Raw genomic sequence first — 56,762 nt, forward strand, 5'->3', positions numbered from 1 at the left:
TGAATCCCTGCTGCAACCGGTCGGACTCACTGTTGTCGACCGGCAGTTGTGGCTCATCAATCCTCACTATGAGGTGAAATTCAGGCTGACTCCTCGCAGGCTTCATGCCCTGTTGTCCGCAATTCCTCGCGTGCGGAACTTCCTTAGCAGCAGTTGCTTCTATCTATTGAAATAATTCCTTTCCCGGGCTTGCGTCCCCGTCAGCGAATAAAGAAAGCCCGTTGCAGTCGGTGTGTGTCGGCAGGACACAACGCCGTGCAACGGGCTTTCCTATGGGTACGCTATGACTGAAGGACAAGCTTATTTCTTGTTCTGTTCTTTCAGCAAATCTCTGATTTCGGTCAGCAAGGTCTCTTCCTTGGAAGGAGCAGGAGGAGCGGCAGGTGCAGCGGGAGCTTCTTCCTTCTTTTTCGACAATTTGCTGATGGTGCGAATCACGACAAAGATGGACAGGGCAATGATGAGGAAGTCAACCACATTCTGGATGAAGGTTCCGTAGTTGAGCATGACGGCTGCTGCCACCTCATTCCCGTTTTCCACTACGGCAGGTTTCAGCTCGATGGCGAGTTCTTTGAAATCCGCACCTCCCAGCAGAAGGCCAAGGGGAGGCATGATAATGTCAGCCACCAATGAAGAAACAATCTTACCAAAGGCACCGCCGATGATGACACCGACTGCCATGTCTACGACATTACCTTTCAAGGCAAAGTCTTTGAAGTCTTTTAAAAAACCACTTTTCATACAACTTGATATCTTTAATTGAGTTAAGTTCCACAGGTACCTGTTGTCCGTTGGAATATACGGTTGCGAAAGTAATGAAAAAACGTTTCCGATGTTCACATCTGTCTGTCAAATGCACATTTGCGTGTCATTTTTGTCAGCGACGGTCCGCTCCCCACATCATTTTCTCACGCAGGGTGGTGAAGAAGGAGTGCCCCTTCTGCTGCACCAGCTTGATGGTGTAGGGGGCGCGGCGCAGGGTGAGCCGGGTACCCTCGTGCATGCTTTCGCTCCGTCCGTCTACCGACACGAGGAAGTTATGGCTGCGGCTTTCGATGTCGAGGGTGATTTCGCAGTCGTCGCGGATGACGACGGGACGCATGTTGAGGCTGTGCGGTGCGACAGGGGTCAGTGAGAGGATGCCCGATTGCGGCACCATGATGGGACCTCCCACACTAAGCGAGTACGCGGTCGATCCGGTGGGCGTAGCCACAATCAGTCCGTCGGCCTGATAGGTGGTGAGGAACTGTCCGTTGACACTGGTGTGGATGCTTATCATCGACGAGCTGTCGCGTTTCAGCACCGAAACTTCGTTCAGGGCAAAGGGGTAGCCCTTCAGCTTGTCCGGCTGACTACTGATCTGGAGCAGCTTGCGCTCCTCCACATGGAAGTCTCCCTGCACGATGCGCTCGAAGGCAGATTCAATCTCTTCGGGCATGATGTCCGCGAGGAAACCGAGGCGTCCGGTGTTGATGCCCACGATGGGTATATCCTTGTTGCCAATGCGGCTTGCCGCTTTCAGAAACGTGCCGTCTCCACCCATGCTGATGGCAAGGTCCGCCTGGAAATCTCCGTTCTCGAAGATACCATCCGGCTCGAAGGGGAGGCCCAGTTCCTGTTTGACGAAGTGATAGAAGGAAGCGTCGATGAACAGGTTGCAGTCCAGACGTCGCAACGTGTTCAGCAGTCTCTCGATGTGCGAGGCTTTTTTAGTCTGGTATGTATTTCCGAAGAGGACGAATCTCATAAGTCGATTTTCTGTTTTGTTGGGTTTATTTGTGTGGGGACTTCAAATTTATTTTGACACGAACCCCCTTATGGGTTAAAAACTCCAAACCTGCGGCTTATCTTTCCGATGCAAAAGAAGTCTTTTCAGCAGAAACTATTACTTTTGCAATAATTTGGTTGCAAAGATACACTTTTTTTAGAATAGACTATTGATACAATGACAAAGTTGAGTGTAAACATCAACAAAGTTGCCACCCTGCGCAATGCCCGGGGAGGCAATAATCCTGATGTAGTAAAAGTGGCGTTGGATTGCGAGTCGTTTGGTGCCGACGGCATCACGGTACATCCGCGTCCCGATGAGCGGCATATCCGCCGCACCGATGTGTTTGACTTGCGTGGAGTGCTCCGTACTGAATTCAACATAGAAGGATATCCGAGCAAGGAGTTCATCGATCTGGTCCTGCGTGCCAAACCGACCCAGGTAACCCTGGTCCCCGACAAGCCCGATCAGCTGACGTCGAATGCCGGGTGGGATACGAAGACTAACCTCTCGTTCCTGACCGATGTCCTCGATACCTTCAGCAAAGCCGGCATCCGTACGTCTGTCTTTGTCGGGACGGAACTCGAGATGCTCGACTATGCGGCAAAGGCAGGAACCGACCGGGTGGAACTTTACACCGAGCCTTATGCGTCGCTCTATCCGAAAGACCGTGAACAGGCAGTAGCTCCCTTTGTGGAAGCTGCACGCCGGGCACGTTCGCTGGGACTGGGACTGAACGCGGGGCACGACCTGAGTCTGGAGAACCTGGCTTACTTCCATGCACAGATTCCTTGGCTCGACGAGGTGTCCATCGGTCATGCACTGATTTGCGACGCCCTTTATCTGGGACTGAAAACAACCATAGAAGAATATAAAAAATGCTTGCGCTCATGAATTTAGCACTTGTTTTGGCACAGGCTGCCCAAGGGGTGGCTTCGGCTGTGAGTTCTGATAACCCCGTGTTGACCCCTGTGACGGTTGCCGAACCGGAGATGAATCTCTGGGACATGGCGCTGAAGGGTGGCTGGATCATGATTGTCCTGGCTGCCCTGTCGGTGTTGTGCGTCTACGTCTTCTTCGAACGTTGGGCGGTTATCCGCAAGGCGGAAAAGGAAGACCCTCTCTTTATAGAACGCATGCGCGACTATATCCAAAGCGGAGAGTTGAAGTCTGCCATCAACTATTGCCGCATGACCAATACGCCGGCTGCCCGGATGATTGAGAAGGGCATCATGCGTATCGGACGTCCGGTAGCCGATGTGCAGGCTGCCATCGAGAATGCCGGAAACATCGAAGTAGGCTTGCTGGAACGTCGCCTGCCGGTCATCGCTACGGTGGCAGGAGGTGCACCGATGTTGGGCTTCCTGGGAACCGTGACCGGTATGGTGACTGCCTTCTGGGACATGGCGAATGCCGGGAACAACATCGACATCACCCTGTTGTCAAGCGGTATCTATGAAGCCATGATTACGACGGTCGGTGGCCTGATTGTGGGTATTCCCGCCCTGTTCGCCTACAACTACCTGGTGGCGAAGGTCGATACCGTGGTAAACAAGCTGGAGGCAAAGACACTCGCCTTCATGGACCTGCTCAATGAACCCGTTAAAGAATGACGGCCTATGGCACTGAAACGTAAAACACGCATTGCGGCGACCTTCAGCATGGCGTCAATGACCGACATCATCTTCCTGTTGCTGATCTTCTTCATGATCACGTCGACGATGGTGTCGCCCAATGCCATCAAGGTGCTCTTGCCGCAAGGCAAACAACAGACGTCGGCGAAACCCCTCACGAGGGTCATCATCGACAAGGAACTGAACTATTATGCAGGCTTCGGCAATGAGGCGGAGATGCCTGTCACCCTCGACGAGCTGCCCGGTTTCCTGAAAGAGTGTGCCGAGCGTGAGCCGGAAATGTATGTGGCACTCTACGCCGATGAGTCCGTGCCTTACGGGGAAATCGTGCGGGTGCTCAATATAGCAAACGAGAACCAATATAAAATGGTGCTGGCCACGCGCCCGCCCGAGAAATAGCCAATGAAGAACAATCGTCTACAAGGAATCATAGGTACGGTGGTGGTCCACCTCATCATCCTGCTCATCCTGTTTGTCGTGACCTTGCATGCTGCGACACCGGACGAGGAGAGCGGTGTGCCCGTGATGCTGGGGAGTGCCGAGCTTTCGCAAGGAGATGCCGACCCTTACACCCTGACCGAAGTGGATGTGCTCGACGAGCTGCAACCGGAGACGGCACCGGCAGACCCTTCCGTGGAAACGCCTTCCGAACAGGAGATGCTGACCCAGGACCTGGAAGAAACGGTAGCCATGAAACCGCAGAAAAAGCCCGTCAAACCCAAGACCGAGGTGAAGACTCCGCCCAAGAAGCAACCGGAGCAACCCAAACAACCCACGAAGACACCTGAACAGATTGCTGCCGAGAAACGTGCTGCCGCTGAAAAGGCTGCAGCCGAAGAAGCTGCCAAGAAGATTGCCGGAGCTTTCGGCAAAGGTTCCAGCATGGGCAACCGTGGTACGGGTACGACAGGAAGTGGTGTCCAGGGAAGTCCGACGGGGAACAGCAATACCGGCAAGTCGACCGGTGTAGGCGGTGTGGGCAGCTGGGACCTGAACGGACGTTCGCTGACCGGTTCACTTCCCATCCCCGTGTACAACGTGCAGGATGAGGGACGTGTCGTGGTGACCATCGTGGTCAATCCCTCCGGAAGAGTCATCAGCACCAGCATCAACAAACGCACCAATACGGTGAGCACCGCTTTGCGGCGTGCAGCTGAAGAGGCGGCACGCAAAGCCCGCTTCAATGTCACCGATGGTGTGAACAACCAGACCGGTACAATCACTTACTATTTTAAATTGAGATAGCTATGGGAACTATTTATTTGTTTTTGGCTGAAGGCTTCGAAGAAGTGGAAGCCTTGTCAGTGGTCGACATCGTTCGCCGCGCCGGACTGTCCATCAAGACTGTTTCGGTGACGGGACAAGAAACCGTGACCAGTTCGCACGGAGTGAATATCAAGGCCGACATGCTGTTTGATGCGGAGGCCATCTGCCAGGATGCCGAAATGCTGGTACTTCCCGGTGGGCTGCCCGGTGCAACCAATCTGGCTGCCCATGAGGGACTGCGCAAGGTCCTCCTCGGATTCTGTGCGGCTGGACGTCCGCTGGCTGCCATCTGTGCCGCTCCGATGGTCTACGGACAGTTGGGCTTGCTGAAAGGCAAGAACGCCACGTGCTATCCCGGCTTCGAGAAATACATGGAAGGGGCACATGCCACCGGTGCCATGGTCGAGCAGGACGGCAACTTCATTACCGGTAAAGGACCGGGAGCTGCCTTCGACTTCGGCTTTGCCATCGTGACCAAGCTCGCAGGCAAGGCTAAAGCGGACGAAGTAAAAGCCGGAATGTTGCTCGCATGAAGAAGTATGCAATCATAGTGGCTGGAGGCAAGGGGCTGCGCATGGGGACCGAGGTCCCCAAACAGTTTCTCCCCATCGGGGGGAAGCCTGTGCTGATGCGTACCCTGGAGGCTTTTCATGCCTATGATGCTGCAATGGACCTGATTGTGGTACTGCCCGTCGACCAGCAGGCATACTGGGACGGGCTGTGCCACGACCAGGGCTTTGCTGTGCCTCATCGGGTAGCAGATGGCGGAGCGACCCGCTTTCATTCGGTACGGAACGGACTGGCGTTGGTCGGTGATGACGGACTGGTTGCTGTGCACGACGGGGTACGTCCCTTTGTGGCACGTGAAGTCATTGAGGCTTGTTTCCGTGAGGCGGACTTGCGTGGTGCCGTTGTCCCCGTGACCGATGTCGTGGAGACGGTGCGTCGGGTGACACCCGAAGGCAGCGTGACGGTCAACCGTGCCGACTACAAGCTGGTGCAGACTCCCCAGGTGTTCCGCACCGCACTGTTGAAGCGTGCCTACCGCCAACCTTACTCCGAGAGATTTACAGACGATGCTTCCGTCGTGGAAGCAATGGGTGTGTCCGTCGCATTGGTGCCGGGCAACCGTGAGAATATTAAGATAACCACTCCATTTGACATTCGAGTAGCAGAAGCCTTGACGGGATGTTCGATTTAACTTCGCGTGATATCATGTATTTGCCGGGCGTAGGCCCTCAGCGGGCAGCTGTCCTCAACAAGGAGCTGTCCCTCCATTCCCTGCACGACCTGCTCTACTATTTCCCTTATAAATACGTCGACCGCAGCCGTCTCTATTACATCCATGAGATTGACGGCAACATGCCTTATATCCAGTTGAAAGGAGAAATCCTCAGCTTCGAGACCTTCGGCGAAGGGCGCCAGCGCCGGTTGGTGGCTCACTTCTCCGACGGGACAGGTGTGGTGGACCTCGTGTGGTTCCAGGGCATCAAGTACCTCCTGGGGCGTTACAAGGTACACACGGAATACATCGTCTTCGGGAAGCCGACCGTCTTCAACGGGCGCATCAATGTGGCCCATCCCGACATCGACCCTGCCGAGGGACTGGTGTTGTCGAACATGGGGATGCAGCCCTACTACAACACCACGGAACGCATGAAGCGGGGCGGACTGAACTCCCACGCTCTCGAAAAGCTCACCACCAATCTCTTTGCCCTCCTGAAGGAACCTCTGCCCGAGACGTTGCCTGCCTGGATGGTGGAGAAGCATCACCTCATGTCACTCGACGAGTCTCTCCGCAACATCCATTTCCCTCGTACTCCCGAGTTGCTCCGGCGTGCCCAATACCGCCTGAAGTTTGAAGAGCTGTTCTACGTGCAGCTGGGCATCCTGCGTTACGCGAAGGACCGGATACAGAAGTACCACGGCTTTGTCTTCAGTCGGGTAGGAGAGGCATTCAACACCTTCTACAGCCGGCACCTGCCTTTCGAACTGACCGGAGCACAGAAGCGCGTCATCAAGGAGATACGCCGCGACATGGGCAGCGGACGTCAGATGAACCGCCTCCTGCAAGGTGATGTCGGCAGTGGAAAGACCCTTGTGGCACTGATGAGCATGCTCATTGCCCTGGACAATGGTTACCAGACCTGCCTGATGGCACCTACGGAAATCCTGGCTTCGCAGCACTGCGAGACCATCCGTCAGTTTTTGGGAGACATGCCCATCCGTGTAGAGCTGCTGACGGGCTCGGTGAAGGGAAAGAAACGTGAAGCCATCCTGAAAGGGGTGACGCTGGGCGAGGTACATATATTAATAGGTACGCATGCCGTGCTGGAGGACACGGTCAACTTCGCCTCGCTGGGGATGGTGGTCATCGACGAACAGCATCGCTTCGGCGTGGCGCAACGTGCCAAGCTATGGGGGAAGAACACCCGTCCGCCTCACGTGCTCGTGATGACGGCGACCCCCATTCCGCGTACGCTTGCCATGACGCTCTATGGTGACCTGGATGTGTCCGTCATCGACGAACTGCCTCCCGGACGCAAACCTATCCGCACCATCCATCAGTTTGACAACCGACGGGCAAGCCTCTATGCCTCCATCCGCAGTCAGATAGAAGAGGGACGTCAGGTGTACATCGTCTATCCGCTCATACAGGAAAGCGAGAAGATGGACATCAAGAACCTCGAAGAGGGCTATGAACACATCTGCGCCGAGTTCCCGGAATACAAGGTCAGCAAGGTGCACGGCAAGATGAAACCCGCCGACAAGGATGCCGAGATGCAACGCTTCGTCACCGGTGAGACGCAAATCATGGTGGCTACAACGGTCATCGAGGTCGGTGTGAATGTGCCCAATGCCTCGGTGATGGTCATCGAGAATGCCGAACGCTTCGGACTCTCGCAGTTGCATCAGTTGCGCGGACGTGTCGGTCGGGGAGCCGACCAGTCCTATTGCATCCTCGTGACGGGTTACAAGCTGACGGAGGAGACGCGCAAACGCATTGAAATCATGGTCAACTCCAACGACGGCTTCGAGATAGCCGAAGCAGACCTGAAGCTTCGTGGTCCCGGTGACCTGGAGGGGACGCAGCAGAGCGGTATCACCTTCGACCTGAAGATTGCCGACATTGCCCGCGACGGCCAGCTGTTGCAGTTCGTCCGTGAAATCGCACAGGGAGTGATTGACGCTGACCCTGCCGAGAACCGCCCCGAGAATGCCGTGCTGTGGTCCCAACTCCGTGCCCTCCGCAAGACCAATGTCAACTGGGCAGCCATCTCTTGAAGAACGCTTCAATCCGGTCGAACGGAATGATGTCCATCCGGTCGTACAAGTCGGTATGACTCGCACCGGGAATAATCAGCAGTTCCTTGTTCTCTCCTTTCAATTTGCCGAAAGCCTCCTGTGAGGCCGGAAGCGAATAGGCCTTTTCCCCATGCACGATAAGTACGGCGGAACGGATTTCGTCAGCATGGTCAAGCAGGGAGAACGTGAGGAAAGGCAGATCGGCTATCTTCTCCCAACCTCCGTTGGAGTTCACCGAACGGGGGTGGAAGCCGCGCGAAGTCTTGTAGTAATCCCGGTAATCTTTCATGAAGTCGGGCGCATCATCAGGCAGGCTGGCAGGTACGCCGCCGCTGCGTTCGTTGGTTCGTCCGGCAAGGAGGTCGGCAGTACGCTGTTCGTTGAGTTGCCGGCGCATTTCATACCTCTGCTCTTTGTCGTACGGGTCGAATGCTCCCATTGTGGATGAAACGGTGGCTTTGATGCGGGTATCCTGTACGGCTGCATTGATGCTGATGCCTCCGAAGCCACAGATTCCCAGAATACCTATACGCGCTCTGTCTACTTCCGGCTGGAGCAGGAAGAAATCCACTGCTGCACTGTAATCCTCGGTGTAGATTTCACCCGATGAGATGTAACGGGGTTGTCCGCCGCTTTCCCCGCTGAACGACGGGTCGAAGGCTAGTGTGATGAAACCCCGTTCGGCAAGGGTCTGCGCATACAGCCCCGACGCCTGTTCCTTGACTGCTCCGTAAGGGCCGCAGACAGCAATTGCCGGTAATTGCCCTATATGGTTCCTGGGGATATACAAGTCACCGACCAGGCGGATGCCGTAACGGTTGGTGAAGCTGACTTTCTTGTGGTTCACTTTGTCACTGAGGGCAAAGGTCTTGTCCCATTCGGGAGTGTCGATGTATTTCGTTTCCATGTTGCTTGCAATGTTTTGTCCTGCGCCTGCCAGCGATACCAGCGACAGGCAGCAGGAGATGAAAATAGAAAAATAGTTCATTTGCTGTCAATCGTGAATTTTATGTAGCCCGATGCCCTTTACTGTTGCCAGGTCCATGTCGTCATAAATCGGGCTTTTCCCCGTGTCAAGCCCTGCGATGGCATCCATCTCTTGTTTCGTAAGCGTAAAATCCAGGATGTTGAAGTTCTCGCTCATTCGTTCCTTGCGTACCGTCTTGGGGATGACCACCACATTGCGCTGGTTCAACCAGCGGAGAACGACTTGTCCTACTGTTCGCCCGTGTTTCTCTGCGATGGCTTTCAGCACGGGATTGTTCCAGATGTCATTTTGTCCTTCTGCAAAGGGTGCCCATGCCTCATGCTGGATGGCCTCTTTCTGCAAGAATGCGTTGGCGGCCTGCTGCTGGAAGAACGGGTTCGTCTCAATCTGGTTCACGGCTGGCTTCACCTCATTGTGCAGGAAGAGGTCTTGCAGACGTTCGTTGGAGAAGCTCGTCACGCCGATGGCGCGGATCAGTCCTTCCTTGTAAAGCCGTTCGCAGGCTCTCCATGCCGCATAATAATTGCCGTAAGGCTTGTGCAGCAGGTACAGGTCGATGTAATCAAGCCCGAGCAACCGCAATGACTTGTCAAAGGCACGGAGTGCATCCTCGTATTCATAGTCTTGCACCCACAATTTGGTGGTGATGAATAAATCCTCGCGCTTGATGCCGCTCTGCCGGATGGCATTACCCACTTGTGCCTCGTTGAAATAAGAAGCAGCCGTGTCGAACATCCGATAACCCACCTCGATGGCATCGCTCACGGCACGTTCTGTTTCCCGTTCAGGAATCTGGTAAACGCCGAACCCGATGGCAGGCATCATCACGCCATTGTTCAATCTTACATCTTTCATAGACTTGGAGTTTTAAGTTCTGATGCAAAATTACGGAGTCCTGAGGGTTCCAGGCTTACATAAATTGGGGCAACATTTTCACTATTCGTGGTCTTTTGCCTATTTTTGCGGATAAACGGACAGGGAGGTTCAGTGATGGACAATACGAAATTTGACGGAATCATTTTTGCCGATACGTGGCAGGAACTTAACACCTTGCAGTATGCGGGAAGGGTTATTCACATCCTTTGCCGGAAAGGCAATATGGGGCTGACCTTCCAGGATACCCATTATAACATTTCTTCCGGCGATTACGTCATCCTGCCCAATGCGGCACTGGCATCCGGCTTCTCTGCGTCCGATGATTTTCAAGGCATCCTGATGAGCCTCTCGGAAGCCTTCGTTACCTCCATTGCCATTCGCAGTAACTATGGCATCATCGGGCATCTGTCACTCCTGCGGAATCCGGTCATGAAACTTTCCGAACGGGACTTCCGGACCTGTGAGACTGCCTTGCAATATCTCCGTGTACGCATGGAAGATGAACAGCATTTTTTCCGTGAAGAACTGTTGGGCAGTCTGCTGACCGCACATATCCTCGACCTTTATGACATTCATGCACGCAGCCACAAGGAGCTGCAGGTGTCGGAGCGCATTTCCTCTCTGTTGCGGAAGTTCATCGAGCTGCTGTATAACGGTGCGTATATCCGGAACAGAGACCTCGAATATTACGCGTCACGCCTCTGCGTCACGCCACACTATCTGTCGGAACTCTGCAAAAAGGTAAGTGGTGAGCCGGCATCTTACTGGATTGACCGTTTCACGATGCAGGAAATCACCCGTCTGCTTCGGCAGAAAGAGCTTCCGCTGACGGAGATTGCAGAGCGGATGAACTTCTCTTCCGTGTCTTATTTCAGTCGGTATGTGCAGAAGCGGCTCAGTCTGCCGCCATCGGAATACAGGAAGAACTGCTGACGGTATGTCCGGACTTCCATGAAAAAAAAGATGGATGATTGTTTGGTTTATATTATAAACTAGTCTATATTTGTCTCCAAAAGAAGCAAGCAAAGGCGCCGGCTTGCTTTTTTTAAGGAGAATTTGGTTTATAAAATAAAGTAATTTAAAAATGAAGAAGACGTATGAAAGACAAGAAAATCAATGAGCGCGAAAGTCTGGAACTCATCTCTGAAATGATAAGTCGGACGAAGCAGGGAATTGCCATGAAACAGGATTACAATCGGTTTCTGCTTTATGGTTATGCCGTGGTAATAGTGGCGTTGGTCCTTTGGTTACTGATCCGTGTGACGGGAGACGGGCGGTTTATGTTCGGATGGTTTGCTCTGTTTTTGCCTTATCTGTGGCACATGGTGGCTGATAGTCGGAAGGAGAAACACGTGGTTACTTATGTGCAGAGTATGGTTGAAAATGTATGGAAGGTTATCGGCAGTTTGTTTGGATTGACCATATTGGCTTTGCTCTGCGTTGGTTGGGGAATGGGACGGATTGACTTTGCACTCATGATGCCTCTTTCGCTCATTTACGCAGGCATTGGTATGGCAATGACCGGATTGGTCATCCGAGAGTCCGGATTTGTATGGACGCCCCTGGTAGGATTGGGGGTAGCTGCCTATATGCTGGTAGCATCTCCTGTCAATGACTGGAATTTGTTGTTCGGAGCTTCATTCCTGGTATTCATGGTGATACCGGTGCATGTAGCCAGAAATAAAGTGAAGTGATTATAAAAGAGCTGGACCCTTTGTTGCACTCCCAACTCCGTCTTGCCATTGTTTCGTTGCTGCTGTCGGTGGAAGAAGCCGATTTCAGTTATCTGAAGGAGCATACGGAGGCCACGTCGGGCAATCTCAGCATTCAGATAGACAAGCTTTCCGCGGCGGGTTATATCGAGGTGCGTAAGGAGATTGTGGGCAAGAAGCCTCGCACGTCTTGTAGGCTGACCGAGCGAGGGAGGGAGGCATTGGCGGAATACGTTGCTGCCTTGAAGGAATATCTTGGCGGAGTGTTGTAGCTCCACCAAGCGTAGTAGAGATGTGCCGGACTGCATAAAGAGGAGTGTACGGCACATCTCTGTGTTTTTGTCTGTTTGCATACTGAAAGCAATTCCTCCTTTTTCCTTGACGGATTTCCCGAAAATCCTCTTTTCAGCTAACGCGTACTTTTGAAAAATCGGGCAAAGTAGGCTTTTTTAGGAATATTCATGCGAAACAGACTGCATGGATATGTAGAAGAGCGGGCAAAAATGAATAATTATACTGCGAAACAATATTGTTTGGGAGGTCAAACACTTGTGTTTGGTGCGTCAAACAATATTGTTTGACGAGTGAAACAATATTGTTTCATCCGTCGAAGTCAAATGTTCGGAGGGTAGAAGACTTGATTTATGAATTTGAAACTCTGTTTTAGGAATATTCACCTCTGGTTTGTTCCCGGAAGCGTTCAATATGGATGTGTGAAATGGAACGGTTTATTTCCCATCCGTCTTTCTTTCGGATGCCTACAAGGTGATTTGGTGATATTCTTGACGGCAGACGGACGGATACGGCAGCAAACTGTATTTTGCGAATCGCCTGAAATTTCATTTTTTGCGCACAGCCTCGCATTTGGACCTAAAGAAGGATATTGTAGAGCGGTTCGTTTGACACTTTGACAATTTGATATTTTGCAACTGAAGGACATGTTGTCTGTGAAAAAACAAGGATGAGGTCTAGTGACCGGGATGAATTTATGTTCTAAAACATGTGTATGGTGCTTGGAATAACCTCTTATGATACTTATACTTGCAGTCGGAACTTCGATTCGTGCTGTTGATATTCTCAGGAGCAGGTTGTGTTGCTCCAACTTTCTCAAGCCACATTCGCGTTGACAAAAATAGCGAGTTAACAATACAAGTCTCACCTTAAAAATTTATCGTATGAAAAAACTACTATCCATGTTGTGTACGTCGGGCGTACTTCTGTTTGTGGCATGCCACAGCGACCAGACCAAAGAAACACTCACAGCTGCTGATGAACAGCAACAGACCACCGAGGCGAACTTCCTCAAGTTATCGTTGGACGAGTATCAGCATCTTTCTCCTGCTGAGAAAGAAGCACGTCGCAGTATCTTTAAACTGGGGCAGTATGTGCTGCTGGACAGTGTCAATCATTGTTATAAACTGACAATCAGCAAGGAGGAAGCTGTCAAGCAAGATATTCCGGCAGCAGATTATGATTCCTTTGTTGCAGAAATGGAGAAGGCGAATCAGACTATTCAGGAATACATGAAAGCCGGGAAGTCTATCCAACTCACAGACCCACAGAAGAAGGAGTAAGTGAGAGAGGATGGGTTGTTGGTTTGAGGGGTTTGTATTCAAGAGCAAGGCTGTGTGCCATCGGTTCACCAGAACCGGCACACAGCCTTGCTCTTGTTTCATAATGCTTTCCGGCAAATTCCCCGGAAGCATTTTATCTCTTCTTCTGGCACAGACGGAGCAGTTCGCCAATCCACAGCACCGGAGAAGTGGCGGCTAGCAGGATGCCCCAGGTCTTCAGGTCAAGCGGAACGGTGCGGAACACTTCGCCACCGAACTGCACGATGATGAACTGCCCGATGAGGATGATGGCAGCCACACCTACCAGCACGTAGGACTTGCCCAAGTGACCGAGTGCGGAGTGTGTCGTGCCGAATACACGGGCGTTGAACAGATTCCAGAATTGCAGCAGGACGAACACTGTGAAGAAGATTGTCAAGTCGTGAATACTCATGTCGCCATCCATGCCCAGCCAGTAGTACAGACCCAGGAGGATGAGGATGAAGGCGATGCCCGTACCTATAATATTATGGTACATGCCCCGGTTGATGATGAAGTCGCTCTGCTTGCGCGGCTGCTCTTTCATCACGTCCGCACTGGGCGGGATGGATGCCAGTGCCAGAGCTGCGAAGGTGTCCATGATGAGGTTTACCCACAACATCTGCGTCACCGTGAGCGGAATGACGTCGCCCATGAAGCTTCCGGCAAGCACGATGAACATGGCAATGAGGTTGATGGTGAGCTGGAAGGCGATGAAGCGTTGGATGTTCTTGTACAGCGAACGTCCCCACATCACGGCAGTCCCGATGCTGCGGAAGGAGTCGTCGAGCAGGGTGATGTCGCTCGCCTCCTTTGCTACCGAGGTTCCCGTACCCATGCTCAATCCCACCTGGGCGTGGTTCAATGCCGGGGCATCGTTGGTGCCGTCTCCGGTTACTGCCACGACAGCCCCTTTCTGTTGGAGCAGCTGGACGAGACGTTGCTTGTCTGTCGGTCTTGCACGCGACATGATTTTCAGGTCCATCACACGGTCCAGTGCCTCTTCGTCGCTCAGGGCTGCGAAGTCGGTACCCGTGATACGGTTGCGTTCCGTGTCTTCCGGTTTCCACAGACCGATCTGACGAGCTATCTCGGTTGCTGTTCCCGGTGTGTCTCCCGTCACGATTTTCACACGGATGCCTGCATCCTGGCATTGACCTACGGCAGCCGGTACATCCGGACGGATGGGGTCGGAGATGGCGACGATGCCGAGGAAGATGAATGCTCCTCCGGTAGCGAGGGTGGCACAGTCGGTCGGTTCACCGGCATCCACCACACGGTAGGCAAATCCCAGCGTACGCATCGCCATGTTCTGGTAGGCGAGGAGCTGCTTGTCGATGCCTGCCTGTGCCTGTGCCATCGGTGCCGTTCCGTCGGGAGTGGCGATGAGGGCACACTTTTTTGCCACGATTTCAGGAGCACCCTTTATGTAGAGAATCCGTTTGCTGGACGCCGAATCAACCAGCGTAGCCATGAACTTGCGTTCAGTGGAGAACGGCAGCTGGTCGACAGTCTTGGCGGCATGGCGCAGCGAGAGGTAGTCCTGTCCCTGAGCCTGCATCCACAGCAGGAGGGCGATTTCAGTCGGATTGCCTACCCCTTTCACGTTGTCGCCCTCTTCTTCGAGGTAAGCCGTGGAGTTGGCGGCAATGCCTTCAGCCACCAGTCGGCTGGCATCCTGAGTCATGTCGAGTTTCTGTCCGTCGAGCACTTCGAACCTGGTTTCGTAGACCTGCATGCGGTTCTGCGTCAGCGTACCGGTCTTGTCGGTGCAGATGACCGTCACGGCACCCATGGTCTCGCAGGCATGCATCTTACGCACCAGGTTGTTGGTGGCAAGCATGCGGCGCATGTTCAGCGCCAGGCTGAGGGTGACGCTCATGGGCAGACCTTCGGGGACGGTCACCACGATGAGGGTCACTGCCATCATGAAGTTGTGGAGGACGATTTTGGCAATCTCCAGGTATTCCGTTGTTCCGTTGACGGTGTGTGCAGTCAGGTAACTGTGCAGCTCGTGCCAGGTAAAGCCGATGAAGGCGAGTGCCGCAACGACGAACCCGACTTTCCCGATGAGGTTGGCAAGCCGTTCAAGCTGGATGTTGAGCGGTGTCTTCTCGTTTGATTCTTCCGTTGCCTGACGCGCCACCTTTCCGATTTCCGTTGCATCGCCGACGTGGAGCACCTGCATCACGCCATGTCCGTCGACAACGGTCGTGCCGCGCATCACATGGTTGGAGGGGTAGGTTGCTTCCTTGTCGAAGTGGGCGGGGTCGGTGGTCTTTTCCACCATCGGTTCACCCGTGAGGCTTGACTCGTTGACCTGCAGCGAGGTCGCCTCCAGCAGTTCACCGTCGGCAGGAATCTCTTCGCCGTTTTCCAGCATGACGATGTCGCCCACGACGATGTCCTTGCGGGGCACTTCATGGACACTTCCGTTTCGGATGACACGGACGAGCGTCTCCTCGTTGGTGGCATTGAGCAGGTCGAACTTCTTGCCGGCATCATACTCGAAGTAGAAGCCGATACCCGTAGCCAGGAAGATGGCGACGATGATGCCGATAGACTCGGCAAACTCTCCTTCGATGAATGAGATGATGAGTGAGAAGACGGCGGCTACAAGCAGCACGCGAATGATAGGGTCGTTGAATTTTTCCAGGTAAAGTTTCCACATCGGGGTGCGGGGCGGAGGTGTGAGGAGGTTGTTGCCATGTTGGGCACGGCTCTCTTCCACCTGACGGTCATCGAGTCCCCGGTGTTTGAATTGGGATGTTGCCATTGTGTAGTGTTTATTAGAATAGTTATAACAAGATTGGCAAAATTAAGCCATTTCACGGAATATGAGGTAAGAAAGGTCCGGAAAAAGCAATAATCCCGACAAAAGGATGCCGGGTGGGGAGGAATGTTACAAAACTGTTTCAAAGGTGGAAGCGTCTCCCGTCAGTCCCGTGACGGAAGGCGTGAAGGAATTTACGATTTCCCCGGTACGTACTTGACGGGCTTCAGTTCCTGCGTATCCGTCACCTGATGATGGATTTTGAAGGTGGGGAAAGACATCTTCCGGCTATTCCCCGGTGTATAGATGCACAGGATGCCGCTATAGGCTGCCGAGGTGACAGTGGTGTCGCGGAGGAAACAGAGGGTATGTCTGTCACTGGACTCTGTAGTGGTGTAGGTGATGTCAAAATAGCCCAGGCTGTCGCGTTGGACGTGGAGGCGGACCTTCGGCGAGGTGTTTCCGCGCATGAAGGCTTCGCTTTGGGCGAGCAGGCGGATTTTCTTTCCGGTCTGACAGTAGAAATAGATGCAGTCCTTTGCACCGCCAATCTGGAGGAAATAGCCGTTGAGCGGACCGTTCAGGTCAGCGGAAGTCGACATCAGGTAGAGGCGTGCATGATTACGAGCGGAAGGGTTGAAGGAGCAATTCACCTGCATGACCCATCCGGTACGGTCGGGAGTACGGAGCGGCGTGTAGAGACAGGCACTTCCGGTGCGGAGGCTGTCGTTGAGGCGGATAGTCCCGTTGTCCGTCAGACGGAATTTTCCAGTCTCTCCCTGCCATGAGAGCGTGTCATAGGCTGTTGCTTCCTCAATGACTGCATGCCAGCCGGTATCTTCCGTCGGTGATGCTTCCTCCGGTTCTTCCATGAATACCGGAGGCGTGCATTGGATGAAAATGAGCGCAACCACGCCCAGCATAAGGAGAAAACAGGTCTGTTTCATGGCTCTCAAAGTGTCAGGTAAAGATGTCAGTGACAAAGGTAACACTTCTTTTAAGAACCTGGACTTTCTATCTTGAATCTTTTCTCCTTTCTTTCTTGGCAGTTTATTTGGAAACCTCGGATTATTTAAGCTTTTTTGCACGTCCAAATTTTAGTTTCACTCTTTAATAACTACCTAATGACTGCTGTAATTGTTCTTCTCTTCGTTGCGGGCTATGCCTGCATTGCGCTGGAACATGGCTTGAAAGTGAACAAAGCCGCCGTAGCGCTTGTGATGAGTGTTGTGTGCTGGGTCCTCTACATGTCTTTCTGTGACGTCTATGTCCCTCGTTTCTACGCGGATGAGTTTGCCGCTTTCTCGGCATCGGCCGCAGAGGGAAGTCTGCTCGACAGAGCCCGCGCTTTTGCCAACGAGCACCTGTTGCTGCGCCATCTGGGCGACACCTGTGAGATTATCTTCTTCCTCATGGGCGCCATGACCATTGTGGAGACCGTGGATGCCAACGGAGGCTTCAACTTCGTCCGTGACCGTCTCGGCGCACGGAGCAAGCGTGCCCTGTTGTGGCGCATTGTCATCATGACCTTTTTCCTGTCCGCCCTCTTGGATAATCTCACGACCAGCATCGTGATGATCATGGTGCTCCGCAAGCTTGTCACCGATCACAAGGACCGCATGGTCTATGCCGCGATGATTATCCTTGCCGCCAACAGTGGAGGCGCCTTTTCTCCCATTGGCGATGTGACCACCATCATGCTTTGGATCAAGGGCAATGTGAGTACGCTCGGTGTCATAGCCGAGGTGTTCCTGCCTTCGGTCATTTCGGTCATTGTCCCCCTGCTGCTCATTCAGGGTCAGCTGAAGGGCGAACTTCGTCCGGTGGCAGACGACCCGTCAGCCTGTCCCTCTTATGATTTCTCAGCCAAGGAACGTCAGTGGGTGTTCTGGTTGGGTGTCGGCGGACTGGTGATGGTCCCTGTCTTCCGTACGCTGACGGGACTTCCTCCGTTCATGGGCATTCTGCTGGTGCTCGGCATCCTGTGGTTGACGACAGAATTCTTCTATGCACGCAAGCCCAATGTGGAAGGTTCGTGCATGCAGCGTATGGGCAACCTGCTGTGCCGCATAGACCTTGCTACCCTTCTTTTCTTCCTGGGCATCCTGATGACGGTGGCAGTGTTGAGCGAAATCGGTGTGTTGAGCGAGTTCGGACGTTGGCTGGAAGAGGCGTCGGACAATAACGCCTACCTGGTGACCGGCATCATCGGCATTGTGTCGTCGATTGTGGACAATGTCCCCTTGGTGGCAGGTTGCATGGGCATGTATGAGATTGCTCCCGCCACGGTGACTGACCCTGCTCTGCTGAACTTTGTGCAGGATGGTACGTTTTGGCAACTCCTTGCCTACTGTGCCGGTGTGGGTGGCAGCATCCTCATCATCGGAAGTGCAGCAGGTGTCGTGGTGATGGGACTGGAAAAGATCACCTTCGGCTGGTACCTGCGTCGCATCTCCTGGCTGGCACTTGCCGGTTATCTGGCAGGCATCGCCGTCTATTGGCTGGAAAAGCAATTGTTCTTCTGAAGCCAGACTTCCTGAAATAACTTACATAAAACGCGGATGGCATCATCGTGTCATCCGCGTTTTTACAATTTTTCGGTTAGGAAGTCATGCGAGTTTACCGGGTACGGACATACCCCTCTTTCTTCAGAAGCTCCACCACCTTGTCCCGCAGTTCGCCCTGGATGATGATTTCCCCGTCTTTGGCAGCACCACCTACGCCACAACGTGTCTTCAGCAGTTTGGCCAGTTCCTTCAGGTCTTCCTCCGTTCCGGCGAATCCTTTTACGACGGTTGCCGTCTTTCCACCCCGGTTCTTCTTTTCGATAAATACCCGCAGGTTCTGTTTTTCCTTCTCCAATGTTTCCGGCTCCTCTTCACCTTCCGTTCCGTAGGCGAAATCAGGGTTGGTGGAGTAGACTATGTTCAGCCGGTCTTTCCAATCGTTTTTCTTCATAGGGGATTGTTGTTGGTTTGGGGTACAAAGATAAACAGGCTATTTGTAAATTGTGAACGATGATAGAAAACAAATGCGGCTCTTTCAACGCTAAGCACGTATCTGTAAACTTCTATAGAAGGATATTCAGCTTCCAGCATCCGGCAAAACGAGCCGGAAAGAGTGCCTTTGCCAATTAAATTCGATATGTTTTCCCTTTATTGCTCGGTGTATTATGGAAATATTTCTGTAATTTTGCGTGCCATATACAATTTGAGAACAAAAAACGAACGGGTTATGAGTACCTCTTTGCTACGCGATTTCGATAAAGTGCCGGAGCCTACGCTCCGCCGTCTGCCGTGGTATCTGTCCACGGTGAAGCTGTTGAAGGATAGGGGGGAGCAATATGTCTCTTCTACTCAGATATCTAAAGACATCAATGTCGATGCCTCGCAGATAGCCAAGGACTTGTCGTATGTCAAGGTCACCGGGCGTACCCGCGTGGGGTATGAAATCGATGGATTGATTCGGGCGTTGGAAGCATTCCTGGGATTCACCAACATGCACAAGGCGTTCCTTTTCGGAGCCGGAAGTCTGGGACGTGCCCTCTTGGGAGATTCCGGTCTGCACCAGTTCGGACTGGAGATCGTGGCAGCCTTTGATGTCAATCCTTCCGTCGTGGGAACGGAAGTGGGCGGAGTGCCTATTTTCCATACGGACGACTTTGCCCGGAAGATGCAGGAGTACCGGGTGGATATCGGTATCCTGACCGTACCCATCAATATTGCCCAGCAAGTGACTGACGACATGGTGGCAGGAGGCATCAAGGCGGTGTGGAACTTTACGCCCTTCCGCATCCGGGTGCCCGAGAACATCGTCGTGCAGAACACCTCCCTTTACGCCCACCTGGCAGTGATGTTCAACCGGTTGAATGTAAATCAGATGTTAAATAAGTAATTCAGCTTTCGCAAGCTCACGTTGCAGTGGGGCGCGAAACTTAAATAAGGAACAATCATGAAGATTATAGCTGTCGGGATGAACTATGCGGCACACAATCAGGAGTTGCATGCCGGCATGGCACTCCCCAAAGAACCGGTTATCTTTCTGAAGCCGGACTCGGCTTTGCTCAAGGATGGCAAGCCGTTTTTTATCCCCGATTTCTCCAATGAGATTCATTACGAGACGGAGCTGGTCGTGCGCATCAGCCGCCTGGGCAAGAACATCTCCGAACGCTTTGCACACCGTTATTATGATGCCGTCACTGTGGGCATCGACTTCACGGCACGTGACTTGCAGCGCCGTTTCCGCGAGGCGGGCAATCCGTGGGAGTTGAGCAAGGGGTTCGACAATTCCGCCGTCATCGGTACGTTCGTTCCGATGGAGTATTTCAAGGACATTCAGAACATCCGTTTCCACCTCGACATTGACGGGAACACGGTGCAGCGTGGTTGCACCTGCGACATGCTGTTTACCGTAGACCGGATTATAGCCTATGTGAGTCGGTTCATGACGCTGAAGATGGGCGATTTGCTCTATACCGGTACTCCCGTGGGGGTAGGTCCCGTCAGCATCGGACAGCATTTGCAAGGCTATCTGGAAGGGGAACGGGTGCTTGACTTCTACGTCCGTTAGACAAAGATTCAGAAATTCACAAAACTTATAGACAGATGAACATACGTGTAGGATTCGGTTTCGACGTACATGCTTTGGTTCCCGGACGCGAACTGTGGTTGGGAGGCATACGTTTTGAACACGAGTTGGGATTGTTGGGGCATTCGGATGCCGACGTACTGATACATGCCATTTGTGATGCCTTGCTGGGAGCAGCCAACATGCGTGACATCGGTTATCATTTTCCGGACACGGCAGGCGAGTTCAAGGACATAGACAGCAAGGTCCTGTTGGCAAAGACTGTCGGTCTCATCGCCTCAAAAGGCTACCGCGTGGGCAACATCGATGCCACGGTCTGTGCCGAACGTCCCAAGCTGAAAGCACGCATCCCTGAGATGCAGGAGGTGCTGGCACGGGTCATGGGAGTGGAGACCGACTGTGTGTCCATCAAGGCCACGACGACCGAGAAACTGGGTTTCACCGGACGGGAAGAGGGCATCTCGGCTTATGCCACTGTCTTGATAGAGAAAGCATAAGGTTGGGAGCGGCTGTTGCCTTCCGTCCTGTCATTTGTGCTTCTCTTCTCCGATGATGTTCTGGATGTCCTGCAGACTCATGCGTCCGGTGATGACTATGAGGGTGAACTCCTTGGGCTCGTCCGCCAGGACGACAAACTCGTTGATGCCGTTGGAGTGCTTTTTCAGGAGGATGTCCACCTTCTCCCCATCGTCGCGTACACGTACCAGTGACTCATAGCCGTGTTTGGGGGTAAAGCCGGTCACAGCCTCACGTAGCTTTTGGATGACAGGAGCCTTTTCGCTGTTGAGCACCTGGAGGCTTTCCAACTTTTGTCCGATGCCTTCCAGCTGCAATCCATCGACCTTGATGTCACTCATCATGCTGAACATGGCTTTGGAAACATAGACCGATGTGACGCCCTCCATCTCCGAGAAGCGGTCAAACAGATTTTCCTGGGCGTAGGTGACGAAAGAGCAGAGCCAGAGCAAGGCTCCGAGTATATACATGCGTTTCATTGTGGTAGTTGTTTGATGTGGTTCAATTGTTCGATTACTTGTTCATGGGCTTTCTCTGTGGTTTGGCTGGCGGTCTGTACGCCTTCCATTCCCCGCCGGAGTCCGTAGGCGAGGATGGAGAGTGCCTTTTCGGTTTCTCGCTGTGCCTCTTCCGGAGTGGCGCACGTGTCTTTCGGGGTGGGCGGTTGTGCCGGACGCAGGAAATACACTCCCGTACTCACGAGCAGGCATATCATGGCTGCCATGCCGAGCAGGCGTCGCCAGTGGATAACGGGGCGGTGGAAATGCCGTTCCGTCTCGTTTTCCTCCAGCCGGTCGATGAAAGCCGACAGCCGTTCCTCCATGCCTTCGGGGACTTCAGGAAGGTTCTCCTCCGTCAGCTGACGGAACATGTCACGGTCAGCATGCAGGGCAGGAGGCACATCGGTCCGTGCAAAGTATTTCTTCAAGGTCTGTTCTTCTTCGGCAGTGGTCTCTCCTGCATAGAAGCGTGCCAGGAGCTTTTCGATATCATTGGGTAGCATCATGGTCCATCCGTTTAAATTGTTCACGTATCTTTTTGCGGGCACGGGAGAGGAGCACGCGGATGTTGGTCGCATTCAGTCCCGTCGCCTGTTCAATCTCTTCAAAGGAGCAATCATTGACGTCGCGCAGCCACATGACCCGTCGTTGCTTGTCGGGCAGTTGGTTTATGAGGCTTTTGGCATGCTCCGCTTCGTCGTGCAGCTCGGTGGTGTGTCCCGGTGAGTCGTCGGTTGCCAGTGTCACCTCTTCGGGCGTACAGGTGTCGGTGTCGTGTATGTTCCTGCGCATCCAGTCAAAGCAGAGGTTCTTCACCAGCATCACACCATAAGCTTCCGCGTTTTCGACTCCCTCCAGTTCGTTCCGCCTGTTCCATAGTTTTGCGTAAGCCTCCTGCACGAGGTCTTCCGCATCCTGTGTGTTGCCCGTCAGACGGAAGGCCGTGTGGTAAAACCGTTTATGGCAGGGGAGGAACCGACGTTTGAACTCAGTGGTGTCCATGCTTGTGTCCCGTTTGTTCGTTGACCACCCGGGCAAAGTCGTCTCTGTTGAAGCGTCCCTTAATCTGCACCAGGGTACAATCTTTCTCCTCGCTGTAGGCAATCAGCAGTTCGCGGATTACCTTGTTCTTGATGCGTGCGTAGATGTGCACCTTTTCGCCGTCATCGTTCACACGTACCATGGTTTCATATCCTTTGTGCGCCAGTGCCGCCACTCTCCGGTCAAAACGGCGCTTCACACCAGCGGAACATTTCTCCATGTCGAGTACGCGGACGGTCCTTACCTTCTTGGCGAATTGTTCCTCCGGTTCATTGCCCATGAAGAGTTTGCCCATTGCCGTCACGATTGCCGGGATTTTGACATATTCGGCATTCCGTTCCCTCTTGAATTCATCGAATAAAGCGTCGGCTTGTGCCAGGGCAGGCATGCCGAGGCAGAGGAGCAACAAGGTCAGGATGTATGTTTTGATGTGCATGGTGTCTTTTTTAGGTTTTAAATCTGAATGAACGGTTTGAAAGCACTTTCATTCTTATAGACGCAAGTCGTGCGCAAGTTGTTACATTGATGAGCCGATTTTTTATTGGAGCGTCCGGACGAGGCGTCAATGGTCGGGTGTCTTGGTCTCCGGATGCCGGGTTGCACTCAGCTCAATCCGTTCCCACAGCCAGCGGGGAATCAGTCGCCACAATGCCACCAGCATCCGGTAACGTCCGTCAATGATGACGACACGCTGACGATGGGTGATGGCGCGGAAGATGCGGCGTGCGACGTCGGCCGGTCGCATCAGCATCGGGTAATGTCCGCCTTTGAGCAAGTCCGTGTCAACGAAACCCGGACGTATGTCCGTGAAGGAGATGTTCAGGTGCTGGGTGCGGGAGAGTTGGGCAAGGGCTTCCAGGTAGGTGTTCTGATAGCGCTTGGTGGCAGAATAGGCAGGGGCAGGTCCGAGACCCTTTGTCCCGGCGATGGAGCTGACGACGGCAATCTGTCCGCCTTCGCCACGTTCCTTGAAATAGTTGAATGCTGCCGTCATCATCCGGGTGAAGCCTTCCACATTGGTACGTACGGTGGCAAGTTCGGTGTCGGCGTCCAGCCGGGGATTCTGAAACCCGATGCCGGCAACATGCAGGTAGACCTCCATGCCACCCATTTCGTCGATGAGGCTGTGCAAGGTATCGGCGGCATTTTCGTGACAAATGTCCATCGTCCGTGTGAACACACGTCCCGGAGCCAGTAGACGGAAGCCTTCAAGCAACTCGCTGCGACGTCCGGTAAGCCCGACTGTCCATCCGTCGCTGATGAACTGAAGCGCCGTCTCTCTGCCGATGCCCGAGGTAGCGCCCGTGATGATGATGCGTTTCATAACCAGTGATAAGTATAGCAATTACGTCGGCAAAGTTAACCGATTTGTGCCAAAGGCAGATACCGGTGCAGGGACTGAATGTGGCTGCTGACGGCTGTGGTGATAAAATGTAAATAGGATGGTTGATATTTTGCGGATAATATTCTTTAATGAGGCTGCAAATCTTTTATTGAAATAACTTTTGCTATCAAAATGTAAGTAGTATATTTGCCGCATCATCAGCAGATGATGACAAGATATGGATTGTTCAACTTCCGCAGGCATGTCCTGACCCTGTCACCTGACAGCGGGACGTGTGCGAAACTTAAGTAGATTATATAAACCTTACTAGTATGACAACAGACAGTAAAACCCGTGTGGAACACGATTTGCTGGGCAAGCGTGAACTGCCCGCCGATGCACTCTATGGCATCCAGACTTTGCGTGGAGTGGAGAACTTCTCCATCAGCCGTTTTAAACTCGAATACTATCCGGCTTTTATCAACGGACTGGCTTACACCAAGCTGGCGGCTGCCGAGGCGAACCACCAGCTGGGGCTGCTCACCGACGAGCAGTATGCCGGCATCAAGGCTGCGTGTGAAGACATTGTAGCAGGCAAGTATCACGAGGAATTTCCGGTTGACATGATTCAGGGTGGCGCAGGTACGAGCACCAATATGAATGCCAATGAGGTGATTGCCAACATTGCGCTGTTGCACATGGGACACAAGCCCGGAGAGTATGAATACTGTTCGCCGCACGACCATGTGAACCGTTCCCAGTCGACGAACGACGCTTATCCTACTGCCATCCACATGGGACTGTATGCCAGCCATCTTGCTCTGTTGCCCCACTTGGAGGCATTGATTGCCGAGTTCCGTAAACGGGGCGATGACTTTGCCAACATTGTCAAGATGGGTCGTACGCAGTTGGAGGATGCCGTCCCCATGACACTCGGGCAGACCTTCTACGGCTTTGCCAGCATCCTTTCCGACGAACTGCTCCACCTGAATGAAGCTGCTGCCGACTTCCTGACGGTGAATCTGGGAGCTACCGCCATCGGTACAGGTATCTGTTCCGAGCCGGGATATGCCGAGAAGGCTGTGGAGGCATTGGCACGCATCACCGGCTGGAAGGTTCAGCTGGCGAAGGATTGGGTCGGCGCAACGTCGGACACTTCCTGCATGGTGGGTTACATGTCGGCATTGAAACGTGTGGCAGTGAAGATGAGCAAAATCAGCAATGACCTCCGTCTGTTGGCCAGCGGACCGCGTTGTGGTTTGGGCGAAATCAACTTGCCTGCCCGTCAGCCCGGGTCGTCCATCATGCCGGGTAAGGTCAATCCGGTCATTCCGGAGGTAGTCAGCCAGGTAGCCTTTAAGGTCATTGGCAACGAGCTGTGTGTGACGATGGCGGGTGAGGCCTCGCAGATGGAGCTGAATGCCATGGAACCTGTCATGGCACAGTGCTGCTTCGAGTCGGTAGACCTGATGTGCAACGCCTTTGATACGCTCCGTACCCTGTGCGTGGAAGGCATCACGGCAAATCCCGAACATTGTCAGGCGGAGGTGCGCAACAGCATCGGTATCGTTACGGCTCTGAATCCCTACATCGGTTACGACCATTCCACGAACATTGCCAAGAAAGCCTTGGAGACTGGACGCAGTGTCTATGACCTCGTGCTGGAGGAGGGCATCCTGACTCAGGAAGACCTGGATACCATCCTTGACCCGAAAAATATGATTCGGCCCGTGAAGCTCGATATCCGGGCTAGAAAATAAGCGAAGACTGTCTTTCCCAAATGCTGGAGAAGGGTACATCGAAATGAGCATCGTGCTTGTTGGGATGTACCCTTTTCTTTTTGGGACGTATCGGCTTTAGAAGGAAAAACACTACTTTTGCTTCGGCTAACCCTGTCTTTGGCCAAATCATTAGGTTTTGAGACAATCATGAATAATCTCGTTATTGGAATGGGAGAGGCGTTGTGGGACGTCCTTCCCGATGGAAAGAAACTGGGCGGTGCACCCGCCAACTTCGTCTATCATGCCGCTCAGTTCGGACTCGACAGCTGTGTGGTGAGTGCCGTCGGCGATGACAAGCTCGGGCATGAGCTGCTCGACGGCTTGCAGAGTCGGGGCGTACGTTGCCTGATCGAGCAGGTGCCCTATCCCACAGGGACGGTGCTGGTGGAACTCGATGAGGCGGGTATCCCGTGCTACACCATCAAGGAGAATGTGGCGTGGGACAACATCCCCTTCACGCCGCAGCTGGAGAGCCTGGCACGGCAGACACGGGCTGTCAGCTTCGGTTCGCTTGCCCAGCGCAGTGTCGTTTCGCGGGAGACCATCAACCGGTTCCTGGACCTGATGCCGGAGGGAGACGACCGCCTGAAGATTTTCGATGTGAATCTGCGCCAGAGCTTCTACACCAAGGAGGTGCTGTGCAACTCGATGCGCCGGTGCAATGTGCTGAAGATAAACGATGAGGAACTCGTTGCTGTGAGCCGCATGTTCGGCTATCCGGGCATAGACCTGCAGGACAAGTGTTGGCTGCTGATGGGGAAATACAACCTGAAGATGCTCATCCTCACCTGTGGGGTGAACGGGAGCTATGTCTTCACGCCCGGCCACTGTTCGTTTGTCGATACGCCGAAGGTCGATGTGGTGGATACGGTGGGAGCCGGAGACTCCTTTACGGCAGCCTTCGTTTCGTCCGTGCTCCTGGGACGTTCGGTGGATGAGGCACACCGGCGTGCCGTGGAAGTGTCGGCGTATGTATGTACACAGCATGGCGCCATGCCGCTCCTGCCGGAGTCACTGACCCGGTAGCTGAAAGTCCCAAGAACCGGTTTGGCTTGAAACGGAAAGCCCGCCACGGATGCCTGATGACTCCGTGGCGGGCTTTGCTTATCGTACGGGTTGCCTTATTTATTTCAGTTTGGCAAGTGCCTCCTTGATGCGGCGCATCGCCTCGACAATGTTCTCATCGGAAGTGGCATAGCTCATACGGATGCACTCGGGAGCACCGAAGGCGCCACCGCCCACACATGCTACGTGTGCCACCTCGAGCAGGTACATGGCGAGGTCGGCTGCATTCTCAATCTTGCGTCCGTCAGCCTCCTTACCGAAGTAGAAGTCGCACTTGGGGAAGAGGTAGAAAGCTCCTTGCGGTACGTTCACCTCGAAGCCCGGAACCTCCTTGGCAAGCTTGACGATGAGGTCGCGGCGGCGTTCGAATGCCTGACGCATCTTCTCCACCTCATCCTGCGGTCCGGTGTAGGCAGCCTCGGCAGCCTTCTGCGACACGGAGCAAGGTCCGGAGGTATATTGTCCCTGCAGCTTGTTGCATGCCTTGATGACCCATTCCGGTCCGGCAGCGAAACCGATGCGCCAGCCTGTCATGGCATAAGCCTTCGACACACCGTTGATGATGATGGTGCGGTCGTGTACCTCGGGGAACTGTGCGATGCTCTCATGCTTGCCCACGTAGTTGATGTGTTCGTAAATCTCGTCGGCAATGACATAGACCTGCGGATGCTTGGCGAGGACTTCGGCAAGTCCCTTCAGCTCCTCCTTCGTGTAGACCGAGCCGGTCGGGTTGGACGGAGAGCAGAGGATCAGCGCCTTGGTCTTCGGCGTGATGGCAGCCTCAAGCTGTGCAGGGGTCATCTTGAAGTCCTGCTCGATGCCGGCACGGACGATGACGGGCGTGCCGTCGGCCAGTTTCACCATCTCGGTGTAGCTCACCCAGTAGGGAGCGGGGACGATGACCTCGTCTCCTTCGCCCACCAGGGCCATGATGACGTTGCACACACACTGCTTGGCACCGTTGGAGCAACTGATTTGGTTGGCAGTGTATTCCAGATTGTTCTCATGCTTCAGCTTGGCAACAATGGCATTGCGCAGGGCAGGATAGCCGGGGACGGGAGAGTAGCGGGAATAGTTCTCGTCGATGGCTTTCTTGGCGGCTTCCTTGATGTGGTCGGGGGTGTTGAAGTCGGGTTCACCCACGCTGAGGTTGATGACATCGATGCCTTGCGCTTTCAGTTCATTGCTCTTTTGCGACATGGCCAGTGTTTCCGAAGGGGAAAGGCGGTTCAAACGATCTGATAGTTGGTTCATTTTTCTTCTATATGTTTAGTTGTTAGTATAAAAGCGATTCGCAGGTCCCTTATCCTCTGCGGTCTCCGAGGAAACGGAGCAGGTAGAGGAAGAGGTTGATGAAGTCGAGATAGAGCGTGAGTGACCCCAGGAGGGCTATCTTCCGGGTGGAGTCATTCACTTCCAGTCCTTCCTGTAACAGCATGCGCTTGATTTTCTGGCTGTCGTATGCCGTCAGTCCGACGAAGACGAGCACGCCGATGCCGGAGACGATGAGGCTCATCAGGCTGCTTTGCAGGAACAGGTTGACCAGTCCGGCAATGATGAGTCCGATGACCGCCATCAGACAGAGGTTGCCCAGGGAGGTCAGGTCACGCTTGGTGAGGTAGCCGTAGACGCACATCACGCCGAAGGTGCCGGCAGTGATGAAGAAGGTCGAGGCGATGGACGATGCCGTGTAGAGCAGGAAGACGCTCGACAGCATGGCACCGTTGAGCAGGGAGTAGATGATGAACATCAGGGTTGCCGTGGTGAACGAGATGCGGTCGATACGTGCCGACAGATACCACACCAGTGCCAGCTCGGCAATGATGAGTCCGAAGAAGGTCAGCTTGCTGCTGAAGATGAGGCTGAGGAGCGTCGGAGACTCGGCAACCAGCATTGCCATGAAGCCGGTGATGACCAACGCCATCGCCATCCAAAGATACACTTGGCGGAAGAGCGACAGCTGCGCGCTCCGCTCATAGGAACGGGTAATCGTGTCCATAGTCATTGTTTATGTTTGATTTAGTGAATGGTCGCTCATTTGGTAAAGTGCAACGTGTGTCCCATGCGGTCCTTTTTGGTGTGCAGGTAACGCTCGTTGTACGGGTTGGGAGTGATTTCCACGGGGACAATCTCCGTGATTTCCAGTCCATAGGCTTCCAGTCCGACACGCTTCACGGGGTTGTTCGTGATGAGACGCATCTTGTGGATGCCTATCTCGCGCAGGATTTGTGCACCCACGCCGTAGTCGCGTTCGTCCGCCTTGTGTCCCAGGCAGATGTTGGCGTCCACGGTGTCCATGCCTCCCTCTTGCAACTTGTAGGCTTTCATCTTCTCCATCAGCCCGATGCCGCGTCCTTCCTGGTTGAGGTAGACCACGGCTCCCTTGCCGGCTTCATCAATCATGCGGAGTGCCTTGTGGAGCTGTTCGCCGCAGTCGCAACGGCGTGAGCCGAAGATGTCGCCCGTGGCGCACGAAGAGTGGACACGCACGAGGACGGGGTCGTCAGCCTTCCATTCGCCCTTGATGATGGCGATGTGTTCCAGTCCGTTGCTCTTCTGACGGAAGGGGATGAGGCGGAAGTGTCCGTACTCCGTCGGCATGTCCACCTCCACACCTTTCTCCACGATGGATTCCTCCCGCAGGCGGTAGGCGATGAGGTCGGCGATGGAGATGAGCTTCAGTCCATGCTCGTCGGCGAAATGCCGCAGCTCGGGCAAGCGTGCCATGGTGCCGTCCTCGTTCATGATTTCCATGAGGGCGGCAGCCGGATAAAGTCCTGCCAGGCGTGCCATGTCGATGCTGGCTTCCGTGTGTCCTGCCCGGCGGAGCACTCCTTTGTCCTGTGCATACAGCGGGTTGACATGTCCCGGACGTCCGAAGGTCTCAGGCTTCGAGGAAGGGTCGGCAAGGGCACGGATGGTGGCTGCACGGTCATGGGCGGACACGCCGGTGGTGCATCCGTCGAGCTTGTCGATGGTGACCGTGAACGGGGTGCCCAGCATCGAGGTGTTCTCGTCCACCTGATGGGGCAGCTCCAGCTCCTTGCAGCGGGAGATGGTGATGGGGGCACAGAGCACACCGCGGGCATATTTCAGCATGAAGTTTACCTGCTCCGGGGTGATGGTCTGGGCGGCGACAATCAGGTCGCCCTCATTCTCGCGGTCTTCATCGTCGACCACGACGACAAATTTGCCTTCGCGGAAGTCGGCAATTGCCTCTTCTATCGAGTCGAGTTTAATCTTGTCCATAAGCTTATCAAGAGTTATGTGGTTTAGTTCAATTCTTCCGAGCGGATGCGCTCCTGGAGATTACGGCTCGTCGTGATGATTTGCCGTAGGTCCTTGTTCAGCCGCAGACCGAACCGCCAGACGCGGATGTAGAAGAACAGGCCGACCGGTACGACGAGACCGACGAGCATGTTCAGCCAACGGTTGCTGAAGGGACTCGTGTGGGCATCGGTGATGAGCACGGGATAGGTGCTGGCGATGCGGAGCACCATGTGGTCCTTCGAGTTGGCAAGTTCTTCGACGAGCGTTTCCAGCCGGTTGCTCAGTTCGCGGATACGCGTATCTTTTTCGTTGTTGGTGAACAGGCGTGCATAGTTGGGCAGACGGTCGAGCCGGTGTGTGCGCATGTAGTCCTCGCACTCCGCGCAGAGGGCATCCAGGTCGGTGTCGATGCGGCGGTAGTCGGGGTCCTCGATGATGACTTCCTTCTTGAACAGGTGGCGTTGGGTGCGGATGCCCAGCAGCTTGCGGATGGTGGCCATGTAGACGTCGGCATTGAACACGCCGGAGTCACGGGTCGCCTTGTAGGTGAAGAAGATGCCCAGGGGAAGTGTCACGAACGTACTGATCCATGTCCCGAACCAGATTTCCCAGCTTCCGTTCTTTGCCGCCCGTTCGCCCATGCTGTTGATGATGTAATAGATAAGGAAGATGATGATGGACACCACGACCGGCATGCCCAGTCCGCCCTTGCGGATGATGGCTCCCAGCGGAGCACCGATGAAGAAGAAGATGATGCATGCCAGCGAGAGGGTGAACTTCTTGTTCATCTCCACCCAGTGGCGGCGGATGATGTTGTTGCCGTCCTTCATCGTCAGCGACTTGATGGAGAGGTCGCTGTCGGTCATCTCCACCTTGCGCTTGGCTTCCGTGTAGACCTGTTCGAGGGTCGAACGGCTGGACACGGAGAGCAGGCTGTCCATGTTCAGGCGGGTCAGGGCGTCGGTCTTCATCTGTGTGGAGTCAAAGCGGGTCAGCTCGACCGTCGCATAGGCACGTTGCATGGCGTCGTCATAGTAGCCGCGTCCGATGCTGTCATAGCGCAGGTTGAGCGAGTCGATGTCGTGGTTCAGCTTTTTGATGCCTTTGAACTCGGGGTTGACCGTCAGGAAGCTTCCGTCCTGCATGCTGAAGTTCGAGTCAAAGTCGATGAGCGTGTGCTTGCTCACGAAGGATTCGCGCCGGTAGGGCACGTTCTGTGACATGCTGCTCTGCTGACGCAGGTTCTCAAACTGTTCGCCGTTGTAGAGATGGAGGTACAGGTGCTTCTTGTCTGCGGTGGTTTCGAGCCGTCCCGAGTCGGCAACGATGATGTGTGCATTCTCAAATCCGTCGGAGAAGTTGTATATCATCACGTTGTAGAGCATGCCTGTCTTCTTGTCCTTCTGACGGACGTAGAGGTTGTATTTCACGCCCTTGTTTTCCTCTCCCAGCTGGTAGAACGAGCTCTCGGGGATGTCCAGTTCGGGCGATGTCTGCGTCATGGAGTAGATGAGCGTGTAGAGCTTCAGCTGCGCGTTCGGTCCCGTGACGTTCTGGAAATAGAAGGACAGGGCGGCAATGAACGTGGTGAAGATGATGAGCGGACGCATGACCTTCGTCAGCGGAATGCCTGCCGCCTTCATGGCTATCAGCTCAAAACGTTCGCCGAAGTTACCGAATGTCATCAGGGAGGCGAGCAGCACGGCAAGGGGTGCCGAGGTCGGCCAGAGGGCGAGTGCCGAGTAGTAGAAAAACTTGGCAAGAACGATGAGGTCCAAGCCTTTGCCCACCATGTCGTCAACCCGCTTCCACAAGAACTGCATCATGAAGATGAACAAGCAGATGAAGGTGGTTCCGATGAACAGGAGGACAAAGCTTTTAATGACAAATATATCTAACTTTTTTATCCGTAGCATTTCGGTAGATTAAACAGCGTATGTTTGGGCGATTGCCTTGATATTCAGTCCGGTCCCCGCTGCTTGGAGGACAGCCCGACGAAGTCAGGGCAATTCTGAAATGCAAAAGTAGTACAAAAACGGATTGCGTAAGGGATGTTTTGAAGATTTTTATAGAATAAGTGTGCTTCTGTTCCGCGTATGCCCGACTCTGCTTTCAGCCGACGGGGTGGGGATGCAGAATCTCATGCCCGTACGGACAAGGCAACAACAGAAGCCTTGTCTGCCTGTGGACTCGTCAGCCTGTCAGCCGGGACTTGAGCTTGCGGAGGGCGGAACGGCACTCCGCACCGGTTCATACGCCGTAGACACTCCGCAGGGCTTCGAACTGCATGTCCCACAGTTCCTTCTGCTCGTCTTCTTCACCCGGCTCGGCAAAGTCGGTAATTTCCAGCATCAGGTCGTTGGTCAGCTCGTCATTGGTGAGCTTCATTTCGAAGAAGCATCCCGGTTCGTCTTCATCTTTCCAGCGGAAGCGGATGCAGCATCCCGGTTGGATATAGAGGATGGTTGCCTGTCTCGTCTCCTCCTCACCCCACTGGAAGGTGCAGAGCTTGTGTACAATCGTCACTTTGTCGGCGAACCATCCCTGCAAGCCCGAGGCTGTGCTGATGGCATTCCAAAGCACTGTGGCCGAAGCTGATGCCATCGGGTATTCGCAGTGTATCTTCTGTTTTCTCATAGAACTCTGAATTGTGTTTGTAATTGATGTTTCACAAGTCCGACTGTTGCCGAAGCTTGCGAACGTTGAATTTGTAATTTTGGCGGGCAAGATAAGCATAGTTTTATAGATGGAGAAATGTAGGGCGTGATTTTTTGCTAAGCTTTCCAAACGCGCCTGTCTTTTGAGCTCGGATGGGTCCTTCTTGTTCCCACCTTTCCGCCTTCCGCAAGTCGTCACTGACTCTATGCGCAAACTGCTGTCCTTCCTTGCGTAAGTCTTCACCACCCCCTTGCGCATCCCCTTTATGACGTCTTGCGCATCTCATCGTACCGAGAAGCGCAAGACGATGGTGTCACTTCGCGCAAGAGACAGTGGCAAGATGCGCATCTCGGGAACAGGGATTAAGTACAGAGTGACAGTGGGTTGCTGGGAATGCCGGTCGTGAGAAGCGCAAGCGGTAGTGCCGGGATGCGCATCCCGGTAGTTTGACGCGGGGAAAGGGGGAGATGGAATAGGGTATTTTGCAATCCGCAGATGCCAGTTTGGAGATTATGGCAGGCGCAGTAGCCGGATGGCCAGTAAGGGAACGTGAAGGTACGTGTTTTCTTTGGTAAAAACAAGGAATCCGGATAATTGCAGTTACTTCCCGCATGTGTTTGTGTAACGCTGTCGGGAATACCTGTTCGATAAGATGCCTGTTTGTCAATACTTTGAAATTTTTCTTTCAAAAAACTTCTCGGAATGCTTGCAGGGAATGGAGAAAACATCTACCTTTGCAACCGCAATCGAGAAAGATGGCGGGATAGCTCAGCTGGTTAGAGCGCATGATTCATAATCATGAGGTCCCCGGTTCAATCCCGGGTCCCGCTACAAGAAAGACTTAAGACTGTTGAGTGGCTTCCACACTTGATGGTCTTTTTTTATTATCATACTCCAAAATCCGGGAGCCGCAGACTCTCGTACATCATGAACATACAGAAAATCAAAGACGAATTTATTGAACTCCTGCGTTCAACGGAGCGCGATGGAGTGGACAGTGTGATTGAAGAGCTGGAAGAGGCAGGCTTCTTCACGGCTCCTGCGTCGGCCGGTCACCACTTGAACACCGAAGGCGGATTGGCACAACACTCGGTCAATACCTGCCGGGCTGCACTTGCCGTGTGGGAAGGTATGAAAACCTTGGAACCGACTCTGGAAAAGGAAGTCGGACGAGACAGTGTCATCATCGCCAGCCTGTTGCACGATGTGTGCAAAACGGATATCTACGTACGTTCTGTGAAACGGCGGAAGAATGCCCTGGGGATGTGGGAAGACAGTGAAGGGTATAAGGTCTCCTATAAGAATTTCCCGATGGGACACGGGGAGAAGTCAGTCATCCTGTTGCTTTGCTACGGACTGGAGATGACCGATGCCGAGATGCTGGCCATCCGTTGGCACATGGGTGCATGGGGAGTCAATATGAACAGTTTTGAGGACGAGCGTTGCTATGATACGTCCCAAAAGCTTTATCCGTTGGTTTCCATCGTGCAGACTGCCGACCATCTGGCTGCAAGCATCATGGAGCGCAGCGGGGAAGAGCAGGACGAGTTGTAGACGATAAGTACGCTCCTTTGCTTTTGCAACTTTTGCCAAACGCCGGAACGAAATTGCGCCAAACGCAGGAATGCCGAATTTTTGTTTGTATATTTGCATGTGAACCAATGAATCATGTAAATTGTAATGTCCTATGGATTGTGGGAGTGCAGGCTGTTTTCAGGACGTGTCTGATCTCCTGATACGGAGGGATTAGTTCAAGAAATAAACACAAGGAGGGTGTGTCTGGAAAGGAGCAAGCTTGAAGCTTGTCCGAGCAGACACACCCTCCTTGTGTTCTTTAATCCCGTCGGGTTATTTTCCGCTGAACACCATGCGGGTCTCAGCATCCTTTCCAGCACCTGTGCCGCTGACGGTCATTTCCACACGGGTCTTTTCATTCTCCATGGTCAACAGCAGGTCGAGCCGTTGTCCGGCAACAGCGGACGCCAGCATGTAGTCCTCACTGTCATTTTCCAGACTGCCGGCTTTCCATTGGTCTGCCAACGCCTGTTCTTCGGACGTGAGCGACTGTCCGTCTGCTACTCGGTAATCGTATGCCGTGGCGGTGAAGCCGTCAAAGCTTTCCAGGTAAAGGGCACGCTGGAGAAGCCGGCGGACAATCCGGTCTATCTGGGTGGTGCTGGGTGCACAGACGTAGACTATTTCCTCCAGCGTTCCGGTGGTGCTGAAACGGAAGCTGACCGTCCGCGAAGGTGAAAGTCCTATGCTTGTGCCGCCTAACGAGTTGCCTGACTCGGTGGCATAGTTGAGTGAACCGTAGTGGTCTTTTTCGCTGACGGTGAGTGAGCCGTCCGCCTCTTCCTGTAACGTCTTGTAGTAAGTGAGGTTGCGCTGTGTCTCGGCCTTGCTCTCGCCCCAGAAGTTGTTGCGTATGTCAGTGGGAACCACCTCGACGGTGAGCTGCTGTTCGGCACTGAACTCCTGTCCGTCGCTGCCCAAGGCAGTCATGCGGCAGACCAGGGTATGGCTGCCTGCACTCAAGCCGCGCAGGTAGTAGGTGGAACGTCCGTTCTGTGTCTCATAAGAGTCGCCGGAAGCGGCGGAAAGCGTTTCCACTTCGTTCTGTTTCCAGATGAACTTTTCCGAGACCAGGTTGCTGCCCGACTTCACGTCGCACTGTGCCGTGAACGGCTGGTAAGCTCCGATGACCGGACGGTCCAGGCTGATGGTGCCGATGCTTCCTGCCGTGGAAGTCAGGGTGTCATCGTCGTCGGATGAAGAACAGGCGGTGAAGCCGAGGGAGCCTGCGGCAAGCAGGCACAGGGTGGTGTACTTGAGTAAGTGTTTCATTGTGCGGTTAGTCTGTGATGTGAATGTTCAGTTGGATGTTCAGTTCCAGCAGGCTGAACAGGGGTGAGGTGAGTTCCTGCGGAATGCTGGAGACAAAAATCGACAGGCTGTGGTCTCCTTCCTCCGAGGAGGTTCCCGGAGTCAGGGGTTCGGCGAGCCAGAAGCGTGCCACGGGACGGAAGCTGTCGGCGTTGCATCCTTCCAGCTCATCGAGCAGGAGGGGAACTTCTCCCATACCGGTCGATTCGATGTTCGGGGTCAGTCCGATGCGGGCGAGGTGGGTGAAGAGGTCTTCCCCGATGCCATAGTCAGCCAGCACGTCGGTCAGCTCATAGTTGTAGTCCGAGTTCCCTTCCGCCAGTGCAGCATTGGCTTCTGCCGCCGAGATGCGGAGGTCAAGAGGAATGTTGTTCGGGCAGTAGCTGACGGGCAGGCTGAGGCTCTTGGTGGTGTTGCCGAAGTCCGTCAGCTTGATTTGGCATTCAGAAGAGGCGTGTTTGACGTTGCCTTCCGTCAGTCCGGTCCAGACGGGAGCGCTGGTGACCGGGGTGAACGAGAGGTAGTGGGCGGTGTAGACGGTAGTGGTGTCGGCTGTCAGTTCCTCCTTGTTGACCGTAGTCTGTATGGTGGTGATGTACTGACGGCTGTAGTGCCATTCGACTCCCAGGCTGTTCTTGTAGGCATTCACGTCGACAAAGAGGATGTAGGGGTTCACGGCGCCTTTGCTGTTGAGCAGGTTCTGCACGGTGGCATAGCCGAAGTTGACTCCTTCATCCACGGTGGGGACAATCTCGATGGGCACGCCCGACGAGCTGACTTGTTGCGCCACTCCGGCAGCGTCGGTGTAGTTCACGACGAGGTGCAGGTCGGAGACATTGCGGAAGTTCGCTTCGCCCTGTGTGCGGACGGTTGCGACCCATTGTCCTTCGAGCACTTCTCCGTTCTCGTTCTTTGCCGGTTCCACATTCTCCAGGGTGTAGTAGTCCGATGGCGTTACGTAGGATGCGCGTGTGTCGGAGACGTCGGTCTTGTCAAAGCGGAAATAGGTGTCGCTGTCCTGCACGTCGAGCTGCACATCGTCTTTGGTCAGTACGACACTGCTGGGATTGACGCGGAAGCGCAACTGGAAGGAATTTCCCTTGACGATGGTTCCTCCTGCTTCGTCGAGCATCACGATACTGGACGGTACGGGTTGTTGCAGTGCCGAGACGTCGTCTTTCCAGTCGTCGTCGGAGCATGCTGCCAGCATCCCGCAGAACGCCAGCAGGCTGAAAGCTGTCTGGTAAAGTTTCATGAGTTGTGTTTGTGTTTTTTAGTTTGATACATTGTGCTGACTCCCCAAGTCCGGGGGACAGGCTGTGTTTGCCGCGCAAAGATAGCCGCTTCCGTCCGCAGTAGGGGGCAGGAAGTCTGTGATTCTGTTATTATAAGGTATAGAAACTACCCTAATAGACCCTAAAAAGAGCCGTTAAGAGTGTGCTTATGGAAAGAGGGTGTGCCAATCGGAGCGGAAGGCTCGTCATGGCACACCCTCTTGGTGTTATCAGGCTATGCCGGGGCGATTACATGCCGAAGGCATAGAGATTGAGTCCGTCGTAGATGGCGCTCACCAGTCCGAGAGCGATGATGCCGGCTGTGCACAGCGCAAGGCTGAGCTTGGTGCTGCAGTCGCTGCTGAAGGCAGCAATCGGCGCATCGTTGGGGGTGATGTACATTGCCTTGACAATCTTCAAGTAGTAGAACAGGGAGATGATGGTGTTGAGCAAGGCGATGAATACCACGAGATAGAATCCTGCGCTGAAGGCGGAAGCAAAGATGAAGAACTTGCTGAAGAAGCCTGCGAACGGCGGGATACCTGCCAGTGAGAAGAGAGCCAGCGTCATGAGGAAGCTCAGCTTCGGGTTGGTCTGGTAGAGTCCGTTGTAGTCGCTCATGTCTACCTTGCCGGCCTTCTGCTCGATGACGTTGATGACGGTGAAGGCAGCCAGGTTGGCAGCGATATAGACGAGCACATAGAACACGAGCGAAGTCATGCCCAGCTCATTGCCGCCGATGACACCCAACATGATGTATCCGGCTTGTGAGATACTGCTGAATGCCATGAATCGTTTCAGGTTCTCCTGTTTCAGCGCCATGAGGTTACCCAGGGTGATGGTGATGATGATGACGGCGTAGAGCAGTGTCTGCCATTGTTCCACCATCGGTCCGAAGACCTTCATCAGGATGACCAGCAACGTGAAGGCTGCGGCACCTTTGGAAACGACGGAGAGGTAGGAGGTCACTGCCGTCGGAGCACCCTGATAGGTATCGGCGGTCCACAAGTGGAACGGCACGAGGGAGAGCTTGAAGCCCAGTCCGGCAAAGAAGAACACCAGGGCGAGGATTTGCATCGGGGTGCCTTCGAGCATGGTCGGGATGTCGTTGAAGTAGAGCGTGCCCACTGTTCCGTAGACGAACGAGATGCCGTAGAGCATCAGACCCGATGAGAACATGGCGTTCATGATGTATTTGGCTCCGGCTTCAGCCGATTCGTGTTTGTATTTGTCCATTGCCACGAGGCAGGCCATCGGGATGGATGCCAGCTCCAGTCCGATGAAGAACATCAGGAAGTTGCCGGCGCTCATCATGAAGTTCATACCCAGCAGCGTGCAGAGGGTGAGCACGTAGAACTCACCTTCCTTGTGTCGTGTGTCGTCGCGGCGGAGCCAGTTCTTGGCTTGCAGGAACACGAGCAGCGTGCCGATGGAAAGGATGGTCTTCATGATGTTGGTCATGGCGTATGACTGGTACATCCCGCCGAAAAGCTCGACGTCTTCTCCCGGACAGATGTTCAACAGAGTGTGGATGCCCAACAATACGCAGGTCAGGGCATGGAAGCCGCGGCGCTCCTTGCCTTCGGTGAACAAATCGTAAAGGAAGACGATAAGTATCAAGGCCATGAGGCTGACTTCCGCTCTCATATCAAAAAATTGAAGATAGTTCATAGTAACTTTTTAATTAGAGGTTGGATAGATGGGCACTTAATATGTTGGTAACACTGTCGTGGAGCATGTCGCTCACCCAGAACGGAGCCAGACCGAGTCCGGCTACGGCTACGATGAGGCAGATGACGGCGAGGCGTTCGTCCCAAGTAGCATCAGTCAGGTGCAGATGGTGCGGGTCCTTGCAGGTGCCGTAGAGAATCTTGCCTACCACACGCAGGATATAGACTGCGGTGATCACGATACTCGTACATGCGATGATGGTACATACGCGGTGGAAGGTGTCCGTGTTCTGGAACGAACCGACGAACACGGTCATCTCGGCAATGAAGCCGCTCAAGCCCGGAAGACCGAGGTTGGCGAGACCGGCAATCACATAGCCTACGCTGAGGAACGGCATGATTTTCATCAGTCCGCTCATCTGACGGATGTCACGGGTGTGGGTACGTCCGTAAATCATACCGATGAGGGCAAAGAAGAGGGCGGTCATCAAACCGTGGCTCAACATTTGCAGGATGGCACCCGTGCAGCTCGTGCGGGTCATCATCAGCAGGGCGAAGAGCACCAGACCGCAGTGTGACACGGACGAGTAGGCGTTGATGTACTTCAAGTCGGTCTGTACTACCGCACTGAAGGCACCGTAAACGACACTGATGGTCGTCAGCACGAGGAAGATCCAGCCCAGCTCCTGAGTAGCCTCAGGCATCAGGTACATGGCTACACGGAAGCAGCCGTAACCTCCCAGCTTCATCAATACACCGGCGTGGAGCATGGACACGGCTGTCGGCGCCGAAGCGTGACCGTCGGGGCTCCATGTGTGGAAGGGGAACAAGGCACCCAGCACGCCGAAACCGAGGAAGGTGAGGGGGAAGAAGATGCGCTGCATGTCCATGGGGATGTTGTGCAGGGCGGCAATCTCAAGCACGTTCATGGTCTGTGCACCCGAGCCGTAGTAGATGCCCAGGATACCGATGAGCAGGAAAGCCGAGGCTCCCATCAACATCAGGGTCAGCTTCATGGCTGCATATTCCTTGCGTCCGCTGCCCCATACGCCGATGAGCAGGTACATCGGGATCAAGGCAACCTCGTAGAACATGAACATGGTGAACAGGTCGGTAGAGATGAAGAAGCCGAACACACCGAGCGAAAGCAGGGTGAACCAGAGGAAGTATTCCTTGGTGAGCGGCTTCAGCTTCCAGGAAGCAAATGTTCCGGTGAACACGATGATGGCGGACAGCAGCAACATGGCTACCGAGATGCCATCGACACCGATGGAGTAGCAGATGTGCAGCGGTGCATACCACATGTAGCTGTCGGTGTAGAGCATTTCCTCGGTGGCTCCCGCATGGCGCAGCCCGAGGTAGTCCACGGTGAGGTAGATGGCCACCAGCAGCAAGGCGGAAGAACCGGCCACCATCACCCCGCGAACTTGGTTAAGGTTGCGGCTGATCCACAACCCCAACAGCATCAACAGCGGGATTAGTACGAAAAGACTTAGTATATTCATATTGTTTTAGTTCTTTGTTTAGTGGACAAGGTCTCAGTTGACCGACGGACGGAGAGGACTGTAGGTCCCTGGACGGTCCGTCAGCTTGTTCCCTCGTTTCCTTATATTAATAACAACATAAGCGTGAATACCAATGCGCCGGCCAGGAACCAGATGCAGTAGGTCTGGATGCGTCCGCTCTGCATGCCGCGTACCTCGTCTGCTGCGGCTTGTGCGCTCCAGGCAGAGAAGTTGAAGAACTGGTCGATGACATGACGGTCCCACCAGGCAAGCGGGGTGGAGATGCAACGGAAGATAATCTTCTTCGTGACGAACATCCAGATTTCATCCATGTAGAAGCGACGGTAGGCGGCACGGTGCAACGTCTTGAACGTAGCTGCCAGACGGTCGGCAATGGGCTGTTGTTCTTTCAGGTACATGATGGTAGCAAGTGCGATGGCAACGATGGCGATGCAGACACTCGTGATGGCGACTTGGGCGTCAAGGTGAATGTCGTATGACTGTCCGTTGCTGCTCACGAAGTGACCGAAGGGGATGAAACCGGCCACGCAGGTCACTGCTGCCAGGAAGATGAGCGGGAAGCTCATGGATACGGGGGCTTCGTGGGGCGTGTGATGAGCGTGAAGCTCCTTGTTCTCCTTGCCCCAGAAGATGCCGTAGTAGAGGCGGAACATGTAGAAGGCGGTCATTCCGGCGATGAGGCTCATCATCCAGCCGACAACCGGACTGAACTGGAAGCAGGCTGCCAGAATCTCATCCTTGCTGAAGAAGCCGCTGAACGGCGGAATGCCGGCGATGGCAAGGCAGGCAATCAGGAACGTGATGTGGGTGATGGGCATGTACTTGCGCAGACCTCCCATGGCGGACATCTCGTTGCTGTGGACGGCATGGATGATGGCACCGGCACCCAGGAAGAGCAAGGCCTTGAACATCGCGTGGGTGAACAGGTGGAACATACCGGCCATGTAGCCCAGACCCTCGTGTGTGTCAGCACCGATGCAGACACCCAGGGCAACCACCATGAACGCAATCTGCGAGATGGTCGAGAAGGCGAGCACACGCTTGATGTCGGTCTGCACGCAAGCCACGGCAGCGGCATAGAAGGCGGTGAGCACACCCAGATAGGCAATCCAGTGGAGCACTTCGGGAGCATAGACGATGAAGATGGGGAACATGCGGGCTACCAGGTAGACACCGGCAACAACCATGGTTGCGGCATGGATGAGGGCGCTGACAGGAGTCGGACCTTCCATGGCGTCGGGCAACCAGATATGCAGCGGGAACATGGCACTCTTACCGGCACCACCGACAAACATCAGGCCGAGAGCCCAGGGAATCATGCCGCCGGCAGCGATGAGCAACTGCTGTTCCGGTTCGAAGGTGAACGTGCCGGCATAGTAACCGTAGATGAGGATACCGATGAGGAAGCCCAAGTCGGCAAAACGGGTCACGATGAATGCCTTCTTGCTGGCTGCGATGGCTTCAGGCTTGGTGTAGTAGAAGCCGATGAGCAGGTAGGAAGATACACCCACCAACTCCCAGAACACATACATCTGGAAGATGTTCGTGGCAACGACGAGTCCCAGCATCGAGAATGAGAAGAGGCTCAGGAAAGCGTAGTAGCGCTGGAAGCCCACTTCGCCTTTCATGTAGCCGAACGAGTAGATGTGCACCATCAGCGACACCGTCGAGATGACGATGAGCATCATCACCGAAATCGGGTCGAGCAGGATGCCCATGTCGATGTGCAGGTTGGTGGTGAAGGGCAGCCATTCGAAGTTCCACGGCATCAGCTTGGCAAATGTGCCGTCGGCCGAACGCCCGCCACTGAAATACAGGTAAGCCGTCAGATAAGAGAGCACGGCGACAATGCCCAGCACGGTCGTGCCGATGGCTCCTGCCACTTTATGCTTCATACGCATACCGGCCAGTCCCAGCACCAGGAAACTGAGCATGGGAAGAAGTAATATGAGTATCGTATAGTTAAAATCCATAATCTTATTGTTTAGAATGTATAGACCACAGCGGTGTTAACCCTTTAGTTCATCAATGTTGTCCGTCTGGATGTTGCGGATGTTCCGGTAGATATTGATGATGATGGCAATGGCGACAGCCGTCTCTGCGGCAGCAATACCGATGCCAAACAAGGCAAAGAAGTGACCCTCGAAGACGTCGGGGAACAGGTAGCGGTTGAACACGGCGAAGTTGATGTTCGTGGCGTTCAGGATGAGTTCCACCGAGATGAGGACAGCCAGAAGGTTCTTACGGGTAAAGAAACCGTAGATGCCTGCAAACAGCATGATGGTGCTGACAACCAGATAATATACTACATGTATGTCCATAAGTTCCTCCTTTTATCGTTTACGTGCAATTAACAAACCTCCGATCATACATGCCAGCAGCAGCACACCTGCCACCTCGAAGGGCAGGACATAGCCATACTTGTCAGAGCTGATGAGTGCATGACCGATTTCCCGCATGGCGATTTCACCGCTGTCGGGGATGACATTCAACGCAAAGCCGTTGGTCCAGATGAGGAACAGCACCAGGGCTGCACCGATGATGATGGTGAACAGGGCTGCCACCAGCTTGCTGCGTCCGATCTTCAGATTGATGCTCTTGTCCGAGTTGGTCAATAAGATGGAGAATACATACAAGACGACGATACCGCCGGCATAGACCATGAGCTGCACGGCTCCCAGGAAGGTGTAGCCCAAGATGAAATACATAGCCGCCGTACCGAAGAGCACGAACAGCAGGTAGGTTGCTGCGCGCAGGATGCTTCCGGTCGTAACCGTCATCACCGAGAAGACGCTCATCAGGATGGCGACCACGTAGAATACTGTTTGTTGAAGTGTTATATCCATATCATTCTACTTTTTTACAACTGACGAACCTTCGTGATTGAGCTTCTGCAACAGCTTCTCGCGTTGGAACACGGCGTTCTCGAAGTCGTTGCTGAAGCGGATGGCATCGTGCGGACAAGCATTCACGCACAGTTCGCAGAACATGCACGAGCCCAGGTCGTACTCATAGTTAACCAATACTTTTCTTTTCTTGCCGTCTTCGCCTTCCACCATCTCGGAAGTCACCTTGATGGTGCCGTTGGGGCAGGCCATCTGGCACAGACCGCAGGCAACGCAGCGGTGCTGGTTGTTCTCGTCGTGAGGCATGACCAGCGTGCCACGGTGGCGCTCAGGGATGTGCAGGGTGGTGTGGCGGTTTTCAGGATATTGCTCCGTGACATTCTTGCGGAAGTATACACGGATGGAGGTGCGCATACCAATCAGCAGGGTCTTGAGTCCTGAAAAATATCCATTGATGTAATTACTGAATTTACTCATTGTCTTTTTCGTTTGTTAGTTTGCTTTAAAATACCAGACCGGACACCTTGAGCACGACCATCAGCACGAGCAACAGCAGGGAGGTCGGCATCAGGTATTTCCACTCGAATGTCAGCACCTGGTCGATACGCAGACGGACGAAAGTCCACTTGATCCACATCAGAAGCCATACCACGAAGAAGGTCTTGCCGAAGAACCAGACGAAGCCGGGGATGTAGTCCATCACGTTGTTGAAGGCGTCAAGGCCTGCCACATGCAGAGGCATCCAGCCACCCAGGAAGAGGGTCGATGCAAAACCGGCAGTGATGAACAGGTTCAGGTATTCGGCCAGATAGAAGAAGCCGAAGTGCAGACCGGAGTACTCGGTGTGGTAACCGGCGAGCAACTCCTGCTCGGCTTCAGCCAGGTCGAACGGACCGCGGTTGGCCTCGGCATTACCGGCAATGAGGAATACCACGAAGGCAAGGATGGCGGCGATGTGCCCCTTGAAGATGTTCCAGCCGTTGGCCTGTCCCTCGACAATGCCGCTCAGGCTGGTCGTTTCGCTCAGCACCACCATGGCCAGCACGATGATGCCCATGGACAGCTCGTAGCTGATAATCATGGCACCACTACGTACGGCACCGATCATGGTGTACTTGTTGTTACTTGCCCAACCTGCCAGCAGGATACCTACCACGCCGATGGACGAGGCTGCCAGCACGAAGAGGATGCCGATGTTCATGTCGAGCACCTGGGCGCCCTTGTTCCAGGGAAGGCAGGAGAAGGTCAGGATGGATGCCAGGATGACGAGGTAGGGGGCCAGGTCATAGAGCAGGTGGTCAGAGTTCTTCAGACGGATGATTTCCTTCGTCAGGATTTTCAGTACGTCGGCAGGAACCTGCATCAGACCGCCTTTTCCTCCCACACGGTTCGGGCCGATACGGCATTGGAACGCCGCGCAGACCTTACGCTCCATATAAATCAGTATGATAGCGAGGACGGCATAGAGAGCCACGAGAACAACACCGATTACCACGCACTCCAGGAAGATGGCCAGCGCCTCGGGCATCACGCTGCATAGGGCGTCGTGAATCCAGCTGGTAACGGGTTGCAAGCTATAATAGTCTAAAAATGAATTATTCATTGTTCTGTTATTAACGGTTGGTCAATTTATCTGTCAATGTCAGGGATTACAAGGTCGATACTTGCACCAATCACAATCAGGTCGGCAATCTTCCATCCACGGCAGGCTTTGTCGAGGGTGTGTACCAGCGGCAGGCAGGCCGAGCGGTAGTGCAGACGATAGGGGCTCTTGTCTCCATGGCTCTCAAGGATGACATCGAACTCGCCACGGCTCGTCTCCACTGACTGGGAGTAGATGCCTTCCGGCACGCGGATGATGGGTTTCGTCTTCACGCGGTATTCGCCTTCAGGAATGTTGTCGATGAGCTGTTCGATGATGTGGAGCGACTCCATGATTTCGTCCATACGCACCATGTAGCGGGCGAAGCTGTCGCCTTCCGTGCGGAGGATTTCCTTGAATTCCACCTTGTCATAGACACCGTAGGGGTGGTGCTTGCGTACGTCGTTGCTCCAGCCCGATGCACGTCCCGTGCCTCCGGTAGCGCCGTAGCTGATGACATCCTCACGGCTCAGCACGCCCACACCCTTCATACGGCTGGTCACGATGACGTTGCCGGTGAAGATTTCGTGGTACTCATGCACGATGCCGCGCATATGCTTGATGAACGCTTTCACCTTCTTCTGGAAGTCGGGATGCAGGTCGGCCTGCACACCGCCGATCATGTTGTAGTTCTGGATGAGGCGTCCGCCGGTGGTCTCCTCGAAGATGTCGAGCACCATCTCACGTTCGCGGAAGCCGTAGAAGAACGGGGTGAAGCCACCCATGTCGAGCACCAGACAGGAGAAGTAGAGCAGGTGGGAGTCGATACGTTGCAACTCGTCCATGATGGTACGGATGTACTTCGCACGCTCGGAAATCTCGATGCCGGCAGCCTTCTCGATGCACATGCACAGGGCATGGCGGCTCTGGTGTGCGCTCAGGTAGTCCAGACGGTCGGTCAGGGCGAGTGTCTGCGGGTAGGTGAGGCTCTCGTTCATCTTCTCGATGCCGCGGTGGATGTATCCGCAGACCGGGTCTACACGCTTCACCGTCTCACCGTCGAGGGAGATACGCATACGCAGCGCTCCGTGGGTTGACGGGTGTTGCGGACCCATGTTGATGACAAACTCTTCGGGGGCGAAAACGACGTTCTTTCCGCAGATGAGTTCACCCTTGGAACCCAGCTCGTAGGTCGGTGCCACGTCGTCATCCTCCTCGTTGGTCATGTTGAGCGGGTTGGACTTCATGTCATAATCCTTGCGGAAGGGGTAGCCCACCCAGTCTTCGCGCAGGAAGAGGCGGCGCAGGTCGGGGTTGCCCGTGAAAATGATGCCAAAGAAGTCGTGTGCCTCGCGCTCCTTGATTTGTGCGGTTGCCCACAGGTCGCAGACACTGGGGATGACCGGATTCTCCCGGTTGTCAGTCTCTGTGCGCAGGGTGATGCGGCGGTTCGAGGTGGTCGACTCCAGGTAGTAGAGTGCTCCCAGGGTCTCGCCCCAGTCCATGCCCACGATGTCGCGCATGAAATCCATGGCGTCTTCCGGGTCGTGACGCAAGGCTTCGGCAAGCTTGCGGAATGAGGCCAGAGGCACGACAGCCACCGTGTCACCCTGTTCGGTGAACGTCACTTCCGGCACAATCTTCAAAATCTTATCTTTTATATCCATAGCTCCTATTAATCTTCTTCTGGTTTGGGTTGTTTACGGTTAACACCGCCAAAGAAATGTTCCAGCTTGATTTTGCGTTGCAGCTGCATCAGGCCATAATAAAAAGCCTCGGGGCGCGGCGGACATCCCGGGATGTAGACATCCACAGGGACAATCTGGTTGATGCCGTCGACCACGTGGTACGAGTTCTTGAACGGGCCGCCCGAGATGGTGCATCCGCCCACGGCGATGACATATTTCGGTTCGGCGAGCTGGTCATACAGACGTTTCATCAACGGTGCGCAGCGGTGGGTGATGGTTCCCATGACGAGCAGCACGTCACCCTGACGGGGGGAGTTACGGGTTACCTCGAAACCGAAGCGTGCCATGTCATAGCGGGCAGCACCCAGTGCCATGAACTCGATGGCGCAGCAGCTCGTTCCGAGCAGGAATGACCACACGGAGTTGCTTCGTCCCCAGTTGATCAGGTCATCAAGTTTCGACACGGCAACGTTCACGCCCTGTTCACGAAGTTCCTCGACCATGTGCTCCAGGTAGTCGTTGTTCTTGAACTCCTCATACTTCATGGAGCGGATTTTCGGCTGTTTCATTCCCATTTGAGCGCTCCTTTCTTCCAGGCGTATGCCAGGCCTAAGATTAATACTACTAAGAAGAAGATGACACTTACCAGGCCATAGATTCCCACTTCACCCACGACAACTGCCCAGGGAAAGAGGAACACTGTCTCGATGTCGAACATCAGGAACAGGATGGCGAACAGGTAATAACCAACCTTGAACTGCATTTGCGAACGTCCACGTGTGGGTAAACCACATTCGTAGGCCTCGCCTTTCTGGGCATTGAACGAGCGCGGGCTGATAAGCTTTGCCACGATCATGCCGGCAGCTACCAAGGCAATTCCGGTTAAAATTGCGGTAATTAATAATGTAAAAGACATGTTTTAATTATTAGGTTATTTGATTTATGTTGCAATGAAAATAAAGACGTTGCTTGTGTCTGCCGGGGCTAAATCAAGAGCCGGCAGAAGAGAAGGGTCGGAGCCGGACGAGGGGTGCTGCGGAAAGGGTTGGAGGTAGTAGAGTGAGAGGGGCGGGCACCCGTGTCACGGCAAGTTCGTCCGTCAGCATGGAACAGCCGGGTGACAGGACGTATGCTTCTGTTGTAAAAACTGTTTGGTGTAAGAGGATTGTGCTTGATAGAGAGGTCGGGAGTAGAGGGGCGGGAAGGTTGGGTGAAGGGTATGGCAGACAGCCTCCCTATTGAATTGCCCAAAAAGAGCACCAATAGGAAAAAGGGTAAAACCAACATTTTCCAGCCTTTGACCATCTCTACTACTACTTTTGAGCCGCAAAGATAGTCACTAATATTGAATAAGCCCACGAATTTTTTCGTTTTTTTTAACCACGCCGGAAGATTGCTTCCCGTGTCCCGCACCTTCTCTCCTGGGGCGTCACGGACGCCTTTCCTTCCGTCCCTTGGTGTGCTCTTTTTTCATCCGACGTCTTTTTCTGCGGATGGGTGGAAATGACAAAAAGAAGTCATTTCCGTGCTTTTGCTTGACGGATTTCGTCAAACGTCTCTTTGTGGCTAACTCACATTGGACGATTTGCCGACAAACTAGCAGGCAATTGCTAAGAAAAGCAAACAAAACACCGGGAAAATGCCCTTCATTTTAGAAAACTATACACTTCGTTTTCGGAAGATTGACAAAACGTGCCCGGAACAATATTGTTTCGCGAGCCAAACAATATAGTTTGCCGCGTCAAACAATATAGTTTCCCCCTCCAAACACGATTGTTTCATGCCCGGAAGTCAAATCTTTGGAAGATGGAAGTAAAAAGTTCCGAGTTTCATTCGCTGGAAGGAGTGTGCTGTCAATAATTCGGATGGTAATAAAAAGCATGTATCTCTCCCGTGTTCGTTGTGAGAATGCTGCTGTTTCGCTGACAGACGAGCTTCCGTGCAACGAAAACAGCCGTAGCCGTGTCAAGTTGTATTTTGTGAATCGCTCCAGAATGCCTTCTTTGCGTTCCAACTCGTCCTTTGGTGCAAGAAATGCCTCTGTGGATGCCTTCGTTTGACATTTTGATAGTTGGGTAAGAAAACAGTTGGGCACGAAGCGGCGAGTGAAGAAAAGGATATTTTCAGGCAGGAGCTTCTCCGAAAAACACTACCTTTGCATGCATGCCTTACTTTAACAAGACAGAAATCATGAAAAATATACTTCGGAGGATACGGTGCGGTCTGCTGTGGGGCGGGTTGCTTGCCTGCACGGGTTGCAACCAGGAGGTCTTTGTAGACCGTATTGCTCCGGCTGAAACACATTTCACGCTGGACGGCAACGGAGACACGCTGGTCATCGATTTTCCATCGGAAGACTGGAGCGTGCTCGATGTGACGTCGGAGTCGGGCAAGTCGCTCATCAGCTTTGTCAGTGGTGACAATGGCGGTCCGGTAACGAAGATGGAGGACCGGGAACGGCTGGAGTTCAGCCTTGGGGGACTGTTGGATTGCGCTGTTGTGCGCGACGAAGGACGTCGGCTGGTCGTGATGCTCGGTGAGAACCTGTTACAGGAGGATTATCGGATGGACATCCATGTGGGCAACGACTATGTGGACATCCCGCTGGAGTTCCGTCTGACACTGGGCGAACCTTACCGGGTGGACAGTGTGGTGTACCGGCTTGAACCGGATTCACCATGGACGGAGGTACGCGAGGGCGAGGGACTGGTGGTCTATAATCAGTCCGCCGACACCATCCGTCAGCAGCTCGTCATCTCGGGAAAGAATCGGAGCCGGGGAAGGTTCAGCGTAGTGTCGGATGGCAATGTATCCTGGCTTTCCGGAACAGAACTGGAGGTTCCCGACAGCGTGTCAGGCGGAAGGCTGGTCTTCAGCGGAATGAAGTTGCCGTTTTCCCTGAGCGAACAGCCGTTGCCTCTCTCCGTGCCTGACCGGATAAAAGTCGTCAGCATCGCTCCCAATGAACATGTACGCATCATCCCCCTCCTCGATTACAGCCTGTTCAACGCATCCTATACCGTCCATGCATCCCATCCGCGCAACGGCAGAAGACGGAGCCTCAGTGGCATGTATCGCGGAACGTTGTTCACAGGAAGTGATTATCATATAAAAATACCGTTGTGAAAAAGTCTCTTTCCCTTATCTTGAATTTCCGGATGCTGACGGGGCTGTTGCTGTCCTTCGGTCTGTCTTCCCCGCTTCTGTCGCAAGAGCAGGTGTCGGTGGCAGACAGTCTGCGTCCGCGCATCACCCACCGTCTCGGTGTAGACCTGCGGACGGGCTATGTGGCTCCTACCGAAACATTCTTTGAAGACGATAACTTGGCAGGCAAGCCCATACGCACGGCCTTGTCCACCCACCTGAAATATGCCTTCCGTTTTGCTCCCCACACCCGTCTGGGGAAACTCTATCCGCACGCTTATCAGGGCATCGGTGTGGCATACAACACCTTCTTCAACGCACGGGAGGTAGGCAATCCGTTGGCTGTCTATGTCTTTCAGGGTTCGCGGATGGCGAGTCTTTCCCGACGTCTGTCGCTCGACTATGAGTGGAACTTCGGGGCATCCTTCGGCTGGAAACCCCATGACGAGGAGACCAACCCGAAAAATACGGTCGTCGGCTCACGTATCAATGCGTATATCAATCTGGGGGTATTCCTCAACTGGCAGCTTCCTTCCTCATGGAACCTCACGGCAGGTATCGACCTGACCCACTATTCCAACGGAAACACCCGCTATCCCAATGGTGGGGTGAACACGATGGGGGCACGCCTGGGAGTGGTGCGTTCGTGGGGTGAAGAAGAGCAGACGGAAGGAGGAGAACCGGCACCGGTGTTCCGGCCTCACTGGTCTTACGATGTGTTGCTTTATGGAGCAGCCCGCACGCGTGGACTGGACTGGGAAGGGTCATCTTACCTGCTTCCCGGCAAGTTCGGTATCATCGGTCTCAACGTGGCACCCATGTATCATTTCACGAAGAACCTTGCTGCAGGCATCTCGCTCGATGGACGTTGGGATGAGGGAGGCAACCTGAAGGAACACCTCGCAGGCATTGGTCCGGGCGATGACATCAAGTTCTACCGTCCGCCGTTCCGCGAACAGATTGTCGTGGGACTTTCCGCCCGGGGAGAATGGACGATGCCTGTCTTCTCGGTCAACGTAGGCGTCGGTTACAATTGTTACCGTCATGGCGATGATGCCAAAGGTCTCTACCAGGTGCTTGCCTTGAAGGCCTTTTTCACCCGGAGCATCTTCCTGCATGTAGGCTATCAGCTACAGGACTTCCACGACCCCAACAACCTGATGCTCGGCATCGGGTACAGGTTCCATTGATCAGTGTTTCTTCCAGAAGCTCGGGCTGAACAGCAGCAGGACGGAGAACAGTTCCAGACGTCCGATGAGCATCAGGAAGGAACAGCCCCACTTGGCTGCATCGGGCAGGTTGTTCCATGAATACGCCGGACCGCAGTTGCCCAATCCTGGACCTACGTTGCCCAGGCTCGACACCGTGATGCCGAATGCCTCCATGAACCCGACACCCAACGTCAGCATGAACACCCAACCCACAAGGATGATGCCGATGTAGGCGAAGAAGAAGGCGAGCAGGGTCGTCTTGATTTCGTTGGAGATGACCACTCCGCTGATGCGTAGCGGGAGCACGGCGTTGGGATGGAGCATGTGGCGAAACTGGTTGCGTACAATCTTGAACAGCATGGCCAGGCGGATGGACTTCATGGCTCCGGTTGTCGAACCGGCGCAGGCACCGACCATCATGGCGATGCACAACACCAGCCAGGTGCAGGAAGGCCACAGCATGTAGTCGGCCGTTCCGAATCCTGTCGTGGTCTGTGCCGTGGCAACCTGGAAGGATGCAAGACGGAAGCTCTCCTCCAGTCCCATCGGTGTGTCTACCAGCAGAGCGATGGTGATGAACAGTGTGAACACCGAGTAGCTCCCGATGTACCAGCGGAACTCCGTGTCCTTCAGCAGGCGGACGGGCTGCCGCTTCAGGATGGCGACATAGAGCAGGGTGAAGTTCACGCCCGAGATGAGCATGAAGAGGGTTGTGATGTACTCGATGTAGGGTGAGTTGTATGCCATGAGGCTGCTTTGCTTCACCGAGTAACCGCCGGTGGCGGCAGTCGACATGGCGGTGCACAAGCTGTCGAACCAGGGCATGTCGCCCAACAGCAACAAGGCTCCGTGGGCAAGGGTGATGATGAGGTAGATGGTCCATATCCATTTCGCCGTCACGTCGAGGCGGGGATGGAGCTTGCTGTGTGTCGGACCGGTGGTCTCGGCAGCAAAGAGCTTCATGCCGCCTGACCCGAAGATGGGCAGTACGGCAATGGTGAAGAACACGATGCCCAATCCGCCGAACCACTGTGTCAGGCTGCGCCAGAACAGGATGCCGTGAGGCAACGATTCGATGTTGTCAAGCACGGTGGCACCGGTGGTGGTGAAGCCGGACATGGTCTCGAAGAAGGCGTTGGCGACACTCTCGGTGTAACGCCCGAAAAGGAAGGGGAGCATGCCCAGCAAGCTGAACAGCACCCACGAGAAGGTGACGATGATGTAGCCGTCCTTGCGGTTCACCTTCTTGTCGGCATCATGTCCGATCCAGAACAGGATGAGTCCGATGAGGCAGGTGATGCCTGCCGAGGCGAGGAAGGGCACGAGGTCGCTCTCCCCGAAACAGATGGGAAAGATGGAGCAGCCCAACAGGAGAATCGCTTCCAGGAAGAGGAGGATTCCCAGTATCTTTGCCACAATCTTATAGTTTATCATTTGGGTGTACGCTTAAATAAAGAATTTTTCAATCTTCTGCATGGTCATGCCCGTGCAGAACACCACGACGTGGTCACCTGCCTGAAGCTGGGTGTTACCGGTTACGAGGGCGCCCGTCCCCTGACGGATGACACCACCGATGTTGATGCCCTTGGGCAGTCCGCAGTCCTTCACCGGATGCTTGGTGATTTTCGACCCTTCCTTCACGATGAACTCAGCCACGTCGGCATTTGCCACGGTGAGACACTTCACGTTGGTCACGTCGGCATCGAGCATCATCTGGTAGATGTGGCTGGCGGCAATCATCTTCTTGTTGATGATGGTGCCGATATCCATGCCCTCTGCCATGCTGATGTATGCCATGTTCTCCACTTCCGCTACGGTCTTGCTGACGCCCGTCCGTTTGGCAGCCAGGCAGGCGAGGATATTGGTTTCCGCACTGCCGGTGAGTGCTACGAACGCTTCGGTGTTTTCGATGCCTTCATCCATGAGGAGGTCCATGTCACGGCCGTCGCCGTTGATGATCATCACGCGGTCGTTGTCGATGAGCTCGGTGAGGCGGTGGCAGCGTTCGATGTCTTTCTCGATGATTTTCACCTTCATGTATTCGGGTGCCATCTGTGCCGTGCGGACGGCAATGCGGCTTCCGCCCATGATCATGACGTTGCGGACGTCCTTGTAGTCGTCTTTTCCGGCTATCTGACGGATGTAGGGGATGTACTTCTTCATGGTCATGAAGTACACGAGGTCCAGCTCCTGCAAGGTGTCGTCACCGCGGGGGATGATGGTGTGCATGCCCCGCTTGATGGCAACGATGAGGAAGGGGGTGGACCGGGTGTCCAGCTGATGGAGAGGAATGTCGAGTATGTGTGCCGTGCGGCGCAGCTTGACGGCGATGAGCACCAGTTCGCCACCGTCGACCTCCCACCACTGGCGGATCCAGCTCATCTTGATGGCGTCCACGATTTCGCGGGCGGCAAGCATTTCAGGGTAGATGAGTGAGTTGATGCCGATGTTGGCAAAAAATTCCTGATGTTTGGGTTGCAGGTATTCGGCGTTATCGATGCGTGCTACGGTCTTTTTGGCGCCCAGGCTGTGTGCCAGCAGGCAGGAAGTCATGTTGCGACTCTCGTCGGGAGTGACACCGATGAACAGGTCGGCGTTGGGTACGTTGGCTTCTTTCAGTCCGGCGATGGAGAGTGAGGAGGCATTGACGGTCATCAGGTCGAAATTGTCTTCCAGCTGACCCAGCTTTTCTTCATCCGTATCCATGAGGATGATGTCCTGCTTCTCTCCGGATAACATTTTTGCCAGGTGAGTTCCCACTTCCCCGGCTCCGGCAATGATTATTTTCATACTTTAAATCCTTAGTCTGTGTCTTTTTGCGTGGCAAAGATAACCTATTTCATACTATATAAAAGCTTTTTGCTTTCTTTTTTTGCAATCTCGGCTTGACAATCCGGCGGTTTGCATGGGAGGGATGTCCGGTTGCTTCGCAAGGGGCTGTCTATCGATTGACGGCGTTCCGGGCAGGTCTTCGCATGGTGTCAAAGTGTCAAAACGTCAAACGAATCGTCTGAGAGTGCCCTTCCTCGCACCCGAAGACGAGTCGGTGAGCAAAGAAGCGATTCTGGAGCGATTTGCAAAATACACTTTGTCGGGAGATGGCAAACATCGCTTTCAGAGCGCAGTGAGATATTCCCTGTAAGTGACTTTGTGGTGCGTGCGGTTTCAGAATATGGTGCGATTTAATAGTTGGAAAAGTGATGCGTCCGCGTTCTTTTTGGAGAGCAGTTGTCAGAAATTATTCTTCCGTTTTCTCTTTTCCTTACATCGACGGACGAAACAATATTGTTTCATCGGTCAAACAATATTGTTTCACGTCCCAAACACAAGTGTTTGACGACTCAAACAATATTGTTTGGCGCGTGAAAAACAAGTGTTGGATACTAAGAAACGTGAAATGAATGGGCGCTTCAGAAGTTTAGTGTGAAGCAGAATTAACCTTTCTTCGCTAGTTTGCTCGATTTTGCAAAAGTACGCGTTAGTTGAAAAGGTGGATTTGGTAAATTGTGTAAGGAGAATTGCTCTTTTGGCTCTCGGTTTGTCAACGGGAATGTGTAGGGGGAAAGGGGAATGTGTGGGAGTGGCGGAGCGGAAAAACAGGACACGGGCGATGCAGAGGCTGGGCTTGCGCCCTGTATCGTCCGTGTCTATCATCTTTGGACCGATGCCGGTCAGCGTTGCAGTTCGGCAAGGAGTGCGTCGCGGATGCCTTCCTTGTCGATGCCGCAGAGGTGGCGCAGGATGTCGACGGCGCCATGCTCGATAAAGCGGTCAGGAATGCCCAGCCGGCGGACGTGTGGTGTGTGGTCATGGTCCGCCATGTACTCCAATACGGCACTGCCGACGCCGCCCTTCAGAATACCGTCTTCCACGGTGACGATGCGGTTGAACCGACGGGCGACCTCCTCCAACAGTTCTTCGTCGAGCGGCTTGGCAAAGCGGAGGTCATAGTGCGCGATGCTGACGTCCGGATGTGCCTGTTCGACCTCGGCAATGGCGTCGGCTGCGGCATTGCCCACAGCACCGATGGAGAGCACGGCGAGGTCGTTGCCGTCTTTCAGGCGTCTGCCTTTGCCCACCTCGATGGCTTCGAGCGGACAGTGCCAGTCGGTGAGTCTTCCGCGTCCGCGAGGGTAACGGATGACGAACGGTCCCTGGTTAGGCAGCTGGGCGGTGTACATCATGCGCCGCAGTTCGTGCTCGTCATACGGGGCAGCAATCGTCAGGTTGGGGATGGGACGCAGGTAGGCAAGGTCGAACGCTCCGTGGTGAGTCGGTCCGTCTTCACCGACCAGTCCGGCACGGTCAAGGCAGAACACGACGTTGAGGCGCAGCAGGGCGACATCGTGAATGATGTTGTCATAGGCACGTTGCATGAAGGAGGAGTAGATGTTGCAGAAGGGCAGCAGTCCGTCCTTTGCCATTCCTCCGGAGAAGGTGACGGCATGTCCCTCGGCAATGCCTACGTCAAAGGCACGGTCGGGCATGGTGTGCATCAATATGTTCATCGAGCATCCGCTGGGCATGGCAGGTGTGACGCCCATGATGCGGGGATTCTGTTCGGCAAGCTCCACGAGTGTCTTTCCGAACACGTCCTGAAACAGGGGCGGCAGTCCGTCGGTGCACTGCACGAGGCGTTTGCCGGTTTTCGGGTCGAAGAGTCCTGGAGCATGCCAGATGGTGGCCTGTTCTTCCGCCGGAGCGAAGCCCCGTCCCTTGACGGTGCGGACATGCAGCAGCTTGGGGCCCTTCATGTCTTTCAGGGTGTTGAGCGTACGCACCAGTTCGGTCACGTTGTGTCCGTCGACAGGACCGAAGTAGCGGATGTTCATGCCTTCAAAGATGTTCTGTTGTTTGGAGAGGACCGACTTGAGACTGTTGTTGAAGCGGATGATGCTCTTGCGGGTACGTTCATTGAGCAGCCCCAGGTCGCCGAAGAGTTGCGAGAGCCGGTAACGCAGCCGGTTATACTTGTCGTTGGTGTTGAGGTTCAGCAGATACTGACGCATGCCCCCCACACTGTGGTCGATGGACATGTCGTTGTCGTTGAGGATGATGAGCAGGTCGTTGGGGGTTGAAGACGCATTGTTCAACCCTTCGAAAGCCAGTCCGCCGCTCATGGAACCGTCGCCGATGACGGCAACGATGTGGCGGTCGGTCTCTCCCAGACGCTTGGCACTGACAGCCATGCCCAGGGCAGCCGAGATGGAGTTGGAGGCATGTCCGCAGGCGAACGTGTCATATTCACTCTCTTCGGGTGAGGGGAAGGGGCGGATACCTTTATATTTGCGGTTGGTGGAAAACATCTCCTTGCGTCCGGTGAGAATCTTGTGTCCGTAAGCCTGATGGCCCACGTCCCACACCAAGCGGTCGTAGGGGGTGTTGTAGACATAGTGCAGTGCGACGGTCAGTTCCACCACACCCAGACTGGCGGCGAAGTGTCCCGGGTTGCACGAAAGTTCGTTGATGATGTCTTGGCGTAATTCACGACACACCTCAGGCAGTTGGTCTAGGTTGAGCCGGCGTAGGTCTGCCGGATAGTGTATGGCGTCGAGCAGCGTGTATGTGTTCTCCTTACTCATCGTTGTTAGTCTCTTACTTAAAACCTCGTAGGCGTTCCACGGTGTGCGCAGTGGATTCGGCGGACGGGAAGTCACCTCGTTCACTACACCTTGGGCTTGCGAAAGTTGGATAATAATCGGCAAAAATATATAATTACTCACTAAGATGCGTACTTTTGCGGTGGATTTTTAGCCCTCGGAGGAATATGATGAACTTCAGAACGAAAGTAGAATTGCCCGCCGGCATCCTGTCCGTCGGTTATCAGAACCGGCTGATGTCGCTGGGTTCGTGCTTTTCCGAACACATTGGTAACCGTCTGTCGGATGCCAAGTTCGCGTGTGATGTCAATCCGTTTGGCATCCTTTACAATCCCTTTTCGATTGCCCGTGCGCTGGAGACGTTGCTGGACGGACGCCTGTATGACGAGACGTCGCCCGAGCTGTTCGTCTCCAAAGACGGATGGTGGCACAGCTTCATGCACCATTCGCGCTTTTCCGCTTCGTCCCGGGATGAATGCCTGAGTCTGATCAACGGAAGGCTGAGCCGGGCGATGGAGGCATTGCCGTCGCTGGACTTCCTGCTCATCACCCTGGGCACGTCGTATGTGTACTGCCTGAAGGGAGAAGACGGTGGTGCGGCCGACCCGTTGGAGCAGGTGGTGGCAAACTGCCACAAATTGCCGGAGAGCCGTTTCGTGCGTCTGCGGGTCAGTCCCG

54 protein-coding genes and 1 tRNA gene (2 of these 55 cut by a window edge) are annotated in these 56,762 nt (G+C 54.2%); 23 read left to right on the top strand and 32 right to left on the bottom strand.

Annotated elements, in window-relative coordinates:
* Window positions 1–175, top strand: the final stretch of a protein-coding gene (locus C8275_RS05645; protein ID WP_106484433.1) for a methyltransferase domain-containing protein. 599 nt of this gene lie to the left of the window's left edge; the window shows 175 of its 774 coding nt (coding positions 600–774); its start codon lies off the left edge, out of view; it ends in the stop codon at window positions 173–175.
* A 125-nt stretch (window positions 176–300) separates the two neighbouring features.
* Here the strand turns inward: C8275_RS05645 and mscL are convergent, their stop codons facing one another.
* Window positions 301–741, bottom strand: coding sequence for a large-conductance mechanosensitive channel protein MscL (mscL, locus tag C8275_RS05650; RefSeq protein ID WP_106484434.1), 441 nt, complete (start codon window positions 739–741; stop codon window positions 301–303).
* A 136-nt stretch (window positions 742–877) separates the two neighbouring features.
* Window positions 878–1,747, bottom strand: a complete 870-nt coding sequence (locus tag C8275_RS05655) for an NAD kinase (protein ID WP_106484435.1) — start codon at window positions 1,745–1,747, stop codon at window positions 878–880.
* A gap of 198 nt (window positions 1,748–1,945) precedes the next feature.
* On the opposite strand from C8275_RS05655, the gene C8275_RS05660 reads away from it, so the two are divergent.
* Genes C8275_RS05660 through recG form a run of 7 tightly spaced genes read left to right on the top strand, consistent with a single transcriptional unit; the run spans window position 1,946 to window position 7,953 of the window.
* Complete coding sequence (locus C8275_RS05660) at window positions 1,946–2,662, top strand: pyridoxine 5'-phosphate synthase (RefSeq protein WP_106484436.1); 717 nt, start codon at window positions 1,946–1,948, stop codon at window positions 2,660–2,662.
* Window positions 2,659–3,381 carry a MotA/TolQ/ExbB proton channel family protein gene (locus C8275_RS05665; protein ID WP_106625739.1) on the top strand — a complete coding sequence of 241 codons (723 nt, stop codon included), beginning with the start codon at window positions 2,659–2,661 and terminating at the stop codon, window positions 3,379–3,381. Before C8275_RS05660 ends, C8275_RS05665 begins: the two co-directional genes overlap by 4 nt.
* Window positions 3,382–3,387: 6 nt before the next feature.
* Window positions 3,388–3,801 (top strand): biopolymer transporter ExbD, encoded by a 414-nt coding sequence (locus tag C8275_RS05670; protein WP_022383647.1) that lies wholly within the window; start codon window positions 3,388–3,390, stop codon window positions 3,799–3,801.
* Between the two features lie 3 nt (window positions 3,802–3,804).
* Complete coding sequence (locus C8275_RS05675) at window positions 3,805–4,647, top strand: TonB family protein (protein ID WP_022383646.1); 843 nt, start codon at window positions 3,805–3,807, stop codon at window positions 4,645–4,647.
* Window positions 4,648–4,649: 2 nt separating this feature from the next.
* Complete coding sequence (locus C8275_RS05680) at window positions 4,650–5,201, top strand: DJ-1 family glyoxalase III (protein WP_106484437.1); 552 nt, start codon at window positions 4,650–4,652, stop codon at window positions 5,199–5,201.
* The gene (locus C8275_RS05685) at window positions 5,198–5,869 is read left to right on the top strand and encodes a 2-C-methyl-D-erythritol 4-phosphate cytidylyltransferase (protein ID WP_106484438.1); all 672 of its coding nucleotides are present in this window, start codon (window positions 5,198–5,200) and stop codon (window positions 5,867–5,869) included. Before C8275_RS05680 ends, C8275_RS05685 begins: the two co-directional genes overlap by 4 nt.
* Window positions 5,857–7,953 (top strand): ATP-dependent DNA helicase RecG, encoded by a 2,097-nt coding sequence (gene recG / locus C8275_RS05690; protein WP_106484439.1) that lies wholly within the window; start codon window positions 5,857–5,859, stop codon window positions 7,951–7,953. Before C8275_RS05685 ends, recG begins: the two co-directional genes overlap by 13 nt.
* On the opposite strand, the gene C8275_RS05695 is transcribed toward recG, so the two are convergent.
* Both C8275_RS05695 and C8275_RS05700 read right to left on the bottom strand, forming a co-directional pair.
* Window positions 7,931–8,962: an alpha/beta hydrolase gene (locus tag C8275_RS05695; protein ID WP_369861016.1), complete on the bottom strand. Its 1,032-nt coding sequence runs from the start codon at window positions 8,960–8,962 to the stop codon at window positions 7,931–7,933. The two genes, recG and C8275_RS05695, sit on opposite strands and share 23 nt — an antisense overlap.
* A 6-nt stretch (window positions 8,963–8,968) precedes the next feature.
* Window positions 8,969–9,817, bottom strand: coding sequence for an aldo/keto reductase (locus C8275_RS05700; RefSeq protein WP_106484440.1), 849 nt, complete (start codon window positions 9,815–9,817; stop codon window positions 8,969–8,971).
* Between the two features lie 135 nt (window positions 9,818–9,952).
* Here C8275_RS05700 and C8275_RS05705 point away from each other — a divergent pair, with 135 nt between their 5' ends.
* The 4 genes from C8275_RS05705 (at window position 9,953) to C8275_RS05720 (ending at window position 13,124) form a co-directional block, all read left to right on the top strand.
* Window positions 9,953–10,771, top strand: coding sequence for an AraC family transcriptional regulator (locus tag C8275_RS05705; RefSeq protein WP_106484441.1), 819 nt, complete (start codon window positions 9,953–9,955; stop codon window positions 10,769–10,771).
* A gap of 164 nt (window positions 10,772–10,935) precedes the next feature.
* Window positions 10,936–11,532 carry a hypothetical protein gene (locus C8275_RS05710; protein ID WP_106484442.1) on the top strand — a complete coding sequence of 199 codons (597 nt, stop codon included), beginning with the start codon at window positions 10,936–10,938 and terminating at the stop codon, window positions 11,530–11,532.
* Window positions 11,532–11,822: a transcriptional regulator gene (locus C8275_RS05715; RefSeq protein ID WP_106625741.1), complete on the top strand. Its 291-nt coding sequence runs from the start codon at window positions 11,532–11,534 to the stop codon at window positions 11,820–11,822. The genes C8275_RS05710 and C8275_RS05715 overlap by 1 nt, the downstream gene beginning before the upstream one ends.
* Window positions 11,823–12,725: 903 nt before the next feature.
* Window positions 12,726–13,124 (top strand): hypothetical protein, encoded by a 399-nt coding sequence (locus C8275_RS05720; protein ID WP_106484443.1) that lies wholly within the window; start codon window positions 12,726–12,728, stop codon window positions 13,122–13,124.
* 133 nt (window positions 13,125–13,257) lie between these two features.
* On the opposite strand, the gene C8275_RS05725 is transcribed toward C8275_RS05720, so the two are convergent.
* Entirely contained in the window at window positions 13,258–15,918 is a 2,661-nt protein-coding gene (locus C8275_RS05725; RefSeq protein ID WP_106484444.1) for a calcium-translocating P-type ATPase, PMCA-type, read from the bottom strand.
* 191 nt (window positions 15,919–16,109) lie between these two features.
* The gene (locus C8275_RS05730; RefSeq protein WP_157948191.1) at window positions 16,110–16,862 is read right to left on the bottom strand and encodes a hypothetical protein; all 753 of its coding nucleotides are present in this window, start codon (window positions 16,860–16,862) and stop codon (window positions 16,110–16,112) included.
* A gap of 177 nt (window positions 16,863–17,039) precedes the next feature.
* Between C8275_RS05730 and nhaD the strand changes: the two genes are divergently transcribed.
* Window positions 17,040–18,440, top strand: coding sequence for a sodium:proton antiporter NhaD (gene nhaD, locus C8275_RS05735; protein ID WP_106484446.1), 1,401 nt, complete (start codon window positions 17,040–17,042; stop codon window positions 18,438–18,440).
* Window positions 18,441–18,534: 94 nt separating this feature from the next.
* Here the strand turns inward: nhaD and C8275_RS05740 are convergent, their stop codons facing one another.
* The gene (locus C8275_RS05740) at window positions 18,535–18,873 is read right to left on the bottom strand and encodes a translation initiation factor (RefSeq protein WP_106484447.1); all 339 of its coding nucleotides are present in this window, start codon (window positions 18,871–18,873) and stop codon (window positions 18,535–18,537) included.
* Window positions 18,874–19,149: 276 nt separating this feature from the next.
* On the opposite strand from C8275_RS05740, the gene C8275_RS05745 reads away from it, so the two are divergent.
* The 3 genes from C8275_RS05745 to ispF are packed head-to-tail and all read left to right on the top strand — an operon-like array spanning window position 19,150 to window position 20,999.
* Window positions 19,150–19,809 carry a redox-sensing transcriptional repressor Rex gene (locus C8275_RS05745; RefSeq protein ID WP_106484448.1) on the top strand — a complete coding sequence of 220 codons (660 nt, stop codon included), beginning with the start codon at window positions 19,150–19,152 and terminating at the stop codon, window positions 19,807–19,809.
* A 57-nt stretch (window positions 19,810–19,866) separates the two neighbouring features.
* On the top strand, window positions 19,867–20,484 hold the full coding sequence (locus C8275_RS05750; protein ID WP_022383635.1) for a fumarylacetoacetate hydrolase family protein: 618 nt from the start codon (window positions 19,867–19,869) through the stop codon (window positions 20,482–20,484).
* 35 nt (window positions 20,485–20,519) lie between these two features.
* Window positions 20,520–20,999 (top strand): 2-C-methyl-D-erythritol 2,4-cyclodiphosphate synthase, encoded by a 480-nt coding sequence (ispF, locus tag C8275_RS05755; protein WP_106484449.1) that lies wholly within the window; start codon window positions 20,520–20,522, stop codon window positions 20,997–20,999.
* A 30-nt stretch (window positions 21,000–21,029) separates the two neighbouring features.
* On the opposite strand, the gene C8275_RS05760 is transcribed toward ispF, so the two are convergent.
* The 5 genes from C8275_RS05760 to C8275_RS05780 all read right to left on the bottom strand — a co-directional run bounded on the left by C8275_RS05760 (window position 21,030) and on the right by C8275_RS05780 (window position 23,883).
* Window positions 21,030–21,497: a DUF4252 domain-containing protein gene (locus C8275_RS05760; RefSeq protein WP_106484450.1), complete on the bottom strand. Its 468-nt coding sequence runs from the start codon at window positions 21,495–21,497 to the stop codon at window positions 21,030–21,032.
* A complete protein-coding gene (locus C8275_RS05765) occupies window positions 21,494–22,024 on the bottom strand; it encodes a hypothetical protein (RefSeq protein ID WP_106484451.1) in 531 nt (176 codons plus the stop codon). Before C8275_RS05765 ends, C8275_RS05760 begins: the two co-directional genes overlap by 4 nt.
* Window positions 22,008–22,520 carry an RNA polymerase sigma factor gene (locus C8275_RS05770; protein WP_022383631.1) on the bottom strand — a complete coding sequence of 171 codons (513 nt, stop codon included), beginning with the start codon at window positions 22,518–22,520 and terminating at the stop codon, window positions 22,008–22,010. Before C8275_RS05770 ends, C8275_RS05765 begins: the two co-directional genes overlap by 17 nt.
* The gene (locus C8275_RS05775; protein WP_106484452.1) at window positions 22,507–22,995 is read right to left on the bottom strand and encodes a DUF4252 domain-containing protein; all 489 of its coding nucleotides are present in this window, start codon (window positions 22,993–22,995) and stop codon (window positions 22,507–22,509) included. The genes C8275_RS05770 and C8275_RS05775 overlap by 14 nt, the downstream gene beginning before the upstream one ends.
* Before the next feature lie 126 nt (window positions 22,996–23,121).
* Window positions 23,122–23,883: an SDR family oxidoreductase gene (locus C8275_RS05780; protein WP_106484453.1), complete on the bottom strand. Its 762-nt coding sequence runs from the start codon at window positions 23,881–23,883 to the stop codon at window positions 23,122–23,124.
* A 332-nt stretch (window positions 23,884–24,215) separates the two neighbouring features.
* On the opposite strand from C8275_RS05780, the gene C8275_RS05785 reads away from it, so the two are divergent.
* A complete protein-coding gene (locus C8275_RS05785; protein ID WP_022383628.1) occupies window positions 24,216–25,643 on the top strand; it encodes an aspartate ammonia-lyase in 1,428 nt (475 codons plus the stop codon).
* Between the two features lie 168 nt (window positions 25,644–25,811).
* Window positions 25,812–26,690 carry a carbohydrate kinase gene (locus C8275_RS05790; RefSeq protein ID WP_106625742.1) on the top strand — a complete coding sequence of 293 codons (879 nt, stop codon included), beginning with the start codon at window positions 25,812–25,814 and terminating at the stop codon, window positions 26,688–26,690.
* 99 nt (window positions 26,691–26,789) lie between these two features.
* Here the strand turns inward: C8275_RS05790 and C8275_RS05795 are convergent, their stop codons facing one another.
* The 5 genes from C8275_RS05795 to C8275_RS05815 all read right to left on the bottom strand — a co-directional run bounded on the left by C8275_RS05795 (window position 26,790) and on the right by C8275_RS05815 (window position 32,636).
* Window positions 26,790–27,983: a pyridoxal phosphate-dependent aminotransferase gene (locus C8275_RS05795; protein WP_022383734.1), complete on the bottom strand. Its 1,194-nt coding sequence runs from the start codon at window positions 27,981–27,983 to the stop codon at window positions 26,790–26,792.
* A 49-nt stretch (window positions 27,984–28,032) separates the two neighbouring features.
* Window positions 28,033–28,734 (bottom strand): Bax inhibitor-1/YccA family protein, encoded by a 702-nt coding sequence (locus tag C8275_RS05800; protein WP_022383735.1) that lies wholly within the window; start codon window positions 28,732–28,734, stop codon window positions 28,033–28,035.
* A 29-nt stretch (window positions 28,735–28,763) separates the two neighbouring features.
* Window positions 28,764–29,978 (bottom strand): bifunctional 3,4-dihydroxy-2-butanone-4-phosphate synthase/GTP cyclohydrolase II, encoded by a 1,215-nt coding sequence (locus C8275_RS05805; RefSeq protein ID WP_022383736.1) that lies wholly within the window; start codon window positions 29,976–29,978, stop codon window positions 28,764–28,766.
* A 23-nt stretch (window positions 29,979–30,001) separates the two neighbouring features.
* Window positions 30,002–31,915 (bottom strand): LptF/LptG family permease, encoded by a 1,914-nt coding sequence (locus tag C8275_RS05810; protein WP_106484454.1) that lies wholly within the window; start codon window positions 31,913–31,915, stop codon window positions 30,002–30,004.
* A gap of 334 nt (window positions 31,916–32,249) precedes the next feature.
* Window positions 32,250–32,636, bottom strand: a complete 387-nt coding sequence (locus tag C8275_RS05815; RefSeq protein ID WP_106484455.1) for an START-like domain-containing protein — start codon at window positions 32,634–32,636, stop codon at window positions 32,250–32,252.
* A gap of 778 nt (window positions 32,637–33,414) precedes the next feature.
* On the opposite strand from C8275_RS05815, the gene C8275_RS05820 reads away from it, so the two are divergent.
* Window positions 33,415–33,488: transfer RNA gene (locus C8275_RS05820), tRNA-Met, on the top strand.
* 96 nt (window positions 33,489–33,584) lie between these two features.
* The gene (locus tag C8275_RS05825; RefSeq protein WP_022383740.1) at window positions 33,585–34,211 is read left to right on the top strand and encodes a metal-dependent phosphohydrolase; all 627 of its coding nucleotides are present in this window, start codon (window positions 33,585–33,587) and stop codon (window positions 34,209–34,211) included.
* A gap of 294 nt (window positions 34,212–34,505) precedes the next feature.
* Here the strand turns inward: C8275_RS05825 and C8275_RS05830 are convergent, their stop codons facing one another.
* From C8275_RS05830 to C8275_RS05885, 12 genes are all read right to left on the bottom strand, one after another.
* On the bottom strand, window positions 34,506–35,504 hold the full coding sequence (locus tag C8275_RS05830) for a hypothetical protein (RefSeq protein ID WP_106484456.1): 999 nt from the start codon (window positions 35,502–35,504) through the stop codon (window positions 34,506–34,508).
* A 7-nt stretch (window positions 35,505–35,511) separates the two neighbouring features.
* On the bottom strand, window positions 35,512–36,798 hold the full coding sequence (locus C8275_RS05835) for a hypothetical protein (protein WP_106484457.1): 1,287 nt from the start codon (window positions 36,796–36,798) through the stop codon (window positions 35,512–35,514).
* A 268-nt stretch (window positions 36,799–37,066) separates the two neighbouring features.
* On the bottom strand, window positions 37,067–38,488 hold the full coding sequence (locus C8275_RS05840) for an NADH-quinone oxidoreductase subunit N (RefSeq protein WP_022383743.1): 1,422 nt from the start codon (window positions 38,486–38,488) through the stop codon (window positions 37,067–37,069).
* 13 nt (window positions 38,489–38,501) lie between these two features.
* On the bottom strand, window positions 38,502–39,992 hold the full coding sequence (locus C8275_RS05845; RefSeq protein ID WP_106484458.1) for a NuoM family protein: 1,491 nt from the start codon (window positions 39,990–39,992) through the stop codon (window positions 38,502–38,504).
* A 101-nt stretch (window positions 39,993–40,093) separates the two neighbouring features.
* The gene (gene nuoL, locus C8275_RS05850; protein WP_106484459.1) at window positions 40,094–41,986 is read right to left on the bottom strand and encodes an NADH-quinone oxidoreductase subunit L; all 1,893 of its coding nucleotides are present in this window, start codon (window positions 41,984–41,986) and stop codon (window positions 40,094–40,096) included.
* A gap of 36 nt (window positions 41,987–42,022) precedes the next feature.
* Entirely contained in the window at window positions 42,023–42,334 is a 312-nt protein-coding gene (gene nuoK / locus C8275_RS05855; RefSeq protein WP_022383746.1) for an NADH-quinone oxidoreductase subunit NuoK, read from the bottom strand.
* 12 nt (window positions 42,335–42,346) lie between these two features.
* A complete protein-coding gene (locus C8275_RS05860) occupies window positions 42,347–42,859 on the bottom strand; it encodes an NADH-quinone oxidoreductase subunit J (RefSeq protein WP_022383747.1) in 513 nt (170 codons plus the stop codon).
* Between the two features lie 6 nt (window positions 42,860–42,865).
* Entirely contained in the window at window positions 42,866–43,336 is a 471-nt protein-coding gene (locus tag C8275_RS05865) for an NADH-quinone oxidoreductase subunit I (protein ID WP_106484460.1), read from the bottom strand.
* Window positions 43,337–43,361: 25 nt separating this feature from the next.
* Window positions 43,362–44,462: an NADH-quinone oxidoreductase subunit NuoH gene (nuoH, locus tag C8275_RS05870; protein ID WP_022383749.1), complete on the bottom strand. Its 1,101-nt coding sequence runs from the start codon at window positions 44,460–44,462 to the stop codon at window positions 43,362–43,364.
* A 26-nt stretch (window positions 44,463–44,488) separates the two neighbouring features.
* Window positions 44,489–46,108, bottom strand: a complete 1,620-nt coding sequence (locus tag C8275_RS05875) for an NADH-quinone oxidoreductase subunit C (RefSeq protein ID WP_106484461.1) — start codon at window positions 46,106–46,108, stop codon at window positions 44,489–44,491.
* Window positions 46,109–46,116: 8 nt separating this feature from the next.
* The gene (locus tag C8275_RS05880; RefSeq protein WP_106625743.1) at window positions 46,117–46,698 is read right to left on the bottom strand and encodes an NADH-quinone oxidoreductase subunit B; all 582 of its coding nucleotides are present in this window, start codon (window positions 46,696–46,698) and stop codon (window positions 46,117–46,119) included.
* A complete protein-coding gene (locus C8275_RS05885; protein ID WP_022383752.1) occupies window positions 46,695–47,045 on the bottom strand; it encodes an NADH-quinone oxidoreductase subunit A in 351 nt (116 codons plus the stop codon). Before C8275_RS05885 ends, C8275_RS05880 begins: the two co-directional genes overlap by 4 nt.
* A 1,274-nt stretch (window positions 47,046–48,319) precedes the next feature.
* On the opposite strand from C8275_RS05885, the gene C8275_RS05890 reads away from it, so the two are divergent.
* Window positions 48,320–49,255: a hypothetical protein gene (locus C8275_RS05890; RefSeq protein ID WP_157948192.1), complete on the top strand. Its 936-nt coding sequence runs from the start codon at window positions 48,320–48,322 to the stop codon at window positions 49,253–49,255.
* Window positions 49,252–50,463, top strand: coding sequence for an acyloxyacyl hydrolase (locus C8275_RS05895; protein ID WP_234395711.1), 1,212 nt, complete (start codon window positions 49,252–49,254; stop codon window positions 50,461–50,463). The genes C8275_RS05890 and C8275_RS05895 overlap by 4 nt, the downstream gene beginning before the upstream one ends.
* Here the strand turns inward: C8275_RS05895 and C8275_RS05900 are convergent, their stop codons facing one another.
* The 3 genes from C8275_RS05900 to dxs all read right to left on the bottom strand — a co-directional run bounded on the left by C8275_RS05900 (window position 50,464) and on the right by dxs (window position 56,066).
* Entirely contained in the window at window positions 50,464–51,918 is a 1,455-nt protein-coding gene (locus tag C8275_RS05900) for a TrkH family potassium uptake protein (RefSeq protein ID WP_106484464.1), read from the bottom strand.
* Between the two features lie 12 nt (window positions 51,919–51,930).
* Complete coding sequence (trkA, locus tag C8275_RS05905) at window positions 51,931–53,274, bottom strand: Trk system potassium transporter TrkA (protein WP_022383757.1); 1,344 nt, start codon at window positions 53,272–53,274, stop codon at window positions 51,931–51,933.
* A gap of 881 nt (window positions 53,275–54,155) precedes the next feature.
* On the bottom strand, window positions 54,156–56,066 hold the full coding sequence (gene dxs / locus C8275_RS05910; RefSeq protein ID WP_106484465.1) for a 1-deoxy-D-xylulose-5-phosphate synthase: 1,911 nt from the start codon (window positions 56,064–56,066) through the stop codon (window positions 54,156–54,158).
* A gap of 188 nt (window positions 56,067–56,254) precedes the next feature.
* On the opposite strand from dxs, the gene C8275_RS05915 reads away from it, so the two are divergent.
* Window positions 56,255–56,762, top strand: partial view of a GSCFA domain-containing protein gene (locus C8275_RS05915; protein WP_106484466.1) — the 5' portion only. The gene runs 512 nt beyond the window's last position; only the first 508 of its 1,020 coding nucleotides appear in the window; its start codon is at window positions 56,255–56,257; the stop codon falls past the right edge of the window.

The sequence above is a fragment of the Bacteroides sp. Marseille-P3684 genome, assembly GCF_900291465.1.
Classification (GTDB): domain Bacteria; phylum Bacteroidota; class Bacteroidia; order Bacteroidales; family Bacteroidaceae; genus Phocaeicola_A.

Excerpts from the sequence above, each read along its gene's own strand:
- mscL (WP_106484434.1), bottom strand. The coding sequence starts at position 741 with ATGAAAAGTGGTTTTTTAAAAGACTTCAAAGACTTTGCCTTGAAAGGT.
- C8275_RS05655 (WP_106484435.1), bottom strand. The coding sequence starts at position 1,747 with ATGAGATTCGTCCTCTTCGGAAATACATACCAGACTAAAAAAGCCTCG.
- C8275_RS05660 (WP_106484436.1), top strand. The coding sequence starts at position 1,946 with ATGACAAAGTTGAGTGTAAACATCAACAAAGTTGCCACCCTGCGCAAT.
- C8275_RS05665 (WP_106625739.1), top strand. The coding sequence starts at position 2,659 with ATGAATTTAGCACTTGTTTTGGCACAGGCTGCCCAAGGGGTGGCTTCG.
- C8275_RS05670 (WP_022383647.1), top strand. The coding sequence starts at position 3,388 with ATGGCACTGAAACGTAAAACACGCATTGCGGCGACCTTCAGCATGGCG.
- C8275_RS05675 (WP_022383646.1), top strand. The coding sequence starts at position 3,805 with ATGAAGAACAATCGTCTACAAGGAATCATAGGTACGGTGGTGGTCCAC.
- C8275_RS05680 (WP_106484437.1), top strand. The coding sequence starts at position 4,650 with ATGGGAACTATTTATTTGTTTTTGGCTGAAGGCTTCGAAGAAGTGGAA.
- C8275_RS05685 (WP_106484438.1), top strand. The coding sequence starts at position 5,198 with ATGAAGAAGTATGCAATCATAGTGGCTGGAGGCAAGGGGCTGCGCATG.
- recG (WP_106484439.1), top strand. The coding sequence starts at position 5,857 with ATGTTCGATTTAACTTCGCGTGATATCATGTATTTGCCGGGCGTAGGC.
- C8275_RS05695 (WP_369861016.1), bottom strand. The coding sequence starts at position 8,962 with ATGAACTATTTTTCTATTTTCATCTCCTGCTGCCTGTCGCTGGTATCG.
- C8275_RS05700 (WP_106484440.1), bottom strand. The coding sequence starts at position 9,817 with ATGAAAGATGTAAGATTGAACAATGGCGTGATGATGCCTGCCATCGGG.
- C8275_RS05705 (WP_106484441.1), top strand. The coding sequence starts at position 9,953 with ATGGACAATACGAAATTTGACGGAATCATTTTTGCCGATACGTGGCAG.
- C8275_RS05710 (WP_106484442.1), top strand. The coding sequence starts at position 10,936 with ATGAAAGACAAGAAAATCAATGAGCGCGAAAGTCTGGAACTCATCTCT.
- C8275_RS05720 (WP_106484443.1), top strand. The coding sequence starts at position 12,726 with ATGAAAAAACTACTATCCATGTTGTGTACGTCGGGCGTACTTCTGTTT.
- C8275_RS05725 (WP_106484444.1), bottom strand. The coding sequence starts at position 15,918 with ATGGCAACATCCCAATTCAAACACCGGGGACTCGATGACCGTCAGGTG.
- C8275_RS05730 (WP_157948191.1), bottom strand. The coding sequence starts at position 16,862 with ATGAAACAGACCTGTTTTCTCCTTATGCTGGGCGTGGTTGCGCTCATT.
- nhaD (WP_106484446.1), top strand. The coding sequence starts at position 17,040 with ATGACTGCTGTAATTGTTCTTCTCTTCGTTGCGGGCTATGCCTGCATT.
- C8275_RS05740 (WP_106484447.1), bottom strand. The coding sequence starts at position 18,873 with ATGAAGAAAAACGATTGGAAAGACCGGCTGAACATAGTCTACTCCACC.
- C8275_RS05745 (WP_106484448.1), top strand. The coding sequence starts at position 19,150 with ATGAGTACCTCTTTGCTACGCGATTTCGATAAAGTGCCGGAGCCTACG.
- C8275_RS05750 (WP_022383635.1), top strand. The coding sequence starts at position 19,867 with ATGAAGATTATAGCTGTCGGGATGAACTATGCGGCACACAATCAGGAG.
- ispF (WP_106484449.1), top strand. The coding sequence starts at position 20,520 with ATGAACATACGTGTAGGATTCGGTTTCGACGTACATGCTTTGGTTCCC.
- C8275_RS05760 (WP_106484450.1), bottom strand. The coding sequence starts at position 21,497 with ATGAAACGCATGTATATACTCGGAGCCTTGCTCTGGCTCTGCTCTTTC.
- C8275_RS05765 (WP_106484451.1), bottom strand. The coding sequence starts at position 22,024 with ATGATGCTACCCAATGATATCGAAAAGCTCCTGGCACGCTTCTATGCA.
- C8275_RS05770 (WP_022383631.1), bottom strand. The coding sequence starts at position 22,520 with ATGGACACCACTGAGTTCAAACGTCGGTTCCTCCCCTGCCATAAACGG.
- C8275_RS05775 (WP_106484452.1), bottom strand. The coding sequence starts at position 22,995 with ATGCACATCAAAACATACATCCTGACCTTGTTGCTCCTCTGCCTCGGC.
- C8275_RS05780 (WP_106484453.1), bottom strand. The coding sequence starts at position 23,883 with ATGAAACGCATCATCATCACGGGCGCTACCTCGGGCATCGGCAGAGAG.
- C8275_RS05785 (WP_022383628.1), top strand. The coding sequence starts at position 24,216 with ATGACAACAGACAGTAAAACCCGTGTGGAACACGATTTGCTGGGCAAG.
- C8275_RS05790 (WP_106625742.1), top strand. The coding sequence starts at position 25,812 with ATGAATAATCTCGTTATTGGAATGGGAGAGGCGTTGTGGGACGTCCTT.
- C8275_RS05795 (WP_022383734.1), bottom strand. The coding sequence starts at position 27,983 with ATGAACCAACTATCAGATCGTTTGAACCGCCTTTCCCCTTCGGAAACA.
- C8275_RS05800 (WP_022383735.1), bottom strand. The coding sequence starts at position 28,734 with ATGACTATGGACACGATTACCCGTTCCTATGAGCGGAGCGCGCAGCTG.
- C8275_RS05805 (WP_022383736.1), bottom strand. The coding sequence starts at position 29,978 with ATGGACAAGATTAAACTCGACTCGATAGAAGAGGCAATTGCCGACTTC.
- C8275_RS05810 (WP_106484454.1), bottom strand. The coding sequence starts at position 31,915 with ATGCTACGGATAAAAAAGTTAGATATATTTGTCATTAAAAGCTTTGTC.
- C8275_RS05815 (WP_106484455.1), bottom strand. The coding sequence starts at position 32,636 with ATGAGAAAACAGAAGATACACTGCGAATACCCGATGGCATCAGCTTCG.
- C8275_RS05825 (WP_022383740.1), top strand. The coding sequence starts at position 33,585 with ATGAACATACAGAAAATCAAAGACGAATTTATTGAACTCCTGCGTTCA.
- C8275_RS05830 (WP_106484456.1), bottom strand. The coding sequence starts at position 35,504 with ATGAAACACTTACTCAAGTACACCACCCTGTGCCTGCTTGCCGCAGGC.
- C8275_RS05835 (WP_106484457.1), bottom strand. The coding sequence starts at position 36,798 with ATGAAACTTTACCAGACAGCTTTCAGCCTGCTGGCGTTCTGCGGGATG.
- C8275_RS05840 (WP_022383743.1), bottom strand. The coding sequence starts at position 38,488 with ATGAACTATCTTCAATTTTTTGATATGAGAGCGGAAGTCAGCCTCATG.
- C8275_RS05845 (WP_106484458.1), bottom strand. The coding sequence starts at position 39,992 with ATGAATATACTAAGTCTTTTCGTACTAATCCCGCTGTTGATGCTGTTG.
- nuoL (WP_106484459.1), bottom strand. The coding sequence starts at position 41,986 with ATGGATTTTAACTATACGATACTCATATTACTTCTTCCCATGCTCAGT.
- nuoK (WP_022383746.1), bottom strand. The coding sequence starts at position 42,334 with ATGGACATACATGTAGTATATTATCTGGTTGTCAGCACCATCATGCTG.
- C8275_RS05860 (WP_022383747.1), bottom strand. The coding sequence starts at position 42,859 with ATGGATATAACACTTCAACAAACAGTATTCTACGTGGTCGCCATCCTG.
- C8275_RS05865 (WP_106484460.1), bottom strand. The coding sequence starts at position 43,336 with ATGAGTAAATTCAGTAATTACATCAATGGATATTTTTCAGGACTCAAG.
- nuoH (WP_022383749.1), bottom strand. The coding sequence starts at position 44,462 with ATGAATAATTCATTTTTAGACTATTATAGCTTGCAACCCGTTACCAGC.
- C8275_RS05875 (WP_106484461.1), bottom strand. The coding sequence starts at position 46,108 with ATGGATATAAAAGATAAGATTTTGAAGATTGTGCCGGAAGTGACGTTC.
- C8275_RS05880 (WP_106625743.1), bottom strand. The coding sequence starts at position 46,698 with ATGAAACAGCCGAAAATCCGCTCCATGAAGTATGAGGAGTTCAAGAAC.
- C8275_RS05885 (WP_022383752.1), bottom strand. The coding sequence starts at position 47,045 with ATGTCTTTTACATTATTAATTACCGCAATTTTAACCGGAATTGCCTTG.
- C8275_RS05890 (WP_157948192.1), top strand. The coding sequence starts at position 48,320 with ATGAAAAATATACTTCGGAGGATACGGTGCGGTCTGCTGTGGGGCGGG.
- C8275_RS05900 (WP_106484464.1), bottom strand. The coding sequence starts at position 51,918 with ATGATAAACTATAAGATTGTGGCAAAGATACTGGGAATCCTCCTCTTC.
- trkA (WP_022383757.1), bottom strand. The coding sequence starts at position 53,274 with ATGAAAATAATCATTGCCGGAGCCGGGGAAGTGGGAACTCACCTGGCA.
- dxs (WP_106484465.1), bottom strand. The coding sequence starts at position 56,066 with ATGAGTAAGGAGAACACATACACGCTGCTCGACGCCATACACTATCCG.